A 55884-nucleotide genomic window follows, 5' to 3' on the forward strand; every position below is an offset into this window, starting at 1 on the left:
GAACCATACCCTGGTGGTCCGTCAGTTCGAACTCAGCGAAAAAAGGCGGTTCGGCGTCGGTTCGGGCGCTATCGGCACGATAATCGGACCATAGCAAAAGCCATATGAAGGCAAGCGCTGCCACGCCTGCCAAAACCCAAAGAAACTTCTGTGCCGATGTAAGGGACAATCCTGTTCGCCTGATTTTGATTCTTATTGCCTGTGCGGATACATCCTCTAGCTGCTAGAGGTTCAAGCACGAAATCATGGTATAGCTTGAACTCACGCGTCTGTGAAACCGACACTTGTTTATTCCGACGGCAAAACCTACACAAACTGTATCTTTTTCATGGAGGCGAAAATGCTCACGATCGGTACTCTGTCAAAGAAGACTGGCACGAAGGTGCAGACCATCCGGTACTACGAACAGATTGGGCTCATGCCCGAACCTGGCAGGACCGAAGGCGGGCAGAGGCGCTACGACAATGCACAGCTCGACCGGCTGTCCTTCATCCGCCATTCGCGACAACTCGGTTTCTCGCTCGATGCGATCCGCGAGCTGCTCGACCTCAGCGACCATCCCAACCGGCCCTGTGATGAGGCTGATGCCATCGCGCGTCGCCAGCTCAAACAGGTGGAGCAGCGCATGGCCCGCCTGAAGGCGCTGCGCACGGAACTGAAACGCATGGTTCACGAATGCAGCGGCGGGCGGACGGGAGATTGCAAGGTGCTTGAGGTGTTGCGGGACCATTCGGAATGCTTGACCGAACACGAGGAAATCGGGGCCTGAAGGAATTCAGCCAACATTCCGGCTGGAACGCAGATCTGCCGCAGAAGTTAATGTGTCGTACAACACAAGCTGGAACCACAAAATGGCCGCTAGACAAGATTCAATGGAGAGACGGACGCTTTGGATCGTTCTGGCGCTCAATATCGGTTTGGCCGTGGCTTTTTTCGCAACAGGCGCCTTCGGCGACTCAAGTGCCCTGATCGCCAACGGGCTCGATAACCTCTCCGACAGCTTCGTCTACGCGATCAGCCTTTTCGCTTTGTCCCGATCCGCCAAATGGAAACGCGGGGCGGCGAACGTTTCCGGCGGGCTGCTGATCCTGTTCGCTGCAGGCATCCTCTACGATGCGTGGCGCCGCTACATCGGTGGGTCAGATCCGCTCGGGACGATCATGATTGCAATGGCCCTGATCGCGGCGGCTATCAACGCAGTCTGCGTTTGGCTGCTCGCTAAGCTCAAAAATCCAAACGTCAATATCCGCGCGGCCAACACCTTCAGTTACAACGATTTCGCCGCGAACCTCGGGATCGTCGTGGCCGGTGGCCTCGTCGCTTGGCTAGGAACCAACTGGCCGGACCTTGTCGTCGGTGTGATCGTCGCCGGGATCGCGGCCTGGGGCGGTATCGACATCCTGCGCGACGCACACGGCGAACACCACAAAGCGGTTCACACGGACAAATAGTTGCGGGAGATTCTTTCTGAAAGAAAGGATTGAAGCTATAGTGACTATAGCAATTAGTCTTGTTCCAAGACGATTCGAGGAGCGACCCGTTGCAGATGATCGACCCCCTACTTGTACCCACCAAACTACTGGATTTTGATGCCGCGCCTCTTGCGCGTCTAATTGAGAACCGCAGCTGGCGCGGCTTATCCGAATACGATCGGATCGGAGCTGCCTATGATTTCGTTCGGAATGAAATCGCGTTCGGATACAATCGAGCTGACGACATCCCCGCATCCGAAGTGCTTTCCGACGGCTATGGGCAGTGCAATACCAAAAGCACGCTCTTGATGGCGCTGCTGCGTGGTGTCGGCATTCGTTGCCGGTTGCATGGGTTTACGATCCACAAAGGCTTGCAGCGCGGTGTTGTCCCTGAGCTGGTGTATCCGCTTGCTCCGCAGGAAATTCTCCACTCATGGGTCGAGATCGAATTTCAAGGTGCCTGGATCAACCTTGAAGGCTTCATCCTGGATGACGCTTTCCTCGATGTCCTGCAAACGTCATTCTCGGACACAGAAAGTCTCTGCGGTTATGGCGCGGGCACGGATTGCCTTGGCGCGCCTCCCGTCGCCTGGAACGGAGAAGATACCTACATTCAGAAAACCGGCATCGTGCAGGATTTCGGCGTGTTTGATACGCCGGACGCCTTCTATTTTTCCCATGAGCAATCCTTTGGATGGCTGCGTGGTGCCCTTTACCGTCATATCATACGCCACTGGATGAATGCGCGCGTTCGTGGTTTCCGCAGCGACCGCCTCAAGACTGACCGACGCGCGACACACGCGCATGAGGAGCCTGCCAATGCCACATGACCACGGGCACGCGCATATCGATCCGGATTCTGGCGATCGGCGGGTTGCCATCGCGATCTGGGCGAACGGGCTTCTTACCGTTGCGCAAATCGTCGGGGGCATATTGTCGGGCAGCCTGGCACTGATCGCCGATGCGCTGCACAACTTTTCCGATATGGCCTCGCTTGTCATTGCCTTTGCCGCACGCAAGATCGCGCGCCGCCCGGCCGATGAGCGCATGACCTTCGGCTATGGCCGGGTCGAAATCGTCGCGGCCCTGATCAACTACACCACCCTCATCGTGATCGGCTTCTATCTGATCTACGAAGGTGGCATGCGCATGATTGATCCACCCGAAGTCATGGGGTGGACCGTCGTCATTCTCGGTGGAATCGCGCTTGTGGTCGACACGCTGACCGCAATGCTGACCTATTCGATGCAGAAGGGGAGCGTGAACATCCGTGCGCTTTTTCTCCACAACCTTTCGGATGCGCTTGCTTCGGTCGCGGTTATCGTCGCTGGGTCGCTGATCATCCTTTACGACATGCGTTGGGTCGATCCTGCCATCACCATCGGCATCGCGACCTACATCCTGTATCTGTCTTTCACTGAAATAGGCGGCCCAATCCGAACCCTGATGCTCGGGAGCCCGCCGGACATCGACAACGAGGCCGTCGTCGAAGCGATGCGGAAAGTCGAAGGCGTCGCCGACGTCCACCACGTCCATCTCTGGCAAATGCAAGAGCACGAGGCTGCGCTCGACTGTCATGTCGTCGTGGCAGCCGAGGGATGGTCGAAGATCGAAGAGATCAAGAGCGCGATCAAGGAGCGGCTGAAGGAAGAATTCGGCATCAGCCATTCCAGCCTCGAATTCGAGCACGAGGATCGCGCTCATCAGAACGCCGATCTCTACGGTCACGGCAACGCAAGTGAAAAGGAGAAGACCAATGTTCAAGGAAACGCTGACCGAGCGTGATGATGTCATCGGGCTCGTCTGCGAAGGCAAGTTGACGGAGACAGAATTCAAGTAAATGCACGCGCTGCTTCATGAGCGTCTTGGAACAACCGATAATCCGGGTCTGGTTCTCGACCTTACAAGTTTCGAGGGCTACGAAGAGCCTTCGGCGATGCTAGAAGATCTGAAGGTCGACACCGCCCACGCGAACGATTTCGGTCGCATAGCGGTTGTCGGAGAACGCAGATGGATGGAATGGGGCGCACGGGTGGTCAACCTATTGACGGGCTCCGAGATGCAGTGGTTCGAATCCAGCGATACCGAGTCCGCAATTGCGTGGGCGCGTGACGGGTAGCCAGCGATTCTGCAAGAAAAGGACTCTGGCCTGGAAATTGACATCACATCAGATGCTTCACGATTAATGGAGGAACGGAACGATCTAAATGTAGTCAGCAACATTTGTCTGCTCGGATGAAACAATCCGATGCAGTTTGATGTCGACTTTAGGCTGCATAATAAGTCCCTACGCGCTGAATTCTTCGAAATTTAACATAAACTTCACTATCGGAACTTGACATCTGTAGCGGGGCTTTCATGGACTCCAAGTCCGAGCAAGCGAAGCTACCGGGATATCTCCCCTTCCAGCACCGCTCGTCCGTGCACCGCCAAGGTTGCTGAAAACCTCTGGCACCCAAACTTGCGGATCACATCGAGTACCCGCGCTTCGTAGGCAGCGTGTCCGATCAAGCGACACAAGTCGGACGCGTGGAACTGGCGGTTCGCAGTTGGTGCGGCTTGCATCTGTCTCAGCAATTCGCGCTCTTTGGGATCCGTTATTGGTCTCGCGGGCGGCTTGACCGCGGGACGAGTTGGAGTTCCCCACGAATTTCGCCATCGGCGCATGAAGCCAAGCAGGAAGCCGGCCGGCACCCTGCCGTTGCCTCGGGATCGGTTGAAGGCGAGGAAGCGATCCCAGATGACCTGGGTGTCGATGTTCCAGCAGGGCAACGCGGCCTTCGCCGCTTTGATGAGCTCTGCCCAACTGGTCTGAAAAACGTTCGAACTCTCGGTGATTTCGATCAGCCCTGAGAAGATAGTTTTGTTATTATTATCTCTAGATAGTGATGTGTCGCCTTCACCTGACACGAGATCATGGGTTTCAATCTCCTCATCGAAGGCGGAAAACCGAAAGATCCAGGGCGCGAACTTGCCATTCGGCTTCGCCCGCTCGAGCTGCAACTCCGAAGCCTCAAGTTCGTTCAGAAGAACCGTAAGATACTGCCGTGAGACACCCATCTTCTCCGCCAGGGCCGAGAGGGTGAAGGCTGCCGTTCCGCGCGACAAACCGTTGTAGCCATCCTTCCAGGCGATGGCGTCGAGGATGAGGGTGGCAAGCTTGTGCGCTGCAACAGAGAGATTTGTCTGCGTGATCCGTCGCAGGATCAGGCCGGTCGTAGGTTCCATGGTCGAGGTCTCCTTGGAGATCCGACGCCATGTCGTGAGACAACAACATTCTTGCCAGCAAAACAACTTTGCTGGTTGCAGGTGTTTTGGCGGTGCGCTAGGAAACTCTTGTTCACGGAGTTTTCTAGCACGGCGTCAGGCTTCACGGTCTGGCGTCGTCTCCTTTTCGGGGGTCTTGCACAGCCTTCCGTGCGGGGTTGAGATGACGCGCACGGCAAAACCGCGCGCAGATTTTGTCAGTAGCGAACTTCTTCAGAACCATAGTTCCCGGCGTGATCACGCCAGTCGACGAAGACGGAACGGTAAAAGTAGCTGCCACATCCATTCGGGATGCTCAGGCCGGATGCGGCTGGCACCTGGCCCACGGTGGATCTTGTCCATCGGTAGTCGCCCTGCACGCCGTAGGACCCCAATCGCGTCGAGTCGCTGCGATTGCAGTCGCCATCTCGGTTTTCATGCTGGCGGTACTGGATGTGATAAACGCGAATGCTGCGCACGAAATCAAAGGCGTCGCCCGAGATGTCGATGTCGGCTTGCTCATCCGCTTGGACGCGGACAAGGGGCATAGGAGTGGATTCCTGCGGTTCGGGCGGATCGCGGAACGTGATGTCATAAAGGCGTTCCATAGGCGACATCGGGTTGGGATCGTTGAACGACACACCCATCGGACACCGCCAGATTTGCAAGGGCGGCTCGATCGGCCATGGCGTGATCCGCCGAATGAAGACCGCTCTAGCATGTGCGCAGGGCGCGGAGGCAGGCCAGCCCCCCGCAAGGCAGAGGAGGATTGCACAGTCCACCTGATAGGCCTGAGCCGGACCGGACGAGGCCATTAGTCCGGATATGCTTATTGCCGTGGCTGTTGCCACGCTGTGGATCACGTGCTTCATGATGCCGACTCCATCTATAATGGTGCAGCGATACGAAACAACATTAATGATAGCAAGGGGATTTGATTGCTAGTGGCGTGCAACAGTCAGCTTGTGTCGCTTGACGGCTTCCGAGTTCTGACGCCGGTGTGGGCTTTTGTGGTGTAGTAAAAGCGGCCAAAATTGCAGCCTTGTTTCATGTTGGCTGCCAAACAAACATCTGTAACAAAATACAAATATGGCGTTCCAATGCGGCCACGAAAGCGGTCACGGAAGACTGGACCGCAAGAGTCCGTCAAACGGCGTGTCGTAGCGCTCATGGTCTCGGGAGGGGCAGTATCGGGAAACTGACGCGCTTGGTTCCCCGGATGGAATCCGGAAACAGAAGGGCGGGGCGAAGCAACGACCCAGTGTTGAGGCCTATGTTGGGACCGAACATGCGCTTGAAGATTTATGGCAGAATCTGATACGATTGAGCATGGATAGGAGAGTCTGATGCCAAACGTCCACCTTACCGAACCGATGCAGAAATACGTGCAGGCGCAGATCGAGTCCGGCGCCTACGCCAATCTGAGCGAAGTCGTGCGCGCCGGCGTCAGGATGCTGATGGAGCGGGATGGCGCCCGGCAGTTCTATGCGCTCAAGGCCGACCTAGAGGAGGCAGCCACCCTGGCCGAAAATGGGGATTTCGCCGAGTTCGATGTTCAAGCGTTCGAACCGGATGCGTTTGATCGCTGACCCGCATGACCATTCGACTTTCCGGTCGGGCCAGGTCCGACCTTGAAGAGATCCGTGCCTACACCGTCGAGACCTGGGGTAGGGACCAATGGCTCGTCTATTACCGCCAGTTGGTCACCGCCTTCGAGCAAATCACCGGGGATCCCGACCGGGGTCGGGACAGGAGTCTCTTCGTCCCGGGGATGCGATCCGTCAACTGCCAGCGTCACGTTATCTTCTACAAGCGGCTCGATGCGGCGGATGGCGCGGCAGTCATCCTGCGCATCGTGCACCAGCGCCGCAACATGCCCGCCCTGGTCTACTACGAGGATCTCGACGGCGGTTAAGCCCATGCGTTTGCTCAGTCCAATAGCTCGACTAGTCTTCCATAGTCTTCACTGACCTCGCGCGCCTCCTGAAGCGCGCGGGCGCGCTCGGCATCAAGACAGCGGAAGTACTCCTGGATGTCGGCGATGTAGCTCTCGAAATCAGCACGCAGCAGATCGGCATAGGCACGCATGTCTTCTTGCGACTGAGGCAAGAACGGTCGTTCGGGAGGCACGCAATCTGCTGCCGCGGCTATCGGCATGCTTCCAAGCAGGAACGCGAACAGCAACGGTGCGTTGCGCGCAATAAACAAGCGCAGGGCAAAACTCCTTTGCCGCCTTTAAGATTATCATTCTGTCGGCTATCACCGTTATCGGAGCAAGGCGAACTTCGTCAACACGTTATTATTGTCTTGCTATCACTAATGTTGTTTTGTATCGCTCACGGTGTTGCGACCCCGTGGGCCTGATACTGCACCCAGGCAGAACAAGGACCCAAGGGAAGGCCATGATAGAAGAAGCCCCGAATGTGGTTACAGAAGACGGACTGCGCGGCTTGCTCGCCGAGGGCTACCTCATTGAGGTGGTCTGCAAGGAGAGAGCAGAGAAGCGCCATAACAGCTGGTACGGCTCGTGGGTCATCCGCGCCGTCGCCACTGATGAGCGTGACGATAAGATGCTCGTCACCAGCCGAAGCGTCCTCAAGCTCCGCGACTTCAAAACCATCGTTGGCCTTGTCAGTTTCCTGGCCGACATGGGCTGTACGACCGCTAGCATCCCACTTGAAGAAGGTGGCCGCGAGCGCCACGCCGCGCCGCCGGTCAAAGGCAGCTGACCGCGCGACTGCGCTCGTCGTTGCTTTGGGTACAGGCGTTTGTTCCGCGCCCCCGGCCCTGGCCGACGGTTTCATCTTTTCGGTTGGCCCAGACGGCCAATTGATTTCCACTTCTCAAGAGGCAAACGAGCGTCTTTTTCTCTTCGCAGAACCTCGCGTTCCTGACCCAACGAGCGAGACAGCGATCCCGGCTCGATTTGCCGCCCACGCCACTCCAGAAATCCTCCATGCGATCGAGACCACGGCGCTACGGTATGCCGGGCATGGTGCGCTGCGTCGCGCAGGGCTTTCAGTCACTGATTGGGCGCTCCTTTACCGGGCCAATATCGAAGTCGAGAGCGCATACAATCCGGCTGCACGTAGCCCTGTCGGTGCCATAGGCCTTGGCCAGCTTATGCCGGATACCGCCCGCGATCTCGGCGTCGACCCACATGACATTGCGCAGAACCTCGACGGATCAGCCCGCTACTTGCTGATGATGCTCGACCAGTTCGGCGAGGGCTCTCTGGCCCTTGCGGCGTACAACGCTGGCCCTGAGGCGGTCACACGCCACGGCGGCATCCCCCCCTTTCGAGAAACCCAAGGGCATGTGGCCCGTGTGACTGCCGTGTTTGAGCGGCTCAGAGGAGATCTTTCATGACATCGAGGAAACGTCAAAGCGTGCTCCGCACGCGGGCGATCACCGCGTCCGGCGCGATGGCCCTTATAGTGCTGGCGGGTCCAGCGCTTGCGCAGAGCATTGACCTCTCGCCGGTGCAGACCCTGCTTCAAGGCATTGTCGATGCGATCACCGGTCCCTTGGGGATCGTGATCGGAACGCTTGCGCTGATCGGGGTGTTCCTTTCCTGGCTCTTTGGCATCCTCGACTTTCGTCAGGCGCTCTGGGTCGTGGTTGCAATCGCCGGCATCGCCGCAGCACCCACCATCGTCGCTGCCATCTGGACCACCTGAGCTCCATCCATGGCTGACCAGTCCCGCGTGTTCATCGGTCTTCTCAGGCCACCCAAGCTGATGGGCTTGCCGATCATGTACGCAATGGTCTGGCTCTTCGGCTCGACGCTTCTGTTCCTCTGGGTGCAGAGCTGGGTGGTGGCTGTGTTCGCGGGGCTGGCCTGGCCGGCGCTTTGGAAAGCCGCGGACTGGGATCCGAACTTCCTCGATGTCCTGGTGATCACCCTGCAGGAAACCCCGCCCACGACGAACCGCAAGCTGCACGGAGGCGACAGCTATGCCCCGTGATGGAATTGCCGATGAGGTTGAGAACGCCATCGATCCGCTGACCGCGCTACCCGCATGGGTCAAGGGCGAGAAGCGGCTCTCAATGATGCTGCCTTATGTGAGCCTCGTGAACGACCGAACGATCCGGACACGCGGCAACGAGCTGATGCAATGCATCCGCCTCGAAGGGGTGAACAGCACCACGAGCGAGGACGGGCATCTCGACCGGATCGGAGGGTTGCTGGCTGGCATCGTCGCGCAGGTCGGGACCGAGTTCTCATTCTACCTGCACAAGGTCTCGAAAGCGGTCGACGTGACCCTGCCGCCCATTCCGGGTGAGGGGTTTTCTGCCGCCGTCGACAAACGATGGCACGCGCATCTCGGCCGCGCGGGCTTGCGCGACAAGACGCTGACCCTGACGGTGCTGAAGCGACCTGAGACCGGCAGCCGCTTGCCGTTAGGACTTGGGGCGTCTCGCTCGCGACATGCGGCCGACACCACCCGCCGCTTGCGCAAGCTCGACGAGGTCGTGGGGTTTCTGCTGTCCTCCTTCGACGAGTTGAAGCCCCGCTTGATGGCCGCCAGCAGCGGCAAGCTTCTGGGCTTCCTCGGTTCACTCAACACAGGCGAGGAGCACCCGCTCTTCCCCCGGTCGCGCCTCGGTGTGATCGCCGAGGACGTCGCAAATACCCGCGTCACCTTCCGCGGCACGACCATCGCACTCTCGGACGGTGCCGTCGGCGACAAGCTCGGGGCGATCTTTGCGGTGAAGAACTACCCCGCCAAGACCGATAGCCTGATGCTCGACGAGTTGAACTTGCCCGTCGACATGGTGGTCACGCACTCTTTTGTGCCGATCAACGCCAACATCATGGCGGGCCGGATCAAGCGGCAGCTGCGGCTAATGCAGGCCGCCAATGACGGAGCCGTCAGTCTCGCCCAGGAACTGGAACTCGCGCAGGACGATCTGGAATCCAAACGCCTGATCTTCGGCGAGCACCACATGACCGTGGCCGTCTATGCCCGCACCCAGACGGCGCTTGACGATATCGCGGCCGAAATCCGCAACATCTCCGCCACTTCCGGGATCAACCTGATCTCGGAAGCCTTCGGGGCGCGGGCGCATTTCATGGCGCAGCATCCCGGGAACACAGGGGCGCGCAGCCGCAAGGCCGCAATCACGAACCACAACTTCGCCGATCTCGCTACCTTCCACCGCACCCCGCTCGGAAAGACAGGGCGGGAAGTCCCCTGGGGCGTGCCGATCACGCTCTTTCCGACACCCGAGCGCAGTGGTTTTCGCTTCAACTTCCACGAACAGGGCGCGCCGGATCGCGAGCCCACGGGAGGCCACACGCTGATCCTCGGCCGTCCCGGCTCCGGCAAATCCGTCCTGGCGGCTTTCCTGATGACCATGGCACGGCGGGCAGGTGCGCGGGTCTTTGTATTCGACTATCGCGCGGGCATGGAGATGGCCGTCCGCGCGCTCGGCGGCAGCTATTCGACCGTGCGGGCCGGACGGCCCACGGGCCTCAATCCGCTCCAGACCGAGATCGACGCCCGCGGGCAGGCCTGGCTTGCCGACTGGCTTGCAAGTCTTCTCGAACGCCGCGACCGGCCTCTGACCCCGGTGCAGACCAACCGACTGCAGGAGGTCGTACGCCAGAACGCGAGCGCAGGACATGCGGGCCTACGGAACTGGTCGGATTTCGCCTCGCTGCTGGTCTCGACCGATGACGAGGGCGATCTCTTCGAGCGTATGCAGGAATGGACCGCCGAGGGTCGCTACGGCTGGATCTTCGGGGCCAATGCCGAGGACAGTTTCAGCATCGATGGAGACGTCGCGGGCTTTGACCTCACCGGCATCCTCGATTCCGAGAGCGAGCGGGAACGCATGGCGGTCCTGTCCTACCTCTTCCGCCGGGTCGAGCGGGTGATCGAGGACCGCAAGCCCACCATCATCGTCATCGACGAGGCATGGAAAGCCCTCGACAACGCCTACTTCGCGGAGCGACTCAGCAACTGGCTGGTGACCGCCCGCAAGCAGAACGCCGTCGTCGTGATGATGACGCAATATGCCAGCCAGCTCGAGCGCACGCGCACCGGCAAGACCATCGTGGAAGCGGTGCCGACGCAGGTGCTCTTGCCCAATATTCGTGCTTCCGCCGCTGACTACGCGATGCTCGGCCTGACCGAGAAAGAGCTCGACGTGCTTCTGGGCGTCGGCTCGGCCTCGCGGCTCGCGCTTGTACGCGACGACCGTGGTTCCGTCGTGATCGATGCCGATCTCAGCGCGCTCGGCCCGCTCGTGACCATCCTTGGCGGAATGGAGAAGGGCGAAGCGCTTGTCGGCGCCGATTATCGCGAACGTCCTGATTTCTGGAGAGTGACATGACCCGTACCATCATTCGCAGCGTCGCGCTGCTCGGGCTCGGCCTGACCCTGACAGCCTGTGCGCAGCATAACCCCCCGCAAGCCAACTGCTTCAATTTTCGCGAGGCTCCTGCGCAGGCAGGAACCGCCACCGCCACGATCTCGACCATGGGGGCGGAGGTCACGCGCCGCGACACGGCCTGCGATTTCGTCCTCTTGGGGGCGGGCGGCTGAGCCAATGCGGACCTGGCTTCCTCTCTCGATGATCGGCTTTGCACTGGCAGGTCCCACGGCGGGGCCAGCGGTCGCCCAAGGCGTGCCGACCTTCGATCCGCGCCTCTTCGCAGAGCGGCAGGCCATCCTTGAGCAGACCGATCGGGACCTGACACTGCAGCAGGGCCGGCTAAGCCGCGAGGAGGAACTGGCCGAAATCGAGCGCCAGCAACTCGCCTCCCTCGAAGGGCTGATGGATGCCATGTCGCTTGGCGCTGGAGACGTGGCCGGAACCGTGGCGGGGCTCGAGGCGGGGCAGGGGGCGGTAGACGACGTCGAAAGCGCCGCCGCCAGTCTTTATGCGCCCGAGGACACCAATCCAGCGGCAGCGCGGATGTTCGGCGATGCCAGGGAGGGGATCGAGGAGCTGATCATCCGCGCAGCACGCGACACCCATAGTCTGTCCGGGGTCGGCCGCGCAGGTCTTTCGCTCGTGCAATGGCGCTGTCTCTTGCAGGCGCTGATCTGGCAGGAAAGTCGTTTCCAGATCGGGGCACGCTCACCCGTGGGGGCCTTCGGACTTACCCAGATCATGCCCGGTACCGCGGGCGATCTCGGGATCTACCCGGCCTATTACGACGATCCCTATCTGCAGGTCACCGGCGGTGCGCGATACCTCGCACAAATGCTGAACATGTTCGATGGCAACATTATCCATGCGCTAGCCGCCTATAACGCCGGTCCTGGCAATGTGCAGGATTATGGCGGTGTGCCGCCTTTCGCGGAAACCCAGCATTATGTCGTGGTGATCCCGCAGCAGTACAACAGCTACCTCGCGGCTGTAGGCGGCATCGATGCGCTCGGCACCATCGACCCTGTGCTCCTCGCCAACGCGAGTTTCAGCCTCTCGGCCCACGGCGCAGGGGTCTATGGCGACTATTCGCTGGTCTCGGTCCGTGCCGCCGCCCTGCGGGTTCAGGACATCATCACCCGCATTGGTGAGACCGAGGATCTCCACGAGGCCATCGCGCTCAACACCTATGCCCGGGCCGAACTGGCCCGGCTGGTAGCAATCCGGACCCGGATCAAGGCCGCCCGAACCGAGCCACTCAGTGCCGAGCAGATCGCCTTGGCGGCAGCGCAAGCTGCCGAACGGCAATACATGGATTTTAGTCAGGAGGATTTGCGTTGAACCTGCGCCTGCCCCGTTCCCTTTTCGCCGGTAGCATCGCTCTCGCGCTTGCCCTCAATGTCACCGGACCTGTCGCGGCACAGGGTGTGCCCACGGTGGACACTCAGAACATTGCTCAGGAAATCCGCCAGCTTCAACAGATGCTGCAGGATTTCGGGATCCAGACCGATCTTCTGGACAATGCGTTGGAGCAACTGGACATGCTGCAAAGCCAACTCGATCAGCTGAACGAGATGTATGCCTCGCTCACCGGGCCGCGCAGCATCCTCGGACTTGCCATGGGCGGGGACCTCGATACCTTGCTTGAGGCCAACTTCGAAGACATCCCCGGCCTGATCCGAGGCATCCAGGCGGGCGATTGGAGCGCGCTCATCGGGCCCAATGCCGGGCCCATGCGCACGCAGATGGAACAGGCGCTGGCAAGCGCCGGGTTCGACGAGGATTCACTCCGCGAGATCGCCACCAGCGGCAATCCGGGCGCCGAAGGCGTGGCCACGCGGGCAACCACAGGTGCTGTGATGTCGGCGGCGGCGCAGAACAGCCACGCAGAGGCGGAACAGTCTCTCGAACGGGTGGAACGTCTGGTCGAGATGATCCCGGACATGGAGGATCTCAAAGCCTCGATGGATCATAACACCCGCGTCACGGCGGAACTCGCCATCGCCATGACCCGGATGTGGGAGCTGGAAGCGATCCAAACCCTAGGCGCAGGCAATGCAGGCGTGGTTGACGCCGCCACCGTTGCCGAAGAACGCCGCTACATGGACTTCACCTTGCCGGACCTTGAGCCATGAGTAGGGCAGGGGTGATGACTGCGCGCGAGCTCGTGGAAGAGGAACTTGTCTACGGTGCCCTGCGCCGGGAACAGCTTTGGCGGATGATCGGCATTTCCGGGGCAGGCTTCGGCGTATTCGGCTGTTTGACGGCTGCGGCTGTCGCGCTGATGGTCGAGACGCCGCCTCCCGTGGTTGTGCCCTACGATCCCGCGACCGGGATGGCGCTCCCCAATGCCACGGTTGAAACCGTGTCGCTCGCCGAACGGCCTGCCGTGATCGAAGCGCAAATCTACCGCTACATTTTCGACCGCGAAACCTACAACCAGCTCGACAACGATCTTCGTGTCCGCCGTGTCCTGGCACAGTCTTCCGGATCGGCCGAGGCCAGCATGCGCGCGATGTGGACATCGGGGCAGGACAGCTATCCGCCGACGCGTTACGGGGCTGCGGCCGAGATGGCTGTCGAGATCGCATCGATCACCCTTATTGGCGATAACCGCGCCCAGGTGCGGCTCAGAAAGCGCCTGACCAGCCCTCAGGGGGTACAGGATGGATCGTTCACTGCCACGTTGATGTTCGAATTCCGGCCCGAGCGGACCCGCGCGATCGACGATGTCTGGCAAAACCCTTTCGGTTTCACCGTCACCCAATATGCCATCCGATCGGAACGTTCCGAATGACTAGCACTCCAATCTTTACCTTGTTGGCCGCCAGTTTTCTCACGTTCGCGGGATCGACTGCCTTGGCCGAGACCACGCCCCGCCCAGGTTCTCATGACAACCGCGTGCGCGTAGCGACCTGGACTGAAGGCCAGGTTTACCGTGTCGTCACGACTCTGACCCGCGTCACCACGGTCGAATTCGGTGAGGGTGAAACCATCCGTTCGATCATCGCCGGCGATACGGTCGGATTTCAATTCGACGGTGTCCCGGGTGGCCGTGCCTTCGCCATCAAGCCAACAGCATCTGGCGTCGCCACCAACATCACCGTCTACACCAACCGCCGCTCCTACTACTTCCACGTCGTCGAAGCCCGGGAGACGCCGCATTATGTCGTGCAGTTCCGCTATCCTGAAAACCGCGTGCAACCCACCAGGGCGGTTGCGGCCGATGCGCCGAACGCGAACTATGCGGTCAGTGCCCGAGAAGAGTTCACGCCGACGGCCATCTGGGATGATGGTACCTTCACGTATTTCCGGTTCGCACGGAATGCGCCGGTGCCCGCCATCTTCCGATATTCGAACGGCAGGGAACGCGCGGTGAACAGCCAGGCATTGAGTGACGGCGTCATCCGCGTGTCCGGCGTCAACCGGCAATGGGTCCTTCGCCTTGGCGAAGAGGTGATTTGCGTCCAGGACGCAGGACAGGCCACATCATGACCGAAGGTACGGAAGACCTCGCCGCGCGCCTCGCGGCTCTCGAAGGTTCGACAGGCAAAGCGAAGGCAAACAAGCGGCCTGCACCGCTTGCCGCGATCCTTGGAGTCGTCGGCATCGCCGCAGCAGGTGGTCTGGCGTGGGCTGCCCTACAGCCGTCGGCAGAAGCACCAATGGCGACCGCCGCGCCGGAAGAGTTTCAGAGCAGCGGCCCCGGATTCGGAGATCTGGCGCCGATTTCTGCCCCGGAGCCCAGCCAAGCCCCGCCTGCGGACACAGGTCCGAGCGAGTCGGAACTCGCGCTGATGGAAAGTCTTGCGACATTGAGAGCGGAACTCGAGGAACTGCGCGCAAGACCGGCCGAGGCCGCGGATAGCGGGGCGGAGCAGGCGATTGCGGACCTGACGGCGCAAATTGCCACCTTACAGGAAGCATCCGCCGAGGCTCAGCGTGCCCTCGAGCGGCAGCTGACCGAGCGGGACCGCGAATTGGATCAGCTCCGCATGGACTTGGAACTTGCACGGCTTGCACCACCAGAGCCGACCTCATTGGGACCAAGTGAAGAAGAATTGCGGCTGGCCGAACTCGAAAGGCGGCGCGCAGCCGAAGCTGAGGCCCGCGCAGAGCGTATCGCGTCTCCTATGATCGCGTTCTCCGGGATGGGCGCGGGTGCGGATAGGGAGAACACGCTGGAAGCCGCACGTTTGAATGCAGATGAAGCCTTTGTTCGTTCGGGCGCACAACCTGCGCAGGTGACACGTGCCGAAGTGATCGCGAACCCATCGAACACGGTTGTTCAGGGCACCATGATTCAGGCTGTCACAGAGACGGCTCTCGACAGCACACTGCCCGGCGCGATCCGCGCCATCGTCTCGGAAGACCTCCATTCGTTCGATGGAACCCGTATCCTGATCCCGCGCGGCGCGCGGCTGATCGGGCGCTACCGCTCCGATGTCGCACTTGCCCAATCGCGCGTCATGGTGGCATGGGACCGGATCATCTTGCCCGACAATCAGACTGTGCAGATCAGCGCCTTCGGTGGAGACGAACTTGGCCGTACTGGCACCACCGGGTTTGTCGACACCCGTTTCGCGCAACGCTTCGGCTCCGCCGCGCTGATCTCCTTGATCGGCGCTCTGCCTGCGGCTGCAGCGGGTCAAATCGACAGCGAGGCGGCGGCCGATGTTGCGAGTGATGTCGGCACCGACCTGCGCGATAGCACGCAAAGCGTGATGCAGGACTATCTGGCGATCCGGCCAGTGATACATGTCGATCAGGGTACACGGATCACGGTCATGGTTGATCGTGACCTCGAGATTTTTTGACATGGCTGCAAGTTATCTGGAAGCGTCGCTCGACCGTTTCGGCCCCGAGGTCCTGCGCGACGACACGATCGAGATCTGCATCAATCCCGACGGACAAGTCTGGGGCGAATTCCAGGGCGATCACTTCATGCGAGGTCTCGGCAGCCCGCTGAGCCAGACCGAGATCAAGGACCTCGGCAACCAGATCGCCTCGGCCGCCTCGACGACGCTCAGCACCAAGAAGCCCATTGTCTCGGTCTCGATCCTATATCGAGATCGCCCGATCCGCGCGCAGGTGATCCAGCCGCCGGCAGTCGAGGGCGGGTTTTCAATATCGTTGCGGTTCTTCTCCTCTCTGCCGCTGGAGGCAATACGGCTCGGCTTCCTCTTTGGAAAGGAGCGCAGCCTCGAAGGTCTGCGGCGCGAACGAAACGCCGCGCTGCGCAATGTGGTTGCCTCCGGCGACATCGACGCCGCACTGCGCTTCTGCGTCGAGAACAAGCTCAACATGATCGTTTCGGGCGGTACATCGACCGGCAAGACGGTCGCGGCGCGCAAGATCCTTTCGCTGATCCCGCCCGAGGAGCGGATCATCACCATTGAGGAGGCGGCAGAACTGCGCCCCGAGCAGCCCAATGCCGTGACGCTGATCGCTGACCGGGATACCGACGCCCGCAGCGCTGATGTGCTACTGGCCTCGACCTTGCGCATGCGGCCCGACCGGATCGTGTTGGGCGAGGTCCGCGGCCGCGAGGCGATGACCTTTCTCGAGGCGATCAACACCGGCCACGGTGGATCGCTGACCACACTGCATGCCGAGACCCCACAACTTGCTGTTCGCCGCCTCGCCATCGCCGCCCTGAAAACCGATGTGCCGATGACCTACGCCGACATGATCGATTACATCGAAGGCTCGATCGATGTGATCATTCAGGCAGGCCGCCATGAAGGCGCGCGCGGAATCACCGAGTTCTTCCTCCCAGGTCAAACCAGAGATTTGAACCTCGACATGGTCGACGGCAGAGGCAACAAGAGCCCCTCCGTTGCCGCTGAGTAAAAAAGGAACCCCCCAGATGCGAAAACCAATTCTCGCACTCATGCTTGCCGCCTTGGCGGGCCCCCTTGTGGCGCAGACTTCGCCTCAGGTCTCAAACGATCTCACAGTCGATATGTCGCCTCAACAATACCGGATCTGCAACGAACGTCCGGCGCGCCCGACCTGGATGGACGAAATCGACCCGCGGGACGCCTACAAGGCTCGAACCATGATGCGGCTCTATGAATTGCGTTCTTGGCAGGCGATCAAGTCATCAGGCGATTGTGGCTGTGAAATCCGCTTCCCACCATGGGATGCTGCCTCGGCGGAATATGAAGAACGTTTTGCGACAAGTACTCAGGCGGAACATACTGAAGCTCGGTTAGCCCTCAGGGACCAACAAAACCAGATCGCCCGTGAAGTGCAGGATATCTGCGAAGCGCAAGGGTCCTGGTAGTGGGTGTCGTCAGTTGGATGGTCGGAACCGCAGACGCGTTCCTTGTCGATGCGGCCGAATCCCAGTTCGGGGCTGTGGCAGGCAATGTCGGCGCGATCGTCCTGCTGATGGCCACTCTTTCGTTGATCGGCGTCTGCATCAACATGGCCTTCCAATTCCGCAGCATGGATGGGGCCAGCTTCTTTTGGTACCTGATAAAGCTGATGTTGATAGGGCTCTTCGCCTTCAACTGGGCCAACTTCAACGCGGTCGCGAATGCCATCATCGGCGGGCTCGACTATGTCGCTGGAGCCCTGATTTCTTCGGTCGGCGGTGGAGGGGCGGGGGCCACATACTTCGCGGCCGAGTTCGATGATCTCATTTCAGAGTTCAGCCAATACTTGAACGCCATCGGCAGCAACCTGAACTGGATGACAGGTGCGATCTTGGGCGGCATAGGGCTCGTTCTGTTGAGCCTTCTTGGCTTCATGACCGGCATCGTGCTCATATTCGCCAAGATGATGCTGACCCTCATGCTCGGCCTTGCTCCGATCATGATCGCACTGTCGCTCTTCGACGCGACCAAGGACTTCTTCCACAGGTGGGTCTCGACGACGGTCAGCTATGCCTTCTACCCCATCGTCATCGCCGCCATGTTCTCGACCGTGGTCGGCATGGCGAATTCGCTGCTGGCCCAGCTCGGCGACCCGAACTCAGCCACAAACATCGGCTCGCTGGTGCCGTTCTTCGTGATGGTGTTCCTGGCCAAGGGCTTCGTTGCGGCAACGCCCCTGATTGTGCGGGGGATCTCTGGAAACCTGATGGTGGCTGCGGCACCAGCTGTGGTCTCTGGCTCGGCCGGGATCATGAGGGGGATCCTCAATACCGACGGCGTGAAGGGCAGGGCGCGGATTGGCGCGCTCACGACAGGTGAAGTGATTGGGCGGGGGGCGGTGCAGGCTCCCGCTGCTGTGCGGAGCGCTGCTGTGACGGCCAGCGCGCAGGTGGTCAGGATGGCCGAGAGGGCGAAAAGGCTGGGGCGGTGAAGCACAGCGCGACTGAGCAACGGCTGATGATCCAGCTAGAGACCTGCTGCCTCGTAGCGCGTGTACACCTCGGTGCTGCCGTCATGAAGGATGAGGAACACGTCGTAAGCCTCGCGTTCGCTCTCCGGCCCCATGCCGGGGGAACCGTAGGGCATGCCCGGAACGGCCAGACCCACGGCGCTGGGACGCTCGGCCAGCAGCCGCCGGATATCAGCGGCCGGCACATGGCCCTCGATCATGTAGCCCTCGACTTGGCCGGTGTGACAGGAGACCATCTCTTGCGGGATGCCATTGTCGGACTTGTAGCGCATCAGCATCGTGCCCATGCTCGCCTCGGTCGTGACGGTGAAGCCATCACCCTCCAGGATCTCGATCCAGGCCGAGCAGCAGCCGCAATTCGGGTCCTTCAGGACGTGTATCGACGGTCCTCCGGATTGCGCCAGCGACAGTTGGGGGAGCCCTGCAAGAAGGGCCGCGCTGCCGATCAGCAGGCCGCGTCGGGTGAGGGTGTCTTGTGTCATGTCGTTCTCCATGGGTTGAAGTCAGGTGCGCTCAGAGGTCGATCCGCCTGAGCCGCAGCGCATTGGTGATGACCGAGACCGACGAGAGGCTCATCGCCGCCGCCGCGATCATCGGCGAGAGCAGGAGGCCGGTCAGGGGATAGAGCACCCCCGCGGCGACGGGCACGCCTGCGGCGTTGTAGACGAAGGCGAAGAACAGGTTCTGCTTGATGTTCCTGAGCGTCGCGACGGCCAGTTTCCGCGCGCGGACAAGCCCCACGAGATCGCCGCGCATGAGCGTGATCCCGGCACTTTCCACGGCCACGTCGGCGCCGGTGCTCATGGCGATGCCGACGTCCGCGGCCGCGAGCGCAGGAGCGTCGTTCACGCCATCACCGGCCATGGCGACCGACTTGCCCTTGGCGCGCAGTTCCTCGACCAGCTTCTGCTTGTCCTCCGGCAGGACGCCGGCGCGGACCTCGTCGATGCCGAGCTTTGAGGCCACCGCCTCGGCCGTTCGCCGGTTGTCGCCGGTGGCCATGATGACGGTGAGACCCAGCGCGTGCAGATCGCGGATCGCCGCTTCGGTCGTCTCCTTGATCGGGTCCGCCACGGCGACGATCCCGGCGAGCGTGCCATCCACGGCGACGAACATCGCTGTCTTGCCGTCCGCGCGCAGCGTGTCGGCCTCTGCCTCGGCCTCGTCCGTCGACAGCCCGAGATCGGTCATCATCGCCGCATTGCCGAGCGCGACCCTGCGTCCCCCGACAGTGCCGTGGACCCCTTTGCCGGTGACCGCCTCGAAGTCCTCCGCAGTCTCGAGCGACAGGCTGCGGTCCTTCGCCCCGGCCACGATCGCTTCGGCGAGCGGATGCTCCGACCCGCGCTCGAGCGCAGCGGCAAGGCCGAGTACCTCCGCCTCGTCGCCATGAAGCGCCACCACATCGGTCAGTCGCGGCTTGCCCTCGGTCAACGTGCCGGTCTTGTCGACGATCACCGTATCGACCCGCGCCATGCGTTCCAGCGCCTCGGCATCCTTGATCAAGACGCCCGCCTGCGCGCCCCGGCCGGCGGCCGTGGTGATGGAGATCGGCGTGGCGAGCCCCAGTGCGCAGGGGCAGGCGATGATCAGGACCGAAACGGCCGAGGCGATCGCGAAGGCCAGCGCCGGTTCGGGCCCGGCCCAGAGCCAGACGCCGAAGGCGATGATGGCTATCACAACGACGGTCGGCACGAAAACCGAGGAGACCTTGTCCGCGAGTCCCTGGATCGGCGCCCGCGACCGCCGCGCCCCGGCGACCATCTCTACGATCTGCGACAGCACCGTGTCAGCGCCCACCTGCGTCGCGCGCACCGCCAGCGTGCCGTTCTTGTTGATCGTGCCGCCGGTGACGCGGTCGCCCTCGACTTTCTCCACCGGGACCGGTTCGCCCGTGATCATGCTCTCGTCGACCGACGACCGGCCCTCGACCACCTCGCCGTCCACCGGCACGCTGTCTCCGGGCCGGACCCTCAGAAGGTCGCCCTCGACGATGTTCTCGAGCGGTGCGTCGTATTCCGACCCGTCTGCCAAAATGCGCCGCGCGGTCTTGGGCGCGAGGTCCAGAAGCGCGCGGATCGCGTCGCCCGTCCGCTCCCGCGCGCGTAGCTCCAGCACCTGACCGACGAAGATAAGCGCCACGATGACAACGGCCGCCTCGTAGTACGTACCGACGCCGTGGCCCATCCGGTATTCGGCCGGGAACACGCCCGGCGCGAAGGTCGCGACCAGCGAGTAGAGATAGGCCGCGCCGACGCCGAGCGAGATCAGCGTCCACATGTTCGGCGAGACATTGCGGATCGAGTCGATCCCGCGCCGGAAGAACGGCAGCGCGGCCCAGAGGATCACCGGGGTCGCCAGCACGAACTCAGCATAGACCGAGAGGCGGTGCCCCATCCACCCACGCACGTCTAGCCCGACGAGTTCGCCCATGGTGATGATGATGAGCGGCACCGCCGCCGCCGCCGAGATCCACATGCGTCGCGTGAAATCGACGAGCTCGTGACTCGGTTCGTCCGAAGGCACCATGGGTTCCAGCGCCATGCCGCAGATCGGGCAGCTCCCCGGCTCGTCACGCACGATCTCGGGGTGCATCGGGCAGGTGTATTGCGTGCCGGGCTGGGCCTTCTGTCCGGCCTTCTTCGCGTTGCCGGAGGCGTAGAAGTACGGATCGGCGTCGAACTTCTCCTGGCACCCGGCGGAGCAGAAGTGGAACGTCTCGCCGCCGTAGTCGCGCGTCCGCGCGCCCTCCTTGATCTCGACCTGCATCCCGCAGACTGGGTCGGTCGCGGTCTTTGCGCCGGTTTTGGTGTCGGAGGTAGCGTGATGGTGATGATGGTTGGCCATGGATTGATGTCCTTTCTGTCCCGGTGTGCGGCCTCCAGTCGTTGGAAGGTCAAGAGGTGGGCTCGTGTCTTTCTTCTTGTGCGGAATGGTGGCTGCCATGCGCCGGTTCGTGCGATGGCGGGTTGAGCGCGAGGAAGATGCGCTCGAACAGGAAAACGGCGGTCATGCCGGCGATCGCGATGACGACGATCAGCGGGTCGCTCTGCCATTTGAGCGCGGCGAAGGCCGCAAGGACCACCGCGTCCAGTCCGATCGCCGTCAGCAGGACCCATCCATGCGCGCCGATCTCCTCCCGCAGAGTCCGCCAGACACCCCAGTGGATCAGGATGTCCATCACGAGGTAGAAAAAGGCGCCAAGCGAGGCGATCCGGCTGAGGTCGAAGAAGATCGTCAGCGCGCTGGCGATCACCACCGTATAGACGAGCGTATGGTCGCGGATCGTGCCCGGCATACCGAAATGGCTGTGCGGGATCAGCTTCATGTCGGTCAGCATGGCCAGCATCCGCGACACAGCGAAGATGCTGGCGATCACGCCCGAGGCGGTCGCGACCAGTGCGAGCGCGACTGTCAGGTAGAAGCCGATCCGCCCGAGGGCGGGCTCGGCCGCTTCGGCGAGCGCGTAGTCCTTTGCCGCCACGATCCGATCGAGCGGCAGGCTGGCGCCGACGGCGAAGGCGACGAGAAGGTAGACGACGACACAGATCGCGATGGATATGATGATCGCTCGCCCGACGTTGCGGTGCGGGTCGGTGACCTCGGCGCCGCTGTTGGTGATCGTCGTGAAGCCCTTGAAGGCCAGGATCGCGAGCGCCACCGAGGCAAGGAAGCCCGCAACCGCACCGCCATCCGCGCCTTCCGCCGCCTCGAAAGAGAAGCCGCCGGCCCAGAGCGCGGCAATGCCGAAGGCCGCGATGCCGCCCACCTTGAGGACCGCCATGAGCTGCGACAGAAGACCCACGGAGCGGTTGCCTGCCGCATTCACGAGGTAGGCGAAGACGATGAGGCCCACGCCGATGGCAGGGACCAGCCAGCCCTCGGGCTTCAGATCGAGCCCCCGCAGGAGGTAGGTCGCAAATGTCCGCGCCACGAGGCTTTCGTTGATGACCATCGACAGCGCCATCAGCAGCGCGGCACCGGCCGCGACCGTCGTCGGACCGTAGGCCTTGGTCAGGATCATCCCGATCCCGCCCGCAGACGGCCAGGCGTTGGACATCTTGACGTAGGTATAGGCGCTGAATCCCGTCACCACGGCGCCAGCGACGAAGGCAAGGGGGAACAAGGGACCCGCAAGTTCTGCAATCTGCCCGGTCAGTGCGAGAATGCCCGCTCCGATCATCACGCCGGTTCCCATTGCCACTGTGTCGAAGAGCGACAGGCTGTTCTTCTGATACTGCTGGGCCATCACTTCTTCCTTTCTGCCTTCCCTCGCGTCGCGGCCCAGATCAGCGGCAGCCCGGTCACGAGGCCGAGACCGAGGACCGCCCATGTGGCCCGGCCAAGGTCACCGCTCACCGCCTCGCCGCCGAAATGCGCCAGCAGGAAGCTCGCCGGGATGATGCCGGCCAGTGTCGCCAGTGCGAAGCGCCAGGCATGCAGGCGGCTGAGCCCGGCGGCGTAGCTGATCATGTCGAAGGACACGAAGGGCATGAGACGGCTGGCGAACACCGTCGCCGTCAGGGCGGTCTGGGACCCCAGAAGCCCGGCATCGATCCTGTCCCCGAAGACGCGGCGGACCACGTCGTGCCCCAGAACCCGCGCAAGGCCGAAGGCGATCAACGCGCCAAGCTCGGCGCCGATCACGACCTGAACCGTGCCCCAGACATGTCCGTAGGCCGCACCCGCCGCCAGCGCGATCGGTGCGCTCGGGATCGGGCTGGCCACGACCGCGATTGTCATGAGCGTGACGACCAGCATCGGCCCCCAGAGACCCGCGCGCGCGACCAGCGCCTCCAGTCGCTCGGGCTCGAACCAGTCCCGGACCTCGGCAAGGGCCGAAGGCGCGATGAACCACACCCCGAGCAGGACGATCCCGAGGATCGCCAGACCAGTGAGAATGCCGGCGCGTAGGCTCATCTCAAACCGCCGCGACGGCCTTCGCCAGCAGGTCGCGGACCTGGCCTGCAACGGCGTGCAGCTCGGCGTTCTCGATGGCCTGCATGGACGCGACCGGGTCGATGGCGCCGACCTCCACGCCGCCCTCGACCTCCCGCAGGATGACGTTGCAGGGCAGCATTGCGCCCACCCGCGGCTCGATCCCGATGGCCTGCCAGGCCATCTTCGGGTTACAGGCGCCGAGGATGCGATAGGCCGGCATGTCGACGTCGAGCTTCTTTTTCATAGTCGCCTTGACGTCGATCTCGGTCAGAACGCCAAAACCGTGATCCGCCAGCGCCTCTCGCGCCCGAGCGTCGACGTCGTCGATACTTGCGTCGGGGATCATGCGATTGATTGTGTAGGTCATCGCGAAATCCTTTCTCCTATTTCCGAAGATATTTGATCAGCGCTGCTATGGCCAAAACCAGCAGCACAAGGATCAGCAGGCCGAACAGCCAGCCAAACCCCATACCCCAACTCATTCCGGCGCCCATGTCGTTCCAGTTCATGATGTCGTCCTCCTGTTTTCCGGGCTGCGAGAGGCCCGTCTCTGCGGATCTCGCGAGAAGGTTGTGGAGCGCGCCAACGCAGCAATCGGGACGTCGGGGCGCTCGAAGCGAACGCCCCGCCTGCGGTCAGACCGAAGCCGATACCGCGAACTCGGTCATCATGCCGGTCGCCAGGTGCGGCATGTGATGGCAATGGAGCATCCAGCGCGCGGCTTCGCCCGCGTCCAGCGCCAAGTCCACCATCGACATCGGCGGCACGTAGACCGTGTCGCGCAAGGCGCCTGCCACGCGGCGTCCGTTCAACCCGACGACCTGGAACACGTGGCCGTGCAGATGCATCGGGTGCCCCATCATCGACATGTTGTGAAAGGAGAGCACAACCCGCTCGCCTCTGCGCGCCGTGACCGGCTGGTGCTGGCCCCAGACGGCGCCGTTGATCGTCCAGACATAGGGCTGCATCGAGCCGCCCAGCATCAGCATCTGGCTGCGATCCACGGGGCGCTCCGGCAGGGCGTCCACCGCGATCAGCCGTGCTTCCTGCGCAAGATCGGTGTCGAACGCGGGCGCTTCAGCCTCCGCCACGGCATCGACGCGCCGCACCTCGGCACCGGGCGTGGCGAGGATCAGACCGGTGCGCTCCCTCGCCCCCTCGCGCAGCGCGAGGATCGGCCAGGCTCCGTTTTCGTTCGGCAGGTCGATCTCGAGATCGAGCCTCTGTCCCATGGCGAGCCCGAAACGGTTGCCGGAAAGCGGCTGCACCGCGTGACCGTCCGCCGCGACGAGGCGCGCCCCGGCCGCCCCGGTATCGATCCAGAACACCGTGGCCGCCGCGGCGTTGATGACGCGGAGCCGGATGCGACCGCCGCGCTCGACCTGCACCACGTCGGGGTCAGATAGCGTGCGATCGTTGGCGAGATAGGCGTCCCAGTCGTAGTCGTTCAGGTCCATGGCCATGCCGCCCATCTGGCCGCCCATGCCCATCATCCCGCCCATACCCGGCATCTGGTCCATTGGCATGCCGCCCATCGCGCCGTGATCCATGCCCGGCATGGCGCCCATGCCGCCCATGGGCGTCCCCTGCATGGGTTGAGCACCGCCGTGATGCGCGTGTGCGCCGTGGCCGCCGCCCGCGTGACCGCCGCTTATCTCGGCCAGAACCTCTTCCGGGGACTTGAACGAGAAGTCGTGCAGGAACATCACGACCTCCTGCCGGTCGGCGGCGACATCCTCGGCCGAGCGCACGATCAGCGGCGCGGCGAGCAGCTGCATCTCCTGGGTTGGCACATGGCTGTGCATCCAGTGCGTGCCGGGCCGCGCCTCGAAGTCGTAGGATCGGGTCTCGCCCGGCGCGAGCAGGGGCATCGGCATGTCGGGCACGCCGTCCTGCGCGTTGGGCGGGATCTGCCCATGCCAGTGTATGATCGTGCCGACGTCGAGATCGTTGGTCAGATCGACCCGGAACCGCTGTCCGGGATCGAGCACCAGTCCCTGGCCGCCGGAACCGGCAAGGCCGAAGACCGAAGCCGCGCGTCCGTCGATGTCGAGCGTGCGCGTGGCCGCGGCTAGGCGAAGTGAGTCAGGGGTTTGCGCAAGGGCAAACCGGGGCATGTGCGCAACTGCAACGGCGGCCGCGCTTGCGGCAAGAAAACCGCGTCGTGAAAGGGTGTTCATGGTCGTCTCCTCGGGACATTCCGTCCCGTACAAAAATGCCTATGGGGACGCCGCGGGCGTCGGCCCGGGCGCTATCAGAGGAGACGGAGCTTGGGAGGTCGTTCGTTCAGTCCTGGCATATGGCTGACGTGGACGGCCCCGGCGGGAGAGTCGTGGTCCGCGGGCTCGAAGGCGTGTCCGGTCTCCACCCCCGGCATCGCCAGGAAAACCGACAGACCTGTACAAACAAACTCGCAAATGGAGGCGTCGGTCGCTCCACAATGCTGGTTGCCGTCACAGGATGGATGAGCGTCGCCGGACGCGTGCATCATCGCACCAAGATGATCCGTATGGTCCAGCTGCATACCGCCCATTCGCGTAGCATGGGCTGCGCCGATCGTCGTAACCACGGCGATCGAGATTATGGCAAGCATGGAGAGGACTCGGGCGAACATGCCAGAAAGATAGACATTGCTCGCAAAAATGTCCAGTGCCGCCGGCGATACGTCTCTGGCTGATTCGGCCTCAGCGTGAAGGCGATAAATTACTAAAGCGATCGGGACCGAACACTTGAGAAGAGGCGTCCGAATAGCGGTGGCAGGTGTGACCGCTGGCGGCATTGTGATTGCGGGCTGGCACTATCGCATTGCTTCAACCAGCGGTATCGCCTCGGTAGAGGTCGTCTCGCAAGGACGGCAGATCTATTCCGATCAATGCGCCGCATGCCACGGAACGGATCTCGAAGGCCAGCCCGACTGGCGCTCCCCGCTTCCGTCTGGCCGATTGCCCGCACCGCCGCATGACGCCAGCGGCCACACCTGGCACCATCCCGACGACGTTTTGTTCCGCATCGTGAAAGAAGGCACGGCCGCGATTGTCGGTGGCGGCTACGAGAGTGACATGCCGGGCTTCGCCGACGTGCTGAGCGATCCGGAAATTCGCGCGGTGCTGGCCTACATCAAGAGCACATGGCCAGAGCGCGAGCGGAACTATCAAGAAAGCATGTCACAGGGAAACTAGATGCTCCAAGTAGAGCTGATGCGGGGCATGGTCACAACGTCAGTGGTAGGCGGAGCGTTTAGGGAAGCGATTCAGAAACAATAGTTTAACGTGGAGTTGGTTGGATATCGGGTCCATCCCGTCCTGCGGTCGCCAAGCAAATCGTTGTTGCAGGGAAACCTCGGATTTTTCTGGCAGATTGGACCGACTTCGCAACGACCTGTGACGGCGATGTGCGATCCGTGTGCACGTCTCTGGGAGCCAGCATAATACCGCCAGAGAGGCGGCGGCCATTAGTCATCCATGCGCTTCAATGATCGCCCGCGTCGTTTGCACTGCCGCTGCCAGTTCTGATCTGCCTGCATGGTTGAGACCCATTCCTGCGAGATCGAGCGACAGCTGTCCCTGGCCACCTCCGCTTGCAGCAGCACGAGCCGCGCGGCCGCGGGCCTTCGCTGCGCTGACAGGGTCAGTTTTCGATGCGTTAGGCGCATTGTGGCCGACTTCCCGCGGTCCCGCAGCCGCCCGCACTTCCTGCAGTTCTTGCTTCAACCTCTCCACCGTTTCCCGGGTCTCAGACATCTGCCGATCCCGCCGCAGCCCGTCCTCGTCCGGATACGGGAAACTCCCCGACTGCCCGGCGTGCAGCACTTTCAAAGCCGGGTCCTCGAAATACTTCACCCTTCTTGCCCGGATCGGCATCTGCGCGTCGATCACGAGGATGACCTCGTCGAGGTCCATGCGTCGGGCCTCATCCTCGGTCAGGAGCGGGGTATCTTCTGTCCTCTCCGAGACGCTGCGCCCTTCGAATGGATTGCGTCCAACAGCACGGGAGCGGGTCACCACACGCTTGGTGGTCTTGCCGACAGCCTGGCTCAATTCCTCGATGGTCTTCTGCTCGGACGGGGTGAGGTAGAGCTTTACCCCGGCGCCGCCCTGCAGCGACCTGCGGGTGTTTTCACCATAGATCTCGTCCAGCGCGGGGATGGTCTGGGTCACGATGGCGAGGTTGCCGCCGAAGGAACGCAGCGTTTTGATGCTCTCGGCGACGATTGGCATTTTCCCGAGCCGGTCAAACTCGTCGAGCATGATCATCACCGGCCAGGGCTCGTCATCGCCGGGTTCCTGTGCTTGCAGCGAGGCAATCAGGTCCGAAAAGAAGAGGCGGATCAGCGGGGCAAGCGGGCGGATCATCTCGGATTCGACCACAAGATAGATCGCATGCGGGCGGCGGCGGATGTCCCGGAACGAGAAGTCAGAGGTCGCGGTGGCCGCGTCGATCGCGCGGTTGTCCCAAGTGTCGAGACCCGATGTCATCAAGAGGGAGAGGTAGGACGTGAGGGTGTCGTTGTTGGTCGAAGCCATGCGCTCAAAGATCAGTTTGGCCGAGGTGTTCTTCACCTCCTGCGAACGCTTCAGGTATTCCTTCTGCTTGTCGCCCCCCGAGGCTGTGATGCGATAGATCTCGCCGATGGTCGGCACGCCGCGCTCGAAGGCCAGAAGACCTGACGCTACGAAGAGGTCGATACCCCCGGCCAAAAGCCCGCTCAGCTTTTCATTGTCGGTTTGCAGGAAGAGCTTGGCGGTGAGTTTCAACTCCATCTGCTGCCGGTCGGGGTTGGTCATGGCAGCAATGCGCGCCAGCGGATTATAGCGATGTGTCGGTCGGTCCCAGTCGGTCGGCGCGAAGCGGAAAACCTTGTCCCCCATGCTGGCGCGGAAGCGCGAGGTCTCGCGGAAGTTCTCGCCTTTCACGTCGAGCACCACGGCGGAGCCCTTGTAGGTCAGCAGGTTCGGGATCACGAACCCCACGCCCTTGCCCCGGCCTGTCGGCGCCACGATCAGCGCGTGGGGGAATGTTTTTGAGACTAGGAACGGGCGCTTGGATTTCGGGGAGCCGAGCTTGCCCAGAAGGAAGCCGCCGCCGGGCTTGGCAAAGAAACCGTTCCTCTTCATCTCGCTGCGAGTCTGCCAATGCGTCGTCCCGAAGCGGGTCAATGCATCCCCCAGAAGCGTGACGCTCAGCATCAGCGATGCCAGGCCGAAGCCGCCCAGGATGAGGTTCACCCAGAGGAAGTCTTTCGGTGCAAACTGAGATAGACCCCGATATTCGCGGGCAAGCAGGGTGACGTCGAAATGCGTGGGTGAAAGCCCATAGCGGAACATGACAAAGCCGGTCGCCACAACATAGCCCATGGCGAGGCCGACCAGCACGAGGCTCAACACACCGATGGCGATCTTGCCTTTATCCATGGGTGATCCCCTTCTCGCCATCTGCCGCAGCGCGGCGTGCGCGCTGCGCCTCTATCTGTTCTTCCGCCAATGCATCGAGAACGCGCTCCATGGCCGGGCCATGCGCAGTGACTTCGCTGCTCTGGAGATAGGTCTTGGCAAGTTCCAGCTGGCGCAGCGGATCCTCGGTGAATTTGTCCAGGACGTCCGCGTTACCGGCCCGCAGTGCGTCGATTGCGTCGGGGCTTAGCCGTTCGTTGACCTGCCGGACGATGTCATGTCGCTCTGCCTCGGATATCGGATCCCCGGCGTCGACGTTTCGCAAAAAGGCCATGACGGTTGGCGCTGTCTCTTCCAGAAACCGGCGCTCGGCGTAGTCTTGTCGCGCCTGGTCCTCGATCTCGAAACTGCGTTCGCTGATATAGGCACGCGAGGCGCCGAGCGAACGAAGGTGATTGATTTCGTCCTGGACGGCCTGCCCGAACTCGTCATCCGGCATCTCCGTGCGATAGCGGGCGAGGGTGCGGAGCTCTTCGGTGATCGGACCGAGATGATCCGAAGGATCCCGCAAGGAGAGGTCCATGTCGCCAGCATGAAGCGTGCGGTCCTGCTCCGATACCGCATATTGCGGCGGCATTCGACTGTCAGTCATCTGTTCCCAAGCCATCGAGGCCAATTCGGCATGTTGCGGAGATCTCTGCGCATAGGCGTCGAACGCGACGCGGGCCTCTTCAACCTCCACGGCGCCGGCCCGCCTTACAGACGGGTCGTCGGAGAACGGATGATCGAAATCCGTCCGGCGGAACTGCGCCACCAGCGCTCTGAACGCCTGCCGCTCCGATGGGGCAAAGATGTCGGACCCATCTTGCGCGAGATCACTCCCAGGTGTCGTCAACCGCTCATCAAGCGCTGCCTCAGCGTTATCCACCTCGTCGACCTCGGTTGGCGCACGCAGGACGCGTACATCGGTCAGAACATCGCCCAACCGAACATGCGTGGCTTCCAGCCGGTCGAGCGCTTCTTCCCGGTCCGCAGATTTCTCCAGATCAAGGCCACCTTCTTTGGCAATCGCCTGAAGATCCTGTGCCAGCCACTGGCGTTCCAATGTGGCATTGCCTGCCCCCTCCCGCAGCCGCGCGGCGACAGCCTCGGCATCGATGCCCGTGCCTTGCAACGCCTCGGCCAGCTTTGGTGCCACCTCTCCATCGTCAAGACGCGCGAGGTGTTCTTCACTTAAGTTCGGCCTTGCATAGATGCCGTCCCGGGATGGGGCATCGACCAGGGCGGCGGAGCGATCCCCGAGCGGGTTCAAATGCGCGACCGAGGCCAGAACGTCGGTCAGCTTGCGCTCGATCACCGGCCTCTCGGCCGCCGGCGCCCTGTCGATCGCCGCCTCGATCTGGCGAATGTTCTGAGAAAACTCGGTGATCAGCGTGTCGAACGCTGCTTCGTCTTGGGACATGTAGATGGCTCCGTCAGATTGAATCTGACCGCCACTGGCAAGGATGGTGCTGGCCCTCTCGAGCGCCTCGGACACGTCTTCGAAATTAGAACGGGACGCTTCCGCCGCGAGCCCGCGATAGATCAAAGCGTTGTGCCGGACGGTTTCCAGTGCGGCCGCCAAGTCAGCACCGGTTCTCTGGCGCTCGACTGGGGGACGACCTTCGTCGCGGGCCATGTAGATTTCATCGATCTCGGCGCGGTAGGTCGTGACGCCGCGATCCAGACGACGCGTCGCCTCAAGGCGGATCCCATGAACCCGGGCCGCCTCGACCATCGCCTCGCGAAAGGCATCGTAGTTGAAGTGATGATCCTTCCCGAGAAAGAACATTTCGCCATCCTTGCTGCGGCGGTTCAGAACGATATGCGCATGTGGATGCGCGCGATCTTGGTGTATTGCAGCAATATAGTCGAATTGCGATCCCTCACCTTGAAAGAATTTCTCGCAGACGGCCTGGGTGATATCGCGCACCTCTTCACCACTGGTCCCAACCGGGAATGCCATCAGCAGATGCGACGTATGGCCAAGCTTGGGGCTGTAGCGCTCGTTCCACTGGTTCTCGAACCGCCGCGCCACTCGGTTGATCTCGGCTTCCGAGAGTTGCTTCTTCCCGTCATGGGTGCCGCGGCTGTCGAGGATATGGGTCGACTTCGTCGTGAGATATGTGAGCTGCGCCCGTAGCTGCGCCCCGGTGTGGCAGCCCCCTTTCGAGATGGCCTTGAAGATCGCTGGCGAATAGCCGCGCGCGGCCCGAACCATCTGCGCGCCCCTGGAAAGCCCCTGCCAGAATCCCGAAACTCGGCTCCAGCCGCGGTCAAATAGCGCCGGGTCGATGCCACGGACCCGGTCACTCCGCTCCATTCTCATTCCTCTCGGCGAGGTCCGCCAGGGCAGAGCTGATCTCAAGGTCCAGCACGCTGCGCCTCGCACGCGACATCTCCTGAACCTGGTCGGCCAGATCGAAGACCAGACCTGCAAGGGCGCGGACGTCACGGTGACTTGAGGCCGGGTAGGACAGTCTCTCGCCCCGCACCTTGGCCTCGTTCAGACGTCGCGCGATCTGGTTCACGTTGTTGCCGACCCGGTTGAGCGCGGCGCCGAGGCTGCGCAACTCGTCACACATCTCGTCGTCGGGCAGGAAGACACCTTCGGCCGCCAGCATCAGGCGGCGCATGGCATCCGAGCGGTGCGCAATCCCGCGCCGCGACAGCGCCGCGTCGAACCGGCGCAGGTCGTCGTCCGAGACCCGGATCCCCACAACCCGCGATCGGCTGCAGTTCGCTGTCTGACGCTCACCCCAGTGGTTCACCACGTTGTAGATCGTCTTAAGGCTAACATCGTAGTGGGCGGCCAACGACGCCGCGGAGGCGCCGTTCCGGCGGTCCTGGGCGATGGTCGATCGCTCGATCTCTGACAGTCTGCGGCGGCGGGGCATTTTGAAGTTAACGTTCCTATTTCTTGCCAACTTCGTACAAGCCCGCCGACTCCCAACGCAAGTGGAGTCGGCCATAAGGGCTTGTACTCAATGTAGAAAATCGCCCTGCAGGGGCGATTCCCCGTCCTTAGTCAAATGGATCGCGCTTCGCGCTCATTGCACCACGCGATGCGGTCCCCGCATCGCGCATCGCGTCTTTTGCACCCCGTCTCTTGCACCCCGCAAGACGGGTTTTGCTGCGTGCTGACCGTCTCGCGTCACCTGCAGAACGCCATACGCGAGGCTGCCTCCCGTCGTCTGGAGCGCGCTATCCGTCACCTGCATTCCGTCCGCAGTACATCGCCGAGCGCATCCCGACATTTGGAGGGTGTGTGGTGCCCCGCGACGAATGCTGAAGGCGCCACGGCAGACGTCGCACGTTCATCGCACAACGCCGCCCGCTGCATGCCAAACGCGGGTCGCATCCCGACTTCTGCTTGACCCTTCCGCCTCATGCGTTTAGCGACATTTTTGCATTATCGTTGCGATTCACTATTTTTGCGGAGGATCAGAATGCCGAACGAAAATCTTGTGGTGATCGCAGCAATGGCCCGGAAAGGGGGCAGTGGAAAAACGACGCTTTCGCGCGCCTTGATCAGCGCCGCGATCGCCGCCGGACGCAGAGTGATGTTGATCGACACGGACAGCACGAGAGTACTCGGGGCCTGGCATGCTCGGGCGGAAACCGGTGGGCTGAGTTCGCCGCTTCTCTGCTCGGCCACCGTCGAAAGCGTGGCGGGTGTCGAGGATCGGATCGATCAGGTCTACATGGCAGGCACGGCAGACTTCATCTTCATCGATACCGCAGGGGTCGGTGCCGAATGGTCAGACGGCATTGCGGTGCTTGCGGACCACATTGTGACGCCCGTCATGCTGTCGACGTCTGATTTCGATGTCGGCGCACAGACTGCCGATTGGTATGAGAAGCTGAAATCCCGTGTTGACGACCCCTCCAGCCTTCCGCGCCACCACGTCGTCCTCAACATGGTTGACCCGAAAACGACCCGTGCTGACGCCGCCCTGATTGAAGAAGCGCTCACCCGTTTTCCGGTGATTGAGACCGTCATGATGCGGCGGAACACTTACAAGGAGATGGACCAGAAGGGGCTTCTCCACGCCTTGGCGCTGGAAAAGCAATCCGATCCAAACCCTCTGATGCGTCCACATGTACGTCATGTCGTCGAGGCGCTCGAGGAGGCAACGGACATTCTCAACAACATTCTTGCTGCGTGAGGACAGTCGATTGCGCAAGAAGATCCCGACCATCACCAGGCCCGACCCAGCCTACGCCGCGACCCTGCAACAGGGTGACCCCGAGGTTCACGGGAAGGAAGATGAGGCACAGGTCACAGCAACAAAGACAGGCACCCCAGTCGCTGACGTTGGCGCTGATCGGCACGAGTCGGAGCGTGCGCCGGAAAGTGCCGTGGCGCTGCACCAAGTCACCGCGGAAAGCTCTGACCCGCATACCAGCCTGAGAGCTCCCGTATCGGCGCGCGCTTTGAGCCCGACCCGGAAGATCGACATCAGGGTCAACGCACTCGAACGACAGGAAGCTGCGCTAGAAACTTGTGGTGTTGACCCAGCACATGTGGTGCGTGCCGCCCTGCGCCGTGCAGTCAAAGGCTGGCAACTGTCGCCGGTCTTCGCGCCAATTGCTGAGGAGCGGCGCACTCGAAACACGCAGTGGCAGGCCCGTACATCTCTGGCAGTAGATGCGGCCAGCCTGGGTGTCCTCCTCCGGGACCACGACCCCCTCGACGTCTTGAGTAAATGGGCTCTGATCCGCGGCCAAGTGGAACCACGCATATGGGGCGAGATCGACAAAATCTTGGAAGAAATTGCGGTTCGCGCTGCATCGCCGCATGAGCAGCACACACCGTAAGAGACCTATCTAAAAAGATAACTTGCATTTCGCCGGTGGATTTTCGCCCACCGGCGGAAGCTCGCCTTGCAGTTGCGGAAAGCGTGGCGCTAATGAGCGTCATATAGAATTTCAGACCTCAGTGGTGATGAGTTACGAGGTCCATTTTGGAGGAACGCATTATGAACACGAAGCCCCGCCTGACTGGCGAACCGATCATGCGCATCCTCTGCAAGACATCTGAAAATCTGGTTGGCTACCTTTACCAATGGAACAATGGTGACGTGCAGCCTGCCTGGTTCGACGGCGCCATGGCGGACGTTCGCTATGAACCATTCATTCAAGCGCCGGAACAGAACCCTGTCGATCCGAAGATCCCCAGATCGCGTCAGCAAGATCTGACGCACCTTGAAAAGGCCTAGCTCAAGATCTCGCGTCGGTTTGTGGGTCACCCCATCCCGCAGGTCCTTTGAGCGATAGAGTTGACTTCTATGCCTCAGAAGTGATCTAAATATGAGTTATAGGAAGGATGTCTATAACTCATGGCTTGGAACTGGACGCTGCCCGATTGGCCGGATTTCCGGTATGACGCCTCCGCTCTGGAGCCGTTTGAGCAGACGTTTCTGCTGTCGTCCGGAGAAATCCTCGGCGCGGTCCATCATGTCAGCCAGCCGGAGCGCGAGCAACTCCGCATCGAACTGCTCAGCGAGGAAGCGATGCAGACGAGCGCCATCGAGGGTGAAATCCTCGATAGGCTCAGTGTGCAATCTTCGCTGCGCCGCCATCTGGGCCTCGATCCAGACAGCTACCCTGCCAAACCGCGCGAACAGGGCGTCGCGGAAATGATGGTCGACGTCTATTCCAGTTTTGCAGAGCCGCTAACCCATGAGACACTGTACCGCTGGCATCGGATGCTCCTGTCCCATGACCGTCGGTTGGAAACCATTGGGGCCTACCGACAACACGCCGAGGCGATGCAAATCGTTTCCGGCCGACTTGACCGGCCCACGATCCATTTCGAAGCGCCGCCTTCAGAGCGGGTCATGCCTGAGATGGAGCGATACGCGGATTGGTTCAACAAGACCGGGCCGGGGGGAGCAGAGCCGCTTCCAGCGCTGACGCGCGCAGGGCTAAGCCACCTCTATTTCGAGAGCGTCCACCCATTCGAAGACGGCAACGGTCGCTTGGGTCGCGCCCTCGCTGAAAAGTCGCTGGCGCAGAACATTGGCCAGCCGACCCTCATCTCGCTCGCCTTCACCATCGAGAAGGAGCGCAAGGGATACTACGATCAGCTCGAGCAGCATCAAAAAACGCTCGACGTGACCGATTGGCTCGTCTGGTTCGCAGAAGTTGTCTTGAAGGCCCAACAGGCAACACTCGACCGCGTAGGCTTCTTCATCAGCAAGGCACACTTCTATGATCGGCACAGAGACCACTTGAACGAACGCCAGGCCAAGGCCATCGCTCGCATGTTTCGGGAAGGCCCCGGCGGGTTCAAAGGCGGCCTCAGCGCCGACAACTATCTCAAGATCACCGGAACTTCACGCGCAACCGCAACCCGCGATCTGCAGGACCTGGTCGAGAAGGGTGCGCTCAGCCGGACCGGTGAGCGACGCCATACGAGGTACTGGCTAATACTCTCAGAAACAACGACATCGCAGCTGTCGGCGAAACCCGAAAGAACACAGATCGAGCTGAACAAGGCACTGGATCTGAAGTCCCCTTAAAGCATCCGCTTGCCAACTGTGGATCAGGTTGAAAAGGGGCCGTCCAAGCAAATGTGATTGAATTCTTTAATGGAAGAATGGAAGATAAGTCATTATCCGCGAGGAGATGCCCAATGGGTGATGATGCCGCGAAACTTTCGAACCTAAATTTGAAGATCACCGAGGATGAGCGGTGGGCCTTCAAGGAGCTCTGTGTCCGGCACCGGATGAGTCAGGTCGACGGCTTCCGTTTGGCAGCACGATTATTGGAACAGCACCTTGAGACGAAAACGAATAACAGTGAAGGCGCATAGATGAACACCCAGACGACGAACACCTCTCTCGCCGATTTCATCTGGAAGAACGCCGACGACCTCTGGGGGAACTTCAAGCACGTCGATTTCGGTAAGGTAATCCTGCCCTTCACCCTGTTGCGCCGCCTGGAATGCGTGCTGGAACCGACTCGGGACCAGGTGCGCGAAACCGTCAAGACCATGAAGGAGAGCCCGATTGACTTGGGCGTGATCCTCCGGACCCAGACCGGTTACCCGTTCTACAACACCTCGAACTACGACCTGCGCAGCCTCGGCGCGTCCCGGACCCGCCAGAACCTCGAGGATTACATCGCCTCCTTCTCCGACAACGCCCGGGTCATCTTCGAACAGTTCGACTTCGCGAACACGCTGGCCCGGATGGACAAGGCCGGGGTCCTCTACAAGATCTGCCAGAACTTCGCCGCCATCGACCTCCACCCCGACGCGGTTCCGGAACGGGTGATGTCCAACGTCTACGAACACCTGATCCGGCGCTTCGGCGCCGAGGTGAACGAAGCGGCCGAAGACTTCATGACCCCGCGCGATGTCGTCCATCTGGCCATCGAGCTGCTGCTCGACCCGGACGACCAGATGTTCATTGACAACCCCGGCCTGATCCGGACCCTCTATGACCCCACCTGCGGCACTGGCGGCTTCCTGTCGGATGGGATGGAACATGTGAACGCCCTGCGCGACCGGTACTCGGTCGCCCCGGTCATCGTTCCCTACGGGCAGGAACTGGAGCCGGAGACCCACGCGGTCTGCCTCGCCTCGATGCTCCTCAAGACCGTCGAGTCCGATCCCGGCCGAGACCTGTCGAAGAACATCAAGCTGGGCAGCACCCTGTCCGACGACAAGCTCGCGAACGAGCGGTTCCATTACTGCGTCTCGAATCCCCCTTTCGGCAAGAAGTGGGAGATGGATCAGGCCGCCGTGGTCCGGGAGCATCAGGAGAAGGGGTGCGAGGGCCGGTTCGGCCCCAAGCTGCCACGCGTCAGCGACGGGTCAATGCTGTTCCTTCTCCACCTCCTCAGCAAGCTGGAGGCGCCGGAGCGCGGCGGCGGGCGGGCGGCGATCGTCTTGTCCGGCTCGCCGCTCTTCAACGGGAACGCCGGTCAGGGCGAATCCGAAATCCGGCGCTACCTGCTCGAGGAGGACGTGGTCGAGGCGATCATCGCGCTTCCGACCGAGATATTCTTTCGCACCGGGATCGGCACCTACATCTGGCTTCTGTCCAACAAGAAGCCCGCCCACCGTAAGGGTCGGGTCCAGCTGATCGACGCGACCGCGCTGTTCGAGCCGATGCGCAAGAGCGAGGGCAACAAACGCCGAAAGGTCGGGGACGACCAGATCCGGCAAATCGTCCAGATGTATGCCGACTTCGCCGAGACGAAGGAGAGCCGTTTGTTCGACAGCCGCGACTTCGGCTATCGCCGGGTCAAGGTCCTGCGCCCGCTGCGCAAGAAGATCGTGATCTCGGCCGAGGGGCTGGCGGCGCTGGCGGACGAAACCGCCTGGGGCAAGCTGACCCCGGACCAGCAGGCCGGCTGGACCGCACTGTTCAAGGGGATGATGGGCGAGACGCAGGGCTGGGGCTGGATCGACACCTGGGCGAAGAACGCGGCGAAGCGGGACACAGGGCTGGGGAAGGTGAACGCGGCGCTGATCAAGGCGTTTCAGAAGGCGTTCGGCGTGCGGGAACCGGACCTCGAACCGATCCTCGACAAGAAGGGCGAGGTCATCCCCGATGACGACCTGACGGATTTCGAGAACATCCCCCTCGGCACCGACATCCGGGACTACATGGCGCAGGAGGTGCTGCCCCATGCGCATGACGCCTATGTGGATGAGACGTTCCGCGATGAATACGACGGCCAGGTGGGCGTCGTGGGGTACGAGATCAACTTCAACCGCTACTTCTATGAATACCAGCCGCCCCGCGATCTGGAGGAAATCGACGCCGAGCTGAAGGCGGTCGAGGCGGGAATCGCGGCGGTGCTGGCGGAGGTGACGGAATGACGCGTACTGCGGCCAGCCTTGCGACCGGTCCATTTGGTCAGAATTGGCCGTCAGTAGCGGTGAAGCACCTCGCGGTTTTCCAGAGCGGCTCAGCGATCGACGGCGAGGAGATTGAGGATTTCGGGACGTACCCAGTGTATGGGGGTAACGGCCTGCGGGGCTACACGGAACGATTCACGCACAAGGGCGAGTTCGTTCTTGTCGGACGACAAGGCGCGTTGTGTGGAAACATCAACTATGCGGAAGGACGTTTCTGGGCGTCGGAGCACGCGTTGGTCGGTCATCCGCGACGAATGTTCGATAGACAGTGGTTCGGTGAGGCCCTCAGAACGGCCAACCTAGGTCAGTTTTCGACCGCTGCGGCGCAACCGGGTATCGCCGCAGAGGTTGTGAACAACCTTCGGATTCCCGTTCCCCCTGTTGAAATCCAGCGGCTCATCGCCCGCTTCCTGGAGCGCGAGACAGGCCGGATTGACGGCCTGATCGAGAAGAAGACCCGGTTCATCGCGCTGCTGAAGGAAAAGCGGGCGGCTATGATCACCCATGCGGTGACCAAGGGCATCGACCCGGACGCACCGATGAAGGACTCGGGCGTGGACTGGCTGGGCCGCGTGCCCGCCCGTTGGGATGTGCTGCGCATCGCGGCCCTGTTCCGCGAGGTCTCGCGCCCGGCGGACCCGGCCCTGCCGGTGCTGTCCGTGTCCATCCACGACGGTGTGACGGACGGCGAACTGGCCGATGAGGACCGGGACCGGAAGGTCGCCCTGAGCGAGGACCGGACCAAGTATCAGGGCGTCGCGCCCGGTGATCTGGTCTACAACATGATGCGCGCGTGGCAGGGCGCGTTCGGGGCGGTCACGGTCAAAGGGTTGGTCAGCCCGGCCTATGTGGTCGCTGCTCCTGTCACTACGTTCCGGACCAAGTTCATCGAACACCTTCTCCATACGAAGAGCGCCGCCGAAGAAATCCGCCGGTTCTCGCGCGGCATCGCGGATTTCCGGATGCGGCTTTACTGGGATCACTTCCGGGCGCTGAAGGTCTGCCTGCCGCCGCTGGACGAACAGGACCGCATCCTGTCGGAGATCGACGCGGAAACCGCCCGCATCGATGGCCTAATCACCCTGACCGAGCGTAGCATCGACCTCCTTCGCGAGAAGCGTTCGGCGCTGATCACCGCCGCCGTGACCGGGAAGATTGACGTGAGGGCGGCGGCATGACTTTTGGCGCGGACCGGTCGGTTTCTTATTGCTTTGGTAGGATTCCTGCCCTATCTAATGTCTCAACAAGACCCGCCACGCCTCGGACGGAACCTCGGTTTCGCACTGCGCACCCCGGCGGGTTACTTGTTTTCAGGGTATCGCTTTCGCGGCACGGGGGTGCCGCATGAAGTTTGAAAAACCCGCCGTTTCCGTCCCGGACCAGATCGAACTCCTCAAACGTCGCGGCATGATTGTCGGCGACGAAGCCCAGGCACAGCATTACCTCAGCTTCATCTCCTACTACAGGCTGCGGGCCTACTGGCTGCCCTTCGAGGTGCCCGCCGCGAACAACGGCGATCACGCCTTTCGTGACGCGACAACCTTCGAGGATGTGCTGACACTCTACATCTTCGACCGTGAATTGCGGCTCTTGGTCCTGGACGCTATCGAACGGGTCGAGGTAGCCCTGCGCGCGCAATGGGCACATCACATGGCGATGACCTATGGGCCCCATGGCTATCTCGAACAGGGCAACTATGCCCACATCGGGCGTCATGCCTCTGCCGTTGCCGAGTTGAACAAGGAATTCAGCCGCTCGCGCGACACCTTCGCGACCCACTATCGCGACAAATACACCTCGCCGAAGCTGCCGCCGGTCTGGATGGCGGCAGAGGTCATGTCGTTCGGTCTACTTTCGAAATTCTACAGCGATCTGAAGTTGCGCGGCGATAGAAACGCCATTGCAGCCCCCTTGGCGCTGGACGAAAGGGTCGTCACGTCTTTCGCCCACCATATCAGCCACGTGCGCAACATATGCGCCCACCACGGCAGGCTGTGGAACAAGCGCTTCACAGTGAAGATGACTGTTCCGAAATACCCCGCCAAGCTGCCCGTTGCGATGCGGGATGCCGATCCGCGCTATCTGCACAACACTCTGGTGATGCTCGATTACCTTTTGGCCCTGATCGCACCGGGCAATGAATGGAAACAGCGGCTTGTTGCGCTGATCGACGGCTGCCCGTTGGCCGGTCCTGCGAGTATGGGCTTTCCGGCGGATTGGCGCGCCAGAGCGGTATGGAAGATATGAGAATGCCGTTTTCAACCCGATCAGAGCTCGGAATATTTTGGAAAGAGGTGGCCCTATGACCGCACGCGAAACCTTCGGGCGGACCATCCAGCTTTTCCTGGTCGACGGGAAGCCCACGGGCCTGCGCAAGGCCACGATCCACGGCTGGACAGGCCTTTTGTTCGTCAGCGGAGCCTCGGCCTTCGGCGATTTGACAGCGCGGTCCGAGGTTGACCGGACCGGGGTCTACATCCTGTCCGGCCCAGACCCGGACAAGCCCGGCGTGACGCGGGTTTATATCGGGTCGGGAAACTCCGTCTCCGAACGGATCGAACAGAGCGCGAAGAAGCGCGACTTCTGGGAAACCGCGATCACCGTCACCACCAGCGACGACGACCTGTCCAAGGGACATGCCGAATACCTCGAGGCGCGGCTGATCCGCCTGACCGCGCAGGCGGGCCGGGTGACGCTGGATAACGGGACCCAGCCCGACACCGACCGCCGCCGCCTGCCCGAGGCGGATGTCGCGAACATGGAACAGTTCCTGTCGAACCTGAAGATCATCCTGCCGGTGATCGGGCTTGATATGCTCAAGCCCCAGCCCCGGGCCGTGACGCAGGTCGAGAAACCCGCCGAAGACCGGACCGCCGAAGAGGTTCATTTCGAGATCCGTCACAAGAGCGGCGTTCAGGCGACCGCCGTCGAAGAAGACGGGGAGTTTGTCGTGCTGGAAGGTTCCGAGGCCCTGATCGGGACCGGATATGTTCAGCAGAGCTACGGCGGGCTGAAGGACAAGATGATCGCCGAGGGCGTCCTGATCCCGCACGCGGAGGACAGGATGCGTTTCGCGAGGCCTTGGCCGTTCAGCAGCCCCTCGGCCGCGGCGGCTGTCGTGCTGGACCGGAACAGCAACGGACGGCTTGAGTGGAAGGTCCGGGGTTCGAAGCTGAATTATCACGAGTGGCAGCAGGCGCAGGCCGGCGGTACGGAGGTGACGGAATGAGCGACCTGCATCACGAGAAGCACCTCGAGTCCTATATCGTCCAAAAGCTCGCAGCCGCAGGCTGGCTGATCGGCGCCTCCGACGCGTTTGATGCCGACCGCGCCATGTACCCGGAGGATCTGGAGGCCTGGCTGCGCGCCACCCAGCCCCAGAAATGGAATCGGCTTCAGGCGATGAACGGCGACAAGACCCTTACAGTGGTCATGGACCGGCTGGAGACCGCGCTGGAGAAACAGGGAATGGTACAGACCCTGCGCCGGGGCTTCTCGGTCGCTGGTGCCGGTCACATCGACCTGTCCGAGGCGGCCCCGGAGGACCAGCGCAACGAGAAGGTCCTGCACCGCTACGCGTCGAACCGGCTGCGGGTCGTGCCGCAGCTGAAATATCACCCGGGCCGCGAGCTTGCCATAGACCTCGGCCTGTTCCTGAACGGCCTGCCGCTGGCGACGGTCGAGCTGAAGACGGATTTCACCCAGTCGGTCGAACACGCGAAGGCCCAGTACCGGCGCGACCGCTTGCCCGTAGACCCGGTCACGAAACGCAAGCATCCGCTTCTGACGCAGCATCGCGGCGCGGTTGTCCATTTCGCGATGTCCGACAGCGAGATCTGGATGACCACCAAGCTTGCGGGGGAGGACACCTTCTTCCTTCCCTTCAACAAGGGGAATGACGGTCGGGCCGGTAACGCGGCCCGGGCCGATGGGGAGTACCCAGTCGCCTACTTCTGGGAGGAAATCTGCCAGCCGGACGCGTTCCTGCGGATCTTCCACAGCTTCGTCTATGTCGAGAAGAAGAACGTGGTCGACTTGAAGGGGAACTGGTCGGTCAAAGAGACCCTGATCTTCCCCCGGTTCCACCAGTTCGACGCGGTCAACAAGATGATCGCAGACGCGAAGGTGAAGGGGCCGGGGCACCCCTACCTGTGCGAGCACAGCGCCGGGTCCGGAAAAACCTCGACCATCGCATGGACGGCGCATGACCTGGTGAAGCTGCGCCGGGACGACGGGACTCCGATCTTCGACACGGTGATCATCGTAACAGACCGGAACGTTCTGGACGGACAGCTGCAGGACGCTGTCCAGCAGATCGACCACCAGAAGGGGCTGATCGCGGCGATCGATAGGGAGACGTCGTCGAAGTCGAAGAGCGAGCAGCTCAGCGAGGCAATGCTGAAGGGCACACCCATCATCGTGGTAACCATCCAGACCTTCCCCTTCGCGATGGAGGCGATCCTGACCGAAAAGTCCCTCCGGGACCGGAACTTTGCGGTGATCATCGACGAGGCGCATAATTCCCAGACTGGAAACACGGCGTCGAAACTGCAGGCAACGCTGGCCCTATCAGCCAAGCATGATATGTCGGAGATGACGGTCGAGGACATCCTTCTGGAGGTCCAGCGGTCCCGGAAGCGGCCAGCGAACGTGTCCCATTTCGCCTTCACCGCGACCCCAAAACACTCGACCATGATGCTCTTCGGGCGCCCGGCGGACCCGACGAGGCCCGCCGCGGACGACAATCTCCCGGCCTCGTTCCACAAATACGAGATGCGCCAGGCGATCGAGGAAGGATTCATCCTCGACGTGCTTCGCGGCTACGTCCCCTACAAGACGGCCTTCAACCTCGGGCAGGCGATCGTCGAGGAGAAGCGGGTCGACGGGAAGGCGGCGAAACGGGCCTTGGCGAAGTGGATGACGCTGCACCCGACCAACGTCACACAGAAGGTCCGGTTCATCATCGAACACTTCTCGAAGAACGTGGCCCACCTGCTGGACGGGAAAGCAAAGGCCATGGTGGTCACCAGCTCCCGGGCCTCCGCAGTCCGGTACAAGCGGGCGTTCGACGCCTTCATCGCCGCGAACCCGGAATACGGGAACATCAGGACCCTCGTCGCCTTTTCGGGCAAACTGACCGGGCGAGAGGTCATGCACCCGAATGACGACTTGTTGCAGGGGGATGCATTCGTCGTTGAGGAGGATGCGGAGTTTACCGAAGCGAACATGAACCCGAACGCGGGCGGCAAGGACCTGCGCCACGTCTTCGACCGGCCGGAATACCGGGTCATGCTGGTGGCGAACAAGTTCCAGACCGGATTCGACCAGCCGAAGCTAGTCGCAATGTATGTAGACAAGAAGATCGCGAACGCGGTCGAGATCGTCCAGACCTTCTCCCGTCTGAACCGGACCTTTCCCGGGAAGGACCAGACCTTCATCATCGACTTCATCAACGACCCGGAAGTGGTACGGGCCGCCTTCGCCCAGTATGACCGAGGCGCCAAGATCGAGGAGGTGCAGGACCTCAACGTCGTCTATGACCTGAAGGAGTTCCTCGACGATCAGGGGGTCTATGACGAGACACACGTCTTCGACTTCCAGAAGGCCCGGTTTCGGACAGCAACGGCCGCCGCCAGCGGCACGGATGACGAGGCGGCGCACAAGGCGATGTACGCCGCGACGCAGGAACCGACCGACGCCTATAACCATCGGCTCACGGAGCTTCGAAACCGCGCCTCAGAGGCTGAGAACGCCTGGCAGAAGGCGAAGGCGACCGGGAACGAAGACGGGATGAAACGCGCCGATCATGAGCGCGAACAGGTCGAGACAGCGATCGTGTCGCTGACGGATTTCAAGGCAGGCCTAGCCCGGTTCGGACGCCTTTACGCCTATGTCGCGCAGTTGGTCGATCTCGGCGATCCGGACCTTGAGGTCTTCGCGGCCTTCTCGAAACTGCTCGCGAACCGACTGGATGGGGTTCCAGCGTCCGAGATCGACCTGCACGGAATCGCGCTGACCGGCTATGACATCGTGGAGCGAGAGGAGGCTAGCAACGGCGAGGATGAGGAGCCCCCCACCCTCGACCCCATAAAGGGCGGCGGCGGCGGGGGACGGCCCGGTGCCCTACCGGTCTACATGCAGGAGCTCATCGAACGCCTGAACAGCCTCTTTGGGGAGGCCACCCCGATCGAGGACCAGGTCGCCTTCGTGAACCAGGTTGCAGCGATTACCCGCCAGAACCCGGTTGTGATGGCTCAGATCGATAATAACAGTAAGGATCAAGCGATGAAGGGGAACCTCCCCGGCGCGGTGCAGGCGGCAGTGGTCCGGGCAATGTCTTCGCATAGTGCGCTCGCCACGCTTCTCCTTAGCAAGGATCGCCAGGCCCTTCCTATCCTCGAAGGGGTGATCTACGAGATACTAAAGCGGGGCGAGGCGTTGGACCTCACTTCCAATTGATCCAGCAGAACTCTAAATGCGATGAGAAAATGGCTGCGTCCAAGATCGATCACTGAACGTAACCCCGCCGCTTCTTCACCGCTGCCAGCTTCATCAACGCGGTGATGGCGTTGCCTTCATCAGGGTGCGTCTCGACCATCATCTGCCCTCGAAACCCGATACGGCCCCATTCCCGCACAAGGCATGCGCCGCCAAACAGGTCCGGCTGAACGCTCATTCGATAGAAGCGCCGCATGTTGAGAGACGGGTCGATCCGCTTGAGATCGACCGTCGTCGGGAACACTTCCATTTGCCGCGATATGTCGAACATGTTGTTGACGCCTCTCTCCAAACCACAATATCAAGCGCTCTTCGACGTTTCCACTATGTTCTATCCCGAAAAGAAAGAGGGGGCTCACGCCCCCTTCTCGAACTTCATGACCGGGATGCCCAGCTTTTTGGCCTTGTCGGCGAGGTTTTCCTGGATACCGGTTCCGGGGAAGACGAGGACCCCGACCGGGAGCACATCCAGCATCGCGTCGTTGCGCTTGAAGGGCGCGGCCTTGGCGTGCTTGGTCCAGTCGGGCTTGAAGGCCACCTGCGTCACGCCCCGGGCTTCGGCCCATTTGGCGGCGATGAGCTCTGCGCCCTTCGGGCTGCCACCGTGCAGGAGGACCATGTCGGGATACTTGGTCCGGACCTGGTCGAGCTTGCCCCAGATCAGGCGGTGATCGTTGAAATCGGTCCCGCCGGTGAGGGCGACCTTGGGGCCAGCGGGCAACATCACCTCGGTCTCGGCGCGGCGCTTGGCGGCCAGGAAATCGCGGCTGTCGATCAGGGCGGCGGTCATGTGCTGGCGGTTCACCATCGAGCCGGTGCGGGGGCGCCAGGTCGATCCCGTGTGCTGAACAAACTCGGATGCGGCGTGATCGCGCATCATGTCCATGCAGTTCCGCCGTTCGACGAGGGTCAGGCCTTCGGCCGTCAGGCGCTCGAGCTCGACGGATTTCACCTCCGAGCCGTCCTGCTCGCGTTGGAGGCGGCGCTGCGCCTGTTCGTTCTCATCGAGCGACCGCTCGATCCGGGCCGTGGCGCGGTGGAAAAGGTTGACCTGGCCCCAGAGCACCTCTTCGAGATCGGGTTCCATACGGGTGTCTTCCAGGGTCGCGACGAGGGCGTCGAAGATGTCGGCGACGGCGACCGCGAGGCGCTGCCCATCGGGCATCGGGCGCGGATCGGGCTCGTCGAAGGGGCGGTAGCCATACAGCTGCAGCTCGTCGAGCGCATGGGCGGTCTGGGATGCGCTATGGGCGGGTTCATACGCGTCGTCGTGGGTATGGATCGTCATCGGTTTCTTGCCTCCGGGCCTGTCTCGTCCGCGCGTCATCCCGCGCGGCCTTCATGGGCAGACCCGAGCCGTCGGGGCGGTTGCCCCTTCACCCCGGCTTCACCGGGGCCGGAACAGCGTGGAGGAGGTCGGCAGGGAAGCTATTTGTCTCGCGATGCAAAGGCGGCTTTGCCGCCGGCGGAAATAGGTTCCCTGCCGACCTTGCAGGGGCAACCGCTTTGACGGCCTGCCCATCTCTTGAAGGCCGCGCAGGGCTGACGGGTGGATGCGCAAGGCCCTGGATGGGGTGAGGACGACGATCCAGAGCCACGACGGGATGCAGCCCCCTGCCCCGCACTCCCAGCCCCCCACCTGCGCGATGCAGCTCAGCTGGGCAGGCGATGCCGATCCTCTGGCCCGATCTGACCTGCCAGATGCTGGCGCAGCGCGTCCTTGCCGTTCGCCCGAAGATCATCATTGAAATCCCCGAGCCGCGGTTCCAGCACCCGCACGCGCACCCCGACCTCGGAGGCTCTGGCGCTCAACTTCTCTGCCGCGCGCTGCCCGGCCGGATCGCGATCGATCGCGACGTAAAGGCGCTTGAGCCCCTCCGGCAACAGGACCGCCCCGAGGTGACCCGAAGAGAGTGCCGCCCAGACGGGCAGACCTGGGATTGCCTCGGACAGGGACAGCATGGTCTCGATGCCTTCGCCGACGACGAGGATGTCATCGTGCGGGGTGAGCCTGACAGCATTGCAGAGGAGGTGACCCATAGCCCGACGCTGTGGATTCACTGCCGCCTTCCCCTGTCCGTCAGGCGCCAGCCAGGTGCGATGCACGCCCTGCACGGCCCCTGCCCCATCGGTGACCGCCGCGATTATCGCAGGTCTGGGGATGCTCCGGGTCTGCCCCTCTTCCCGATGCCAGCACTTCGGGTGGAAGCGTAAGGCGCCGTTCGCCCCGAATTGGGTGATGCCTCGGGAACGGAGGTAGGTCTCAGCAAGCGTGCCTGTGATCGGGTTCGAGGCAGCAAACAAGCGCGCCGCCGCGGGAGTGCCACCGGGCGCCTTGGCCTTCCTCGGCTCTTGCCTATCCGGGGCGACCGGCTGCGGACGGCCAAGATGCGCTCGGGCCTCGGCGAGAAGGTCGGGGAAGCGCGTGATCCCCGTCCGGGCGCGGATGATGTCCAGGAGATCGCCATGCTCGCCTGTGGCCCCATCCGTAAACTTGCCCGCTGCTCCTGGTCCCGACGCCGGGCCCGTCAATCGCACGAAGAGCGACCGGCCGGGGTTGTTCTGCAGATCGCCGACGATCCAGTAGGATCCTTCCCGCCGTCCGGCGGGAAGGTAGGCACGACAGACGCCTTCGGCATTTTCTGCCAGATCGCGCACGAGGTCTTCGGTCTCGGAATACATGGGTCAACAACCTCCGCGATCATGTAGCCTTGCGACAGGACAACGTGCAAGCAGACGATCCAGTATCGCGACGCCATCGGCGTCGGTCGGGCAGAACAGCCGAAGCTTCCAACTGATGATCTCCGAGAAGAAGCCATCGGCCTTGAGCCGATCCTTGGCTGCCTCCGAGAAGCCCGACAGTTCGATCCGGTTCGCGCCCATGACGCGCGAGCGGTGCAATTCCATCCCTTCGGACAGGCGCACCACGGTCTTGCCCTCCAGAACGAGGGCATGGACCTGCGCCGCCGAGAGCTTCGGCGCGTCTTTGGCCAGCGTGGTCGCGACCCAAGCGGGCGAGACGCGGCGGCCGATGATGCGTTGCCCGTCATCGGTCTGCAGGCGGTAGACGCGGGTTTCATCCTGGGGAAGCTGCTTCCAGATCGGCAGCAGCAGGCCTGCCACGATGTGCAGCGTGGCTTCGGAGAACTCCGGCACCTCGGCCAGTTCCGCGGTCCAGGCGGCGGAGAAGGCCGCGCGGTCGGCCTCGAGCCAGCGGGTGTCCTCCATGATCTTTGCCGGGACTGTGCTGGCATCGGTCGGGCGGATCAGGCGCAGGCGCGGCTCGATGGTCCCATCTTCCAGCATGTGACTGGTGGCGGGAACCTGCACGGCAGCCCGGCCCGAGCGGCTGTTGACCAGAAGCCGCGCCTGCGGGTCATCCAGCCATTCGAGCGCATCGGCCAGCGAGGTAGGCGTGTTGCGGCGCTTTTCCGCGATGGTCAGCAGCTGGGTTTTCGCGCCGGAGCCCGGATGGGTGTAGATGACCTGTACGTCGGTCACCCGGAAGCTCTCAGCACGGAGTGTCTCGAGCCCGAGATCATAGACCCCGGCGGCGATGGCGCCCTCAATTCGCTGATCGAGCAGCTCCTCGAAACCCGCGAACAGCACGGCCTGCATGTCGATCGTCAGCGCCAGCAGGCGATTGAGGAAGGTCGTGATCGGCGGCAGGTCATCCTTCAGCCCGTTATCATCGGTCAGGCTGAGCCCGGTCGCATCCTCGAAAGCCCCGAGCGAACATCCGGCCAGATCGCCGCGATAGATACGGCGGTAAAGCTGGCGCAGGGCGTCGCGGGCGTAGGGCGACTCGAGGTTGTCTTCGGGCCGGAACAGCCCTTGCCCGCCCGTCTGGCGCTGGCCGCGCGTTATAGCGCCAAGCGTGTCGAGACGTCGCGCGATGGTCGACAGGAACCGCTTCTCCGCTTTGACATCGGTGGCCACCGGCCGGAACAGCGGCGGCTGCGCCTGGTTGGTCCGGTTGGTGCGTCCGAGGCCCTGAATCGCCGAGTCTGCCTTCCAGCCGGGTTCCAAGAGGTAGTGGACCCGCAGGCGTTGGTTCTTCGCCCCGAGATCGGCGTGATAGCTGCGCCCGGTGCCGCCGGCATCCGAGAAGATCAGGATACGCTTTTCGTCATCCATGAAGGCTTGGGTTTCCGCGAGGTTCGCGGCTCCGGCCCGGTTCTCCACCACGAGCCGTGCCGAATGCCCTTCGCCCTTCCGCACGATGCGCCGCGAGCGCCCTGTGACTTCGGCCACGAGATCCGTGCCGAAGCGCTGGACGATCTGGTCGAGTGCACCCGGCACCGGCGGAAGCGAAGCCAGTTTCTCGATCAGCGCGTCACGACGCCGGACGGCTTCGCGGCACTCCACCGGTTGGCCGTCGCGCGTGACGGGGCGCGACGAGAGGTTGCCCTCGCTGTCGGTGAAAGGCTCGTAGAGCTGCACCGGGAAGGAATGGGCGAGGTAGTCCAGAACGTATTCCCTGGGTGTGATGTCACAACGGATATCATTCCATTCGTCGGTTGGGATCTCCGACAGGCGGCGTTCCATCAGCGCCTCACCCGTCGAGACGATCTGGATGACCGCCGCGTGGCCCGCAGCCAGATCGTCATCGATGGATGCGATCAGCGTGGGGGTCTTCATCGAGGTGAGCAAATGGCCGAAGAAGCGCTGTTTGGCGCTCTCGAAGGCTGACCGCGCTGCGGATTTCGCCTGGCGGTTCAGCGTGCCCGACCCGCTCGGCCCGTCGGCCGCGCCGGTAATGTTCGCCGCCTCCAGCGCCGCGGTCAGGTTGTTGTGGATGATGGCGAAGGCCCCGGCATAGGCATCATAAATGCCACGCTGCTCGGGGCTGAGAACATGTTCCAGCATCTCGTATTCGACACCGTCATAGGACAGCGACCGCGCCGTGTAGAGACCAAGCGCCCGGAGGTCGCGGGCCAAAACCTCCATCGCCGCGACACCGCCAGCCTCAATGGCTTCCACGAATTCCGACCGGGTCTGAAAGGGGAAATCCTCCCCGCCCCAGAGACCGAGACGCTGAGCATAAGCGAGATTGTGGACCGTCGTCGCGCCCGTGGCCGAGACATAGACCACGCGGGCGTTGGGCAGCTTGTGCTGCAGGCGCAGGCCCGCCCTGCCCTGCTGCGAGGCCATGGTATCACCCCGCTCGCCTTTGCCCCCGGCAGCATTCGCCATGGCATGGCTTTCGTCGAAGAGGATCACCCCGTCGAAATCCGCCCCGAGCCAGTCGACGATCTGGTCGACGCGGGATTTCTTCGATCCGCGCTCTTCGGAGCGCAAGGTCGCGTAGGTGGTGAAGAGAATGCCCTCGGTCAGAGGGATGTCGCGGCCTTGGGCAAAGCGCGAGAGCGGCGTCACCAAAAGCCGCTCCTGGCCAAGGGCCGACCAGTCGCGCTGCGCATCCTCTAGGAGTTTGTCACTCTTCGATATCCAGAGCGCCTTGCGTCTTCCTCGGGCCCAGTTGTCGAGCAGTATCCCGGCAGACTGCCGGCCTTTGCCCGCGCCGGTGCCATCGCCGAGGAAGAAACCCCGGCGGAAGCGGTCGGCGTCAACGGCATCGTCCGGTGCAGCGGAGACCACGTCTCCGGTCTCATCGACGGTCCAAGACCCAGTGAGATGCGCGCCATGCGCCTCCCCCGCGTAGATAACGGTCTCGAGCTGCGCGTCGGACAGCAGGCCGTCGCGCAGGACGGCCGGGGGTAGCTTGGGGCGGTACGTGGGTTTCGGAGGTGCGACAGAGGCCATGGCCGCCGATTGCACAAGCTTGGTCGGGTGCGATGCGGCGTCTGGGATGTCGATAGCCTGCAGACGGAAGGTCTCGTAGATCGCGTCGGACAGCCGTGCGGCGTCTTCTTCCTCGGCGGCGTCGCGGAGAGCATAGTCCAGTTCCTCGGCCTCAATCGGCGTTTCGGGTTTCGCCATTTGAGCCGCAGAGGTCGCGCGCGATCGGCTGGTGGTTGTGTGAGTGGCGCGGGCAGGACTTCCCGGGAAGAGGGAAGAATGGAACAGACCCGCATTTACTGCCTGTTCCAGTTCGAGGCGCGGCGGAACCTCTGCAGTGACCCGCGACATCAGATGCGCCACGTCCGGAGACAGGGGCTGGCGCAGGTCGGCGGTGATGCCGCCCGGCTCGCCGCCGCAGCATTTATCGAAGACAGAAATCCGCGTCTCGAAGCTGGTGCCGTGCTTGGCGAAAGCGGCGCCCGACACCGCGCCGGTGAAGACGAGATGGGCGGTCTCGGTCAGACGGCCGAAGGTCTCGGCCCAGGCAGGCGCAACCGGCGCGAAACCGGCTCCGGTGATGGCGACGAGCCGTCCGCCGGGGGCCAGACGCGCGAGGGCCGAGCGCAGATGCCGGGCCGTCGCCTCGGTCGACCGACCATCGACATTGGCTTGGGCCGAGAAGGGCGGGTTCATCATGATGACGCTCGGGCTTGAGCAGGCATCGAGATGATCGTCGATCTGCGCGGCATCGAACCGGGTGACCGGTCGGGCCGGGAACAGCAGGCGCAGAAGATCGGCGCGGGTGTCCGCCAACTCGTTCAGCGCGAGGCTGCCGCCCGCGATCTCTGCGAGGATCGCCAGAAGCCCGGTCCCGGCGGACGGCTCCAAGACCAAATCGCGGGGCGTGATCTGTGCTGCCGCCAGTGCCGCGAGCCCCATGGGCAAGGGCGTCGAGAATTGCTGAAAGCGCTCCATCTCTTCCGACCGCCGGGTGTGCGTGGGCAAAAGGCCCGCCACCTTGGCGAGGATGGGCAACAGCGCCGCAGGCGAGCCGGCCCGGGCCAGCAGCGCACGACCGAATTTCCGCAAGAACAGAACCAGCGCCACCTCGCCGGCCTCATAGGCGAGCTTCCAGTCCCAGGCACCGGTCGCATCGGAACCGCCAAAGGCACGCTCCATCTCGAAGCGCAGGCGCAGCGCGTCGATCTGAAGCCCTTGCGCCAGATCGGGCTGCAGCGCTTCGGCAACAGCAACGATCGCAGGGGCGGGATTTGCTGCCAACGAGACAATGGGCGCAGGCAAGGACGCCTGCGCAACAGGGGCAAGATGGGTCATCGGGAAACTCCGGAATGAAGGACAGGATCAGGCCCGTACACCCTCTCTCGGGCAGCCTCGGACCTGATCTTTCCCGGCCCCTCTCTCCCTCTCGCACCAAGGTGTTCCCGACGCTTGGCTTGATTTTGTTCTTGTTATGTTCTATGTTCAGAGCCAAGCCAGAATGGGGGTTCCACCATGGAAAGCACCAAGCACGCCCTGCCCGTAACGCCCAAGCAGATCGCCTATGCGCGGTCGCTCGTCCTGCGCAACCGGACGCTCCTGCCCTGGGAAGTTCAGCAAGACCGGAGATCTTTGAGCGGTTGGATCGAGGCTCAGGCCCGGCTGAAGCCGGTATCGGACATGGACCGTCTGCCGACCTCGAAGCAGGTAGCCTTCGCGGAGAAGCTTGCCCGGATCAAACGGCGCGCCGTTCCGGAGGAATGTTTCCGTGACAAGGGGCTCATGTCGAAATGGATCGACGGGAACAAGTGATCCCGGCACTGGCTAGCTCCGGCCTTCCGGAGCTTCTGCCATACCGTGGCTTGGCAAACCGAGCGTAGTTGCCAACCTGTAGATTGGCAGATTGGACCTTCGGGACGTCAGCCTCGGTCAAACTCCTGTCCGAAGGACACCGAAGGGCCAAGGTCTGGTCGCGGCGGCACACCAGGAGGTACACCACTGCGACCTTCGGCAACCACTGCAAGTCGTTGCCGTCTTTCGACCCAGCGCCTTCAGATCTCCCTCCACGTGGGACTAGTCCATAAATTCTTTGGAAATGGTGAGATTGGAGCGTCCACAACGCTGGAAAAGCAACCTCATCGAAGAAAACTATAGTGGTCTTTTGGGGCAGAGACGTCGCCGTGTGCCAGTCTCATGTCTTCGGACCCCGCCAAACAGGCGCTTGCGCCGCAACGCGTCAGCCGACGGCCGTAAGCGAGTAGTGCGGTGTCCCATCCCAAACAAGATCCCAAGACGCGCCAGGCCGGACGTTCTGGATGGCGTGGGGCTCGAAGCAGACGAGGCAATTCCCGCCCGGCGCGGGAGCCCGAACTGAGGGGTAGATCAGGCCACGCGATCCAGCCCGGCGCAGATGCTGGGCGAGGCTTTGGCCCTCGGGATATCCGACAGCCGGATCCGGATGCAGTGCGGGATGGCCCGGCTCGTCGGTCATGTCATCGAAGACGCCGATGAAATCCGCCAGCAATTCCACATAGCGGGCGCTGTCATGGAAACTGCCGGTAAAGCCGAGTTCGCGTGTTCGGTGCCAGGCCACTTCGCTGACGGACACCATGACATCCCATGCGCAATACCAGGCGCCGCGCTCCTCGGTGTTGAAGCGGTTTCCGCCGGCGCGGGTATAGGTGAAGGCGGCGTTGACATGGCTGTCGCCGTAGATGCGCAGATCTTGGCTCCGGCGCTGCCAGGCAAGCTCGCGCGGGTCCAGATGGGGATTGCGGCCACGTTCCGCCAGAAGACGACCGCTGGTCAGGCCCTCGATCTCTGCCAGGATCTCCATCTCGTCATCGGAATCGACGAGACCGCGCAGCGACGGTGGCTTGTGGTAAGTGGCGGGCAGGAGACGAACGAGACCGCGATCGGAAATCTCGGTCTGCTTCATGCCCCACCACGCAACGCATCAAGATAGGTCCGAACCGCGAGGATCTGCGGCAAACCCCCGTCGATGGCGGTGTCGACTGGTCGGCTTCCACCAAAGAGCGGCCCCTTGTTCGGTCGGGTGAACCAGCTTTTTGCCAGAGGCTCCGAGAAGTAGAGTTCGAGCGACTTGAAGATGCCAATTACAGCGCTGAGCCGCAGCAGTTGGTCCTTGGTGAGCTCTCCGGCGAAATCCGGCTTCTTGGCGCGCTTCCACGTGCTCTCTGACATGTCGGCAAGGCCAGCCGCTTCCTTGAGACTGAGACCCCAAGCATCGGCCACGCGTGCATAAGCTTTCAACGCGACGGCGTTGATCTGTGCGGGTTCCCGGATTTTCTCTGCAACGTACATGGCGTCCTCCATTGGCTTCAATATAGTCCATATGGACTTACTGTAAAGATCAAATGAACCTTACGCTTTGATCTCTGTTACCCGAACCGCCGCCCTCCTTCCGTGAACGTATACGCGTTGACGATGATCCCCTCCTCGATGGCCTGGTCTGAGGTGAGGTGGTCGTATTCGGCTTCAAGCTGGCGGTAGAGCCAGCGGGCCAGATCACGCAGCGCCTCGGTCACGACTTCTTCCGCATCCTCGGTCGGCGGCTGCCAGGTCGCGCTGTCCCGCGTGATGTCCACCGACATGGTGTATTCATGGTAGTAGCGGCCACGGTGGCTGGCCTCGGCGGCGAGTTGGTAGAAGTTCCGCCGCTGGATAGCCTGCAGCCGGTCGGCGATGCCGTGCAACGTCGCGTCCTTGGGCGCGTAGTCCCGAATGCGCGCGGCGGCGCCCTTGACGTGGGACCAGTAGCCTTCGAACGAAGCTCCATCACCCTGGCTCCAGAAGCCGGAGAACCAGATGCAGGGCTTGGCCCGTGTCCCGCCACTCATCAGGCGGACGGAGGTGGCTTTCAGGCGGATGCCGAGGAGCTCGCAGACCCGCTCGAAATCCTCATAGACCGCGTCCCACCAATCGTCATGGGGACCAAGCTCGCGATACCAGCTGCGCGCCTTCTCCTTGGCGGCATCCGAGAGTTCGGGGAACTGGTAGACGGTGGTGCAGATCACCTCAGGCATCGATATCCTCCCCGTTCAGCGCAGCGACCAACCATTCTTGCGTGCTGGACCAGCAGATGGATTTGCGAGCGCCGAGATCGATGGCATGCGCGCCACCGCCGAAGGCGTCGAGGCGCGGTCGGGAGCAGGTCAGAGCATACTGGAATCCCCAAAGGCCGGTGAGGTCGAGGTCTTCGGCGAGGCGCAGCACAAAGCGGATGACGGCTTCGACATCGCCGTGCTCGTCGTCATGGATCCAGAGGGTGCTGCCCTCGGACGCGTCCTGGCGCGCGAGGTCGAAGCCCGCGACCTCCGGGTCGTCAGCGTCCTGATCCGCAGCGCGGAGTTCCTGAAACAGCGCGAGCGCGCGGGCGGCCTTTTCGGGTGTGCCGACGTCGAGCAGGCATGAGAAATGGGTGAAGTAATCCGCCATGGGAACCTCCTGAATGGGGAAGACCCGGCCAAGAGGCCGGGTACTGAATCGGGATGAAGGGTCGGCCGGGAGCGATCAGCCGATCGACGTGTCGTTTGCCGCCTTTCGTGCGGCATGCGCGCAGAGCATCTGCCGGTAGAAACGCTTGCGCGCGGTCCGGAGGCCGCAAACAGCGCGCGTGTCGGGGTGCAGCGCCCGGACCGCCGCGCGGACCACTGCCAGTGGCGAAGCGGTCGGCGGCAAGCCAAGACTTAGATAAGTGGGATCGGTCATGTCACGTGACCTCGACCACGGGCGAGACGAGATGCGGATCGACCTGTGCCTCGATCCGTTCGGTCCGACCCATCCAAGGCTGGGGCCGAATGGCCTTCACCCAATCGGCGAAGCTCGGGATGAAGCCGAGGTCCTCCTTAACATGCTGCTCGCCGACCCAGCGGGTCGGGATGACGCGCCCGGTCGACAGCATGAGGGTCGGGCCGAAAATCGTCTCGGCCATGAAGATGCCCTCCGCATGGTGGCGCAGCGCCCGGTGCCGAAAGTCGGCTGTGATCTCCTTGCTCTGGTCGAACCAGGAATGCACGGCGAGGTAGTCGTCGACCGTGCCGCCCCATTTCTTCACCGAGGACAGGGCGTGGTGATAGGGATGTGCCATCGTCGCCTCCTCACAATTCATGGGTGTAGAGTTCGGACGAGGTGAAGCGCTCGTTGAACTCGAGGTGGATGGAACGAGCGCTCGCATCGAAGCAGAACTCGCCGTAAGCCCCGTCGTTGTTTTCCCAACCGCCATGGGTATCAGAAAGGAAGTCGTAGGCCAGTTGCTCAACGACATCTTCGAGCGAAAGCGCCCGCATCTCGACCTCCGGGTCGTCCCAGGTCAATGCGGCATAGGCGATCGCGGTCTTGGGGAAAGCAACCTCGGTCTCGCCAGCGTAGGCTTCGATGCTTTCAACCTGGCCGCTATCGCCATAGCCGTCAAAGCTCACGGTCACATGGGTGATGCCCGCGGCAGTCAGGCCATCGAAGAGGCGCTCCTTGTTGGCTGGACGCAAAGCTGCGATCCGCGCGTCACGCTCGGCCTGCCGGGCCAGCACGGCGGCGAAATCAATCCTGGACGGCGCCATCGGCGCGGCCAGGGTGGGTTCGATCTTGGACATTGGAAACTCCGAAATGAGGGAAAGGATCTGAACCCCGAGGCTCTCTCTCGTCCTCCTAGGCTCACATCCTCCCCTGCCCTTCTCTGACTCTCGGGCGTCACGCCGCGATCTGCAGGGCGCGAGACGCGAAGACACGCCAGAGCGGATCGACAAGACGGGCATCGAGAACGTCGGCGTGGTGCCGCAGCCGTCGCGCGAGGCTATGTTCATGCCACTCGGCCGCCCGCATGGCCTGCGCGCGGGTCTGGCTGGCCTCGGACACGACGGCGCGGGCTTCGGCGGCATCCGAGACCGGGTGGCACCATGCGACCCCGCCATCATTGGTAGCC

General features: G+C 62.5%; 60 protein-coding genes (2 of these 60 only partly in view). 34 read left to right on the top strand and 26 right to left on the bottom strand.

The genetic code is table 11. The annotated features are described in order from the left end of the window. Positions 1-133, bottom strand: partial view of an SCO family protein gene (locus O3306_RS16110; protein WP_272009253.1) — the start only. Its footprint begins 434 nt before the window's first position; the window shows 133 of its 567 coding nt (coding positions 1-133); the start codon lies at positions 131-133; its stop codon lies beyond the left edge, outside the window. 207 nt (positions 134-340) lie between these two features. On the opposite strand from O3306_RS16110, the gene O3306_RS16115 reads away from it, so the two are divergent. The 5 genes from O3306_RS16115 to O3306_RS16135 all read left to right on the top strand — a co-directional run bounded on the left by O3306_RS16115 (position 341) and on the right by O3306_RS16135 (position 3591). Continuing rightward, a complete protein-coding gene (locus O3306_RS16115; protein ID WP_013959865.1) occupies positions 341-769 on the top strand; it encodes a MerR family transcriptional regulator in 429 nt (142 codons plus the stop codon). A gap of 103 nt (positions 770-872) precedes the next feature. After that, a complete protein-coding gene (locus O3306_RS16120; protein WP_009573601.1) occupies positions 873-1451 on the top strand; it encodes a cation transporter in 579 nt (192 codons plus the stop codon). A 95-nt stretch (positions 1452-1546) separates the two neighbouring features. Beyond that, positions 1547-2302 (top strand): transglutaminase-like domain-containing protein, encoded by a 756-nt coding sequence (locus O3306_RS16125; protein ID WP_026155634.1) that lies wholly within the window; start codon positions 1547-1549, stop codon positions 2300-2302. Then, complete coding sequence (locus O3306_RS16130) at positions 2292-3257, top strand: cation diffusion facilitator family transporter (RefSeq protein ID WP_010138164.1); 966 nt, start codon at positions 2292-2294, stop codon at positions 3255-3257. Before O3306_RS16125 ends, O3306_RS16130 begins: the two co-directional genes overlap by 11 nt. 55 nt (positions 3258-3312) lie before the next feature. Beyond that, positions 3313-3591, top strand: a complete 279-nt coding sequence (locus O3306_RS16135) for an STAS/SEC14 domain-containing protein (protein WP_234988885.1) — start codon at positions 3313-3315, stop codon at positions 3589-3591. Positions 3592-3857: 266 nt separating this feature from the next. Here the strand turns inward: O3306_RS16135 and O3306_RS16140 are convergent, their stop codons facing one another. Both O3306_RS16140 and O3306_RS16145 read right to left on the bottom strand, forming a co-directional pair. Beyond that, complete coding sequence (locus O3306_RS16140) at positions 3858-4700, bottom strand: hypothetical protein (RefSeq protein WP_272009179.1); 843 nt, start codon at positions 4698-4700, stop codon at positions 3858-3860. Between the two features lie 236 nt (positions 4701-4936). After that, positions 4937-5533, bottom strand: a complete 597-nt coding sequence (locus tag O3306_RS16145; RefSeq protein ID WP_442970012.1) for a hypothetical protein — start codon at positions 5531-5533, stop codon at positions 4937-4939. Between the two features lie 531 nt (positions 5534-6064). Here O3306_RS16145 and O3306_RS16150 point away from each other — a divergent pair. Beyond that, positions 6065-6307 (top strand): type II toxin-antitoxin system ParD family antitoxin, encoded by a 243-nt coding sequence (locus tag O3306_RS16150; RefSeq protein WP_272009182.1) that lies wholly within the window; start codon positions 6065-6067, stop codon positions 6305-6307. Positions 6308-6312: 5 nt separating this feature from the next. Continuing rightward, the gene (locus O3306_RS16155) at positions 6313-6633 is read left to right on the top strand and encodes a type II toxin-antitoxin system RelE/ParE family toxin (protein ID WP_272009184.1); all 321 of its coding nucleotides are present in this window, start codon (positions 6313-6315) and stop codon (positions 6631-6633) included. 14 nt (positions 6634-6647) lie between these two features. Here the strand turns inward: O3306_RS16155 and O3306_RS16160 are convergent, their stop codons facing one another. After that, positions 6648-6875: a hypothetical protein gene (locus O3306_RS16160; RefSeq protein ID WP_076367418.1), complete on the bottom strand. Its 228-nt coding sequence runs from the start codon at positions 6873-6875 to the stop codon at positions 6648-6650. 245 nt (positions 6876-7120) lie between these two features. Between O3306_RS16160 and O3306_RS16165 the strand changes: the two genes are divergently transcribed. From O3306_RS16165 to O3306_RS16230, 14 genes are read left to right on the top strand one after another with little or no spacing between them, the layout of a single operon-like run. Further along, a complete protein-coding gene (locus O3306_RS16165; RefSeq protein ID WP_009574148.1) occupies positions 7121-7447 on the top strand; it encodes a hypothetical protein in 327 nt (108 codons plus the stop codon). Beyond that, positions 7404-8087, top strand: a complete 684-nt coding sequence (locus O3306_RS16170; protein ID WP_334312357.1) for a lytic transglycosylase domain-containing protein — start codon at positions 7404-7406, stop codon at positions 8085-8087. Before O3306_RS16165 ends, O3306_RS16170 begins: the two co-directional genes overlap by 44 nt. Next, positions 8084-8398 carry a TrbC/VirB2 family protein gene (locus O3306_RS16175; RefSeq protein WP_051693698.1) on the top strand — a complete coding sequence of 105 codons (315 nt, stop codon included), beginning with the start codon at positions 8084-8086 and terminating at the stop codon, positions 8396-8398. The genes O3306_RS16170 and O3306_RS16175 overlap by 4 nt, the downstream gene beginning before the upstream one ends. 9 nt (positions 8399-8407) lie before the next feature. Further along, positions 8408-8686 carry a type IV secretion system protein VirB3 gene (locus O3306_RS16180; RefSeq protein WP_009574151.1) on the top strand — a complete coding sequence of 93 codons (279 nt, stop codon included), beginning with the start codon at positions 8408-8410 and terminating at the stop codon, positions 8684-8686. Then, positions 8676-11060, top strand: a complete 2385-nt coding sequence (locus O3306_RS16185; RefSeq protein ID WP_038069543.1) for a type IV secretion system DNA-binding domain-containing protein — start codon at positions 8676-8678, stop codon at positions 11058-11060. The genes O3306_RS16180 and O3306_RS16185 overlap by 11 nt, the downstream gene beginning before the upstream one ends. Further along, the gene (locus O3306_RS16190) at positions 11057-11272 is read left to right on the top strand and encodes a hypothetical protein (protein ID WP_038069540.1); all 216 of its coding nucleotides are present in this window, start codon (positions 11057-11059) and stop codon (positions 11270-11272) included. The genes O3306_RS16185 and O3306_RS16190 overlap by 4 nt, the downstream gene beginning before the upstream one ends. A 4-nt stretch (positions 11273-11276) precedes the next feature. Continuing rightward, positions 11277-12443: a lytic transglycosylase domain-containing protein gene (locus O3306_RS16195; protein WP_038069538.1), complete on the top strand. Its 1167-nt coding sequence runs from the start codon at positions 11277-11279 to the stop codon at positions 12441-12443. Beyond that, positions 12440-13237 carry a type IV secretion system protein gene (locus O3306_RS16200; protein WP_028095516.1) on the top strand — a complete coding sequence of 266 codons (798 nt, stop codon included), beginning with the start codon at positions 12440-12442 and terminating at the stop codon, positions 13235-13237. The genes O3306_RS16195 and O3306_RS16200 overlap by 4 nt, the downstream gene beginning before the upstream one ends. Positions 13238-13251: 14 nt before the next feature. Continuing rightward, positions 13252-13899 (top strand): virB8 family protein, encoded by a 648-nt coding sequence (locus O3306_RS16205; protein WP_038069536.1) that lies wholly within the window; start codon positions 13252-13254, stop codon positions 13897-13899. After that, positions 13896-14597: a TrbG/VirB9 family P-type conjugative transfer protein gene (locus O3306_RS16210; RefSeq protein ID WP_149917079.1), complete on the top strand. Its 702-nt coding sequence runs from the start codon at positions 13896-13898 to the stop codon at positions 14595-14597. The genes O3306_RS16205 and O3306_RS16210 overlap by 4 nt, the downstream gene beginning before the upstream one ends. Beyond that, positions 14594-15919 carry a TrbI/VirB10 family protein gene (locus O3306_RS16215; protein ID WP_272009197.1) on the top strand — a complete coding sequence of 442 codons (1326 nt, stop codon included), beginning with the start codon at positions 14594-14596 and terminating at the stop codon, positions 15917-15919. Before O3306_RS16210 ends, O3306_RS16215 begins: the two co-directional genes overlap by 4 nt. Before the next feature lies 1 nt (position 15920). Continuing rightward, complete coding sequence (locus tag O3306_RS16220) at positions 15921-16955, top strand: ATPase, T2SS/T4P/T4SS family (RefSeq protein WP_272009199.1); 1035 nt, start codon at positions 15921-15923, stop codon at positions 16953-16955. Positions 16956-16971: 16 nt separating this feature from the next. Continuing rightward, positions 16972-17391 carry a hypothetical protein gene (locus O3306_RS16225; RefSeq protein ID WP_272009201.1) on the top strand — a complete coding sequence of 140 codons (420 nt, stop codon included), beginning with the start codon at positions 16972-16974 and terminating at the stop codon, positions 17389-17391. Next, complete coding sequence (locus O3306_RS16230; protein WP_272009203.1) at positions 17391-18416, top strand: type IV secretion system protein; 1026 nt, start codon at positions 17391-17393, stop codon at positions 18414-18416. The genes O3306_RS16225 and O3306_RS16230 overlap by 1 nt, the downstream gene beginning before the upstream one ends. Positions 18417-18451: 35 nt before the next feature. Here the strand turns inward: O3306_RS16230 and O3306_RS16235 are convergent, their stop codons facing one another. The 7 genes from O3306_RS16235 to O3306_RS16265 all read right to left on the bottom strand — a co-directional run bounded on the left by O3306_RS16235 (position 18452) and on the right by O3306_RS16265 (position 25576). Beyond that, on the bottom strand, positions 18452-18937 hold the full coding sequence (locus O3306_RS16235) for a DUF411 domain-containing protein (RefSeq protein ID WP_036745186.1): 486 nt from the start codon (positions 18935-18937) through the stop codon (positions 18452-18454). A 31-nt stretch (positions 18938-18968) separates the two neighbouring features. Next, positions 18969-21302 carry a heavy metal translocating P-type ATPase gene (locus O3306_RS16240; RefSeq protein WP_066707454.1) on the bottom strand — a complete coding sequence of 778 codons (2334 nt, stop codon included), beginning with the start codon at positions 21300-21302 and terminating at the stop codon, positions 18969-18971. A 49-nt stretch (positions 21303-21351) separates the two neighbouring features. Next, positions 21352-22704, bottom strand: coding sequence for an APC family permease (locus tag O3306_RS16245; RefSeq protein WP_010139851.1), 1353 nt, complete (start codon positions 22702-22704; stop codon positions 21352-21354). Then, positions 22704-23375, bottom strand: coding sequence for a TVP38/TMEM64 family protein (locus tag O3306_RS16250; protein WP_018001745.1), 672 nt, complete (start codon positions 23373-23375; stop codon positions 22704-22706). Before O3306_RS16250 ends, O3306_RS16245 begins: the two co-directional genes overlap by 1 nt. A 1-nt stretch (position 23376) precedes the next feature. After that, the gene (locus O3306_RS16255) at positions 23377-23763 is read right to left on the bottom strand and encodes a DUF302 domain-containing protein (RefSeq protein ID WP_010139853.1); all 387 of its coding nucleotides are present in this window, start codon (positions 23761-23763) and stop codon (positions 23377-23379) included. Between the two features lie 16 nt (positions 23764-23779). Then, positions 23780-23905, bottom strand: coding sequence for a hypothetical protein (locus tag O3306_RS16260; protein WP_255446355.1), 126 nt, complete (start codon positions 23903-23905; stop codon positions 23780-23782). Positions 23906-24031: 126 nt separating this feature from the next. Then, entirely contained in the window at positions 24032-25576 is a 1545-nt protein-coding gene (locus tag O3306_RS16265) for a multicopper oxidase family protein (RefSeq protein ID WP_066707434.1), read from the bottom strand. Positions 25577-25836: 260 nt separating this feature from the next. Between O3306_RS16265 and O3306_RS16270 the strand changes: the two genes are divergently transcribed. After that, positions 25837-26073 (top strand): hypothetical protein, encoded by a 237-nt coding sequence (locus O3306_RS16270; protein ID WP_165809050.1) that lies wholly within the window; start codon positions 25837-25839, stop codon positions 26071-26073. Positions 26074-26173: 100 nt separating this feature from the next. Next, positions 26174-26575: a c-type cytochrome gene (locus O3306_RS16275; RefSeq protein ID WP_442970013.1), complete on the top strand. Its 402-nt coding sequence runs from the start codon at positions 26174-26176 to the stop codon at positions 26573-26575. Positions 26576-26851: 276 nt separating this feature from the next. Here the strand turns inward: O3306_RS16275 and O3306_RS16280 are convergent, their stop codons facing one another. The 3 genes from O3306_RS16280 to mobC are packed head-to-tail and all read right to left on the bottom strand — an operon-like array spanning position 26852 to position 31641. Continuing rightward, complete coding sequence (locus tag O3306_RS16280) at positions 26852-28807, bottom strand: type IV secretory system conjugative DNA transfer family protein (protein ID WP_272009214.1); 1956 nt, start codon at positions 28805-28807, stop codon at positions 26852-26854. Next, complete coding sequence (locus O3306_RS16285) at positions 28800-31148, bottom strand: relaxase/mobilization nuclease domain-containing protein (protein WP_272009216.1); 2349 nt, start codon at positions 31146-31148, stop codon at positions 28800-28802. The genes O3306_RS16280 and O3306_RS16285 overlap by 8 nt, the downstream gene beginning before the upstream one ends. Further along, a complete protein-coding gene (gene mobC / locus O3306_RS16290; protein ID WP_272009218.1) occupies positions 31135-31641 on the bottom strand; it encodes a plasmid mobilization relaxosome protein MobC in 507 nt (168 codons plus the stop codon). The genes O3306_RS16285 and mobC overlap by 14 nt, the downstream gene beginning before the upstream one ends. Positions 31642-32274: 633 nt before the next feature. On the opposite strand from mobC, the gene O3306_RS16295 reads away from it, so the two are divergent. From O3306_RS16295 to O3306_RS16340, 10 genes are all read left to right on the top strand, one after another. Next, entirely contained in the window at positions 32275-32994 is a 720-nt protein-coding gene (locus O3306_RS16295; RefSeq protein ID WP_272009220.1) for a ParA family protein, read from the top strand. A 10-nt stretch (positions 32995-33004) separates the two neighbouring features. Further along, positions 33005-33646, top strand: a complete 642-nt coding sequence (locus O3306_RS16300; RefSeq protein ID WP_272009222.1) for a hypothetical protein — start codon at positions 33005-33007, stop codon at positions 33644-33646. Positions 33647-33807: 161 nt separating this feature from the next. Then, positions 33808-34047 (top strand): hypothetical protein, encoded by a 240-nt coding sequence (locus O3306_RS16305; RefSeq protein ID WP_272009224.1) that lies wholly within the window; start codon positions 33808-33810, stop codon positions 34045-34047. 120 nt (positions 34048-34167) lie between these two features. Continuing rightward, on the top strand, positions 34168-35352 hold the full coding sequence (locus O3306_RS16310) for a Fic family protein (protein ID WP_272009226.1): 1185 nt from the start codon (positions 34168-34170) through the stop codon (positions 35350-35352). A gap of 113 nt (positions 35353-35465) precedes the next feature. Then, complete coding sequence (locus O3306_RS16315; RefSeq protein WP_127109559.1) at positions 35466-35645, top strand: hypothetical protein; 180 nt, start codon at positions 35466-35468, stop codon at positions 35643-35645. After that, positions 35646-37664: a type I restriction-modification system subunit M gene (locus O3306_RS16320; RefSeq protein ID WP_272009228.1), complete on the top strand. Its 2019-nt coding sequence runs from the start codon at positions 35646-35648 to the stop codon at positions 37662-37664. It begins immediately after the preceding gene. Further along, entirely contained in the window at positions 37661-38881 is a 1221-nt protein-coding gene (locus O3306_RS16325; RefSeq protein WP_272009230.1) for a restriction endonuclease subunit S, read from the top strand. Before O3306_RS16320 ends, O3306_RS16325 begins: the two co-directional genes overlap by 4 nt. 166 nt (positions 38882-39047) lie before the next feature. Next, positions 39048-39950 carry an Abi family protein gene (locus tag O3306_RS16330; protein WP_272009232.1) on the top strand — a complete coding sequence of 301 codons (903 nt, stop codon included), beginning with the start codon at positions 39048-39050 and terminating at the stop codon, positions 39948-39950. Between the two features lie 55 nt (positions 39951-40005). Next, complete coding sequence (locus tag O3306_RS16335; RefSeq protein WP_272009234.1) at positions 40006-40932, top strand: GIY-YIG nuclease family protein; 927 nt, start codon at positions 40006-40008, stop codon at positions 40930-40932. Then, on the top strand, positions 40929-44162 hold the full coding sequence (locus O3306_RS16340) for a type I restriction endonuclease subunit R (protein WP_272009236.1): 3234 nt from the start codon (positions 40929-40931) through the stop codon (positions 44160-44162). Before O3306_RS16335 ends, O3306_RS16340 begins: the two co-directional genes overlap by 4 nt. A 49-nt stretch (positions 44163-44211) precedes the next feature. Here O3306_RS16340 and O3306_RS16345 read toward each other — a convergent pair whose 3' ends face one another. The 4 genes from O3306_RS16345 to O3306_RS16360 all read right to left on the bottom strand — a co-directional run bounded on the left by O3306_RS16345 (position 44212) and on the right by O3306_RS16360 (position 51281). Next, positions 44212-44472: a WGR domain-containing protein gene (locus tag O3306_RS16345; RefSeq protein ID WP_054540777.1), complete on the bottom strand. Its 261-nt coding sequence runs from the start codon at positions 44470-44472 to the stop codon at positions 44212-44214. Positions 44473-44556: 84 nt separating this feature from the next. Further along, the gene (locus tag O3306_RS16350) at positions 44557-45489 is read right to left on the bottom strand and encodes a DUF2493 domain-containing protein (protein ID WP_054540778.1); all 933 of its coding nucleotides are present in this window, start codon (positions 45487-45489) and stop codon (positions 44557-44559) included. 365 nt (positions 45490-45854) lie between these two features. Continuing rightward, on the bottom strand, positions 45855-46883 hold the full coding sequence (locus O3306_RS16355; protein WP_058249046.1) for a DUF7146 domain-containing protein: 1029 nt from the start codon (positions 46881-46883) through the stop codon (positions 45855-45857). A 3-nt stretch (positions 46884-46886) separates the two neighbouring features. Beyond that, positions 46887-51281 carry a strawberry notch family protein gene (locus tag O3306_RS16360; protein WP_054540780.1) on the bottom strand — a complete coding sequence of 1465 codons (4395 nt, stop codon included), beginning with the start codon at positions 51279-51281 and terminating at the stop codon, positions 46887-46889. A 177-nt stretch (positions 51282-51458) separates the two neighbouring features. Between O3306_RS16360 and O3306_RS16365 the strand changes: the two genes are divergently transcribed. Next, a complete protein-coding gene (locus tag O3306_RS16365) occupies positions 51459-51755 on the top strand; it encodes a hypothetical protein (RefSeq protein WP_054540781.1) in 297 nt (98 codons plus the stop codon). Between the two features lie 424 nt (positions 51756-52179). On the opposite strand, the gene O3306_RS16370 is transcribed toward O3306_RS16365, so the two are convergent. The 8 genes from O3306_RS16370 to O3306_RS16405 all read right to left on the bottom strand — a co-directional run. Then, positions 52180-52881: an RES family NAD+ phosphorylase gene (locus O3306_RS16370; protein ID WP_054540782.1), complete on the bottom strand. Its 702-nt coding sequence runs from the start codon at positions 52879-52881 to the stop codon at positions 52180-52182. Further along, on the bottom strand, positions 52878-53279 hold the full coding sequence (locus tag O3306_RS16375) for an MbcA/ParS/Xre antitoxin family protein (protein ID WP_028095451.1): 402 nt from the start codon (positions 53277-53279) through the stop codon (positions 52878-52880). Before O3306_RS16375 ends, O3306_RS16370 begins: the two co-directional genes overlap by 4 nt. A gap of 65 nt (positions 53280-53344) precedes the next feature. Then, positions 53345-53989 (bottom strand): hypothetical protein, encoded by a 645-nt coding sequence (locus O3306_RS16380; protein ID WP_054540783.1) that lies wholly within the window; start codon positions 53987-53989, stop codon positions 53345-53347. Next, complete coding sequence (locus O3306_RS16385; protein WP_054540784.1) at positions 53982-54401, bottom strand: hypothetical protein; 420 nt, start codon at positions 54399-54401, stop codon at positions 53982-53984. The genes O3306_RS16380 and O3306_RS16385 overlap by 8 nt, the downstream gene beginning before the upstream one ends. A 75-nt stretch (positions 54402-54476) precedes the next feature. Further along, positions 54477-54674 (bottom strand): hypothetical protein, encoded by a 198-nt coding sequence (locus O3306_RS16390; RefSeq protein WP_058249044.1) that lies wholly within the window; start codon positions 54672-54674, stop codon positions 54477-54479. Position 54675: 1 nt separating this feature from the next. After that, the gene (locus O3306_RS16395) at positions 54676-55053 is read right to left on the bottom strand and encodes a DUF6915 family protein (protein WP_054540785.1); all 378 of its coding nucleotides are present in this window, start codon (positions 55051-55053) and stop codon (positions 54676-54678) included. Positions 55054-55063: 10 nt separating this feature from the next. Continuing rightward, complete coding sequence (locus O3306_RS16400; protein WP_054540786.1) at positions 55064-55555, bottom strand: DUF6878 family protein; 492 nt, start codon at positions 55553-55555, stop codon at positions 55064-55066. A gap of 97 nt (positions 55556-55652) precedes the next feature. Beyond that, a protein-coding gene (locus O3306_RS16405; RefSeq protein WP_054540835.1) for a hypothetical protein crosses the window boundary here: on the bottom strand, positions 55653-55884 show its final stretch. It continues 287 nt past the right edge of the window; only the last 232 of its 519 coding nucleotides appear in the window; its start codon lies off the right edge, out of view; the stop codon is at positions 55653-55655.

It is taken from the genome of Roseovarius sp. ZX-A-9 (genome assembly GCF_028369135.1).
In the GTDB taxonomy this organism is placed as follows: domain Bacteria; phylum Pseudomonadota; class Alphaproteobacteria; order Rhodobacterales; family Rhodobacteraceae; genus Roseovarius.

Excerpts from the sequence above, each read along its gene's own strand:
- O3306_RS16295 (WP_272009220.1), top strand. The coding sequence starts at position 32,275 with ATGCCGAACGAAAATCTTGTGGTGATCGCAGCAATGGCCCGGAAAGGG.
- O3306_RS16350 (WP_054540778.1), bottom strand. The coding sequence starts at position 45,489 with ATGACGATCCATACCCACGACGACGCGTATGAACCCGCCCATAGCGCA.
- O3306_RS16205 (WP_038069536.1), top strand. The coding sequence starts at position 13,252 with ATGACTGCGCGCGAGCTCGTGGAAGAGGAACTTGTCTACGGTGCCCTG.
- O3306_RS16225 (WP_272009201.1), top strand. The coding sequence starts at position 16,972 with ATGCGAAAACCAATTCTCGCACTCATGCTTGCCGCCTTGGCGGGCCCC.
- O3306_RS16125 (WP_026155634.1), top strand. The coding sequence starts at position 1,547 with ATGATCGACCCCCTACTTGTACCCACCAAACTACTGGATTTTGATGCC.
- O3306_RS16355 (WP_058249046.1), bottom strand. The coding sequence starts at position 46,883 with ATGTATTCCGAGACCGAAGACCTCGTGCGCGATCTGGCAGAAAATGCC.
- O3306_RS16280 (WP_272009214.1), bottom strand. The coding sequence starts at position 28,807 with ATGGATAAAGGCAAGATCGCCATCGGTGTGTTGAGCCTCGTGCTGGTC.
- O3306_RS16190 (WP_038069540.1), top strand. The coding sequence starts at position 11,057 with ATGACCCGTACCATCATTCGCAGCGTCGCGCTGCTCGGGCTCGGCCTG.
- O3306_RS16140 (WP_272009179.1), bottom strand. The coding sequence starts at position 4,700 with ATGGAACCTACGACCGGCCTGATCCTGCGACGGATCACGCAGACAAAT.
- O3306_RS16375 (WP_028095451.1), bottom strand. The coding sequence starts at position 53,279 with ATGGAGGACGCCATGTACGTTGCAGAGAAAATCCGGGAACCCGCACAG.
- O3306_RS16285 (WP_272009216.1), bottom strand. The coding sequence starts at position 31,148 with ATGGAGCGGAGTGACCGGGTCCGTGGCATCGACCCGGCGCTATTTGAC.
- O3306_RS16380 (WP_054540783.1), bottom strand. The coding sequence starts at position 53,989 with ATGCCTGAGGTGATCTGCACCACCGTCTACCAGTTCCCCGAACTCTCG.
- O3306_RS16145 (WP_442970012.1), bottom strand. The coding sequence starts at position 5,533 with ATGGCCTCGTCCGGTCCGGCTCAGGCCTATCAGGTGGACTGTGCAATC.
- O3306_RS16135 (WP_234988885.1), top strand. The coding sequence starts at position 3,313 with ATGCACGCGCTGCTTCATGAGCGTCTTGGAACAACCGATAATCCGGGT.
- O3306_RS16160 (WP_076367418.1), bottom strand. The coding sequence starts at position 6,875 with ATGCCGATAGCCGCGGCAGCAGATTGCGTGCCTCCCGAACGACCGTTC.
- O3306_RS16150 (WP_272009182.1), top strand. The coding sequence starts at position 6,065 with ATGCCAAACGTCCACCTTACCGAACCGATGCAGAAATACGTGCAGGCG.
- O3306_RS16175 (WP_051693698.1), top strand. The coding sequence starts at position 8,084 with ATGACATCGAGGAAACGTCAAAGCGTGCTCCGCACGCGGGCGATCACC.
- O3306_RS16370 (WP_054540782.1), bottom strand. The coding sequence starts at position 52,881 with ATGAAGCAGACCGAGATTTCCGATCGCGGTCTCGTTCGTCTCCTGCCC.
- O3306_RS16330 (WP_272009232.1), top strand. The coding sequence starts at position 39,048 with ATGAAGTTTGAAAAACCCGCCGTTTCCGTCCCGGACCAGATCGAACTC.
- O3306_RS16390 (WP_058249044.1), bottom strand. The coding sequence starts at position 54,674 with ATGACCGATCCCACTTATCTAAGTCTTGGCTTGCCGCCGACCGCTTCG.
- O3306_RS16305 (WP_272009224.1), top strand. The coding sequence starts at position 33,808 with ATGAACACGAAGCCCCGCCTGACTGGCGAACCGATCATGCGCATCCTC.
- O3306_RS16385 (WP_054540784.1), bottom strand. The coding sequence starts at position 54,401 with ATGGCGGATTACTTCACCCATTTCTCATGCCTGCTCGACGTCGGCACA.
- O3306_RS16310 (WP_272009226.1), top strand. The coding sequence starts at position 34,168 with ATGGCTTGGAACTGGACGCTGCCCGATTGGCCGGATTTCCGGTATGAC.
- O3306_RS16270 (WP_165809050.1), top strand. The coding sequence starts at position 25,837 with ATGCTGGTTGCCGTCACAGGATGGATGAGCGTCGCCGGACGCGTGCAT.
- O3306_RS16365 (WP_054540781.1), top strand. The coding sequence starts at position 51,459 with ATGGAAAGCACCAAGCACGCCCTGCCCGTAACGCCCAAGCAGATCGCC.
- O3306_RS16235 (WP_036745186.1), bottom strand. The coding sequence starts at position 18,937 with ATGACACAAGACACCCTCACCCGACGCGGCCTGCTGATCGGCAGCGCG.
- O3306_RS16215 (WP_272009197.1), top strand. The coding sequence starts at position 14,594 with ATGACCGAAGGTACGGAAGACCTCGCCGCGCGCCTCGCGGCTCTCGAA.
- O3306_RS16130 (WP_010138164.1), top strand. The coding sequence starts at position 2,292 with ATGCCACATGACCACGGGCACGCGCATATCGATCCGGATTCTGGCGAT.
- O3306_RS16335 (WP_272009234.1), top strand. The coding sequence starts at position 40,006 with ATGACCGCACGCGAAACCTTCGGGCGGACCATCCAGCTTTTCCTGGTC.
- O3306_RS16195 (WP_038069538.1), top strand. The coding sequence starts at position 11,277 with ATGCGGACCTGGCTTCCTCTCTCGATGATCGGCTTTGCACTGGCAGGT.
- O3306_RS16315 (WP_127109559.1), top strand. The coding sequence starts at position 35,466 with ATGGGTGATGATGCCGCGAAACTTTCGAACCTAAATTTGAAGATCACC.
- O3306_RS16185 (WP_038069543.1), top strand. The coding sequence starts at position 8,676 with ATGCCCCGTGATGGAATTGCCGATGAGGTTGAGAACGCCATCGATCCG.
- O3306_RS16395 (WP_054540785.1), bottom strand. The coding sequence starts at position 55,053 with ATGGCACATCCCTATCACCACGCCCTGTCCTCGGTGAAGAAATGGGGC.
- O3306_RS16210 (WP_149917079.1), top strand. The coding sequence starts at position 13,896 with ATGACTAGCACTCCAATCTTTACCTTGTTGGCCGCCAGTTTTCTCACG.
- O3306_RS16180 (WP_009574151.1), top strand. The coding sequence starts at position 8,408 with ATGGCTGACCAGTCCCGCGTGTTCATCGGTCTTCTCAGGCCACCCAAG.
- O3306_RS16345 (WP_054540777.1), bottom strand. The coding sequence starts at position 44,472 with ATGTTCGACATATCGCGGCAAATGGAAGTGTTCCCGACGACGGTCGAT.
- O3306_RS16255 (WP_010139853.1), bottom strand. The coding sequence starts at position 23,763 with ATGACCTACACAATCAATCGCATGATCCCCGACGCAAGTATCGACGAC.
- O3306_RS16220 (WP_272009199.1), top strand. The coding sequence starts at position 15,921 with ATGGCTGCAAGTTATCTGGAAGCGTCGCTCGACCGTTTCGGCCCCGAG.
- O3306_RS16260 (WP_255446355.1), bottom strand. The coding sequence starts at position 23,905 with ATGAACTGGAACGACATGGGCGCCGGAATGAGTTGGGGTATGGGGTTT.
- O3306_RS16340 (WP_272009236.1), top strand. The coding sequence starts at position 40,929 with ATGAGCGACCTGCATCACGAGAAGCACCTCGAGTCCTATATCGTCCAA.
- O3306_RS16115 (WP_013959865.1), top strand. The coding sequence starts at position 341 with ATGCTCACGATCGGTACTCTGTCAAAGAAGACTGGCACGAAGGTGCAG.
- O3306_RS16250 (WP_018001745.1), bottom strand. The coding sequence starts at position 23,375 with ATGAGCCTACGCGCCGGCATTCTCACTGGTCTGGCGATCCTCGGGATC.
- O3306_RS16400 (WP_054540786.1), bottom strand. The coding sequence starts at position 55,555 with ATGTCCAAGATCGAACCCACCCTGGCCGCGCCGATGGCGCCGTCCAGG.
- O3306_RS16265 (WP_066707434.1), bottom strand. The coding sequence starts at position 25,576 with ATGAACACCCTTTCACGACGCGGTTTTCTTGCCGCAAGCGCGGCCGCC.
- O3306_RS16155 (WP_272009184.1), top strand. The coding sequence starts at position 6,313 with ATGACCATTCGACTTTCCGGTCGGGCCAGGTCCGACCTTGAAGAGATC.
- O3306_RS16240 (WP_066707454.1), bottom strand. The coding sequence starts at position 21,302 with ATGGCCAACCATCATCACCATCACGCTACCTCCGACACCAAAACCGGC.
- O3306_RS16360 (WP_054540780.1), bottom strand. The coding sequence starts at position 51,281 with ATGACCCATCTTGCCCCTGTTGCGCAGGCGTCCTTGCCTGCGCCCATT.
- O3306_RS16320 (WP_272009228.1), top strand. The coding sequence starts at position 35,646 with ATGAACACCCAGACGACGAACACCTCTCTCGCCGATTTCATCTGGAAG.
- O3306_RS16120 (WP_009573601.1), top strand. The coding sequence starts at position 873 with ATGGAGAGACGGACGCTTTGGATCGTTCTGGCGCTCAATATCGGTTTG.
- O3306_RS16165 (WP_009574148.1), top strand. The coding sequence starts at position 7,121 with ATGATAGAAGAAGCCCCGAATGTGGTTACAGAAGACGGACTGCGCGGC.
- O3306_RS16245 (WP_010139851.1), bottom strand. The coding sequence starts at position 22,704 with ATGGCCCAGCAGTATCAGAAGAACAGCCTGTCGCTCTTCGACACAGTG.
- O3306_RS16325 (WP_272009230.1), top strand. The coding sequence starts at position 37,661 with ATGACGCGTACTGCGGCCAGCCTTGCGACCGGTCCATTTGGTCAGAAT.